The organism is Pseudomonas sp. MWU12-2319, from assembly GCF_023242525.1.
GTDB classification, from domain to species: Bacteria; Pseudomonadota; Gammaproteobacteria; order Pseudomonadales; family Pseudomonadaceae; genus Aquipseudomonas; species Aquipseudomonas gingeri_D.
On record NZ_JALJES010000015.1, the window covers coordinates 113605 to 170384 of the forward strand.

Consider the following 56780-nt stretch of genomic DNA (forward strand, 5'->3'; position numbering starts at 1 on the left):
CTCGACACCTCGCCGGAGTTCTACGGCAGCATCATCACCACCCGTACCTACGGCGAGCGCCTGCAGACCCTGGCCTATGTTCGTGATGCCGGGATGAAGATCTGCTCCGGCGGTATCCTCGGCATGGGTGAGTCCCTCGACGACCGCGCCGGGCTGCTGATCCAGCTGGCGAACCTGCCGGAACACCCGGAGTCGGTGCCGATCAACATGCTGGTGAAGGTTGCCGGTACGCCGCTGGAAAACGCCGATGATGTCGATCCGTTCGATTTCATCCGCATGCTCGCGGTGGCGCGGATTCTCATGCCGCAATCCCACGTTCGCCTGTCGGCGGGCCGTGAGGCGATGAACGATCAGATGCAGGCCCTGGCGTTCTTTGCCGGCGCGAACTCGATCTTCTACGGCGATAAATTGCTGACCACCGCCAACCCGCAGGCCGACAAGGACATGCAGTTGTTCTCGCGCCTGGGCATCCTCCCCGAAGCCCGTGAAGAGCACGCTGACGAAGTGCACCAGGCGGCCATCGAGCAGGCGCTGGTGGAGCAAAAGAGCAGCGAGCAGTTCTATAACGCCGCTGTCTGATCCCGCGAGGCCTTGCATGCCCTTCGATCTCAGCGCCCGGCTGTCCGCCCGGCGCGCCGAAAACCTCTATCGCCAGCGTCCGCTGCTGGAGAGTCCGCAAGGTCCGCAGGTGGTGGTCGATGGCCAGCCCCTGTTGGCCTTCTGCAACAACGACTACCTGGGCCTGGCCAATCATCCGCAGGTCATCCAAGCCTGGCAGGCCGGCGCGGCGCGCTGGGGTGTCGGCGGCGGTGCCTCGCATCTGGTGATCGGTCATAGCGGACCGCATCACGCCCTGGAAGAGGCTTTGGCCGATCTCACCGGGCGCCCGCGGGCGCTGCTGTTCACCACCGGCTATATGGCCAACCTCGGTGCGGTCACGGCCTTGGTCGGGCAGGGTGATACGGTGCTGGAGGACCGTCTCAACCATGCGTCGCTGCTGGATGCCGGATTGCTCTCGGGCGCGCGCTTCAATCGTTATCTGCACAACGACGCCGCCAGTCTCGCCAAGCGCCTGGAAAAGGCCACCGGTAATACCCTGGTGGTCACCGACGGGGTCTTCAGTATGGACGGCGACCTGGCCGACTTGCCGGCCCTGGCCCGCGAAGCCCGGGCCAAGGGCGCCTGGCTGATGGTCGATGATGCCCACGGCTTCGGCCCGCTGGGGGCCAACGGTGGCGGTATCGTCGAGCACTTCGGTCTGAGCCAGGAGGACGTGCCGGTACTGGTCGGCACACTGGGCAAGGCCTTCGGCACGGCGGGCGCCTTTGTCGCCGGCAGTGAAGAGTTGATCGAAAGCCTGATCCAGTTCGCCCGCCCCTATATCTACACCACCAGCCAACCGCCGGCCTTGGCCTGCGCGACGTTGAAAAGCCTGGAACTGTTGCGCACCGAGCACTGGCGGCGCGAGCACCTGAATGCGTTGATTCGCCAGTTCCGCCAGGGCGCCGAACAGATCGGCCTGACCCTGATGGACAGCTTTACCCCGATTCAGCCGATCCTGATCGGCGACAGCGGTCGGGCGTTGCGCTTCTCGCAGTTGCTGCGTGAGCGCGGGCTGATGGTGACGGCGATTCGTCCGCCGACCGTTCCGGCGGGCAGTGCCCGGTTGCGGGTGACCTTGTCCGCGGCCCACAGCGAGGCGCAGGTGCAGCTATTGTTAGAGGGGCTGGCTGCGTGTTTCAGCCTGTTGGGCCCCTTTGATCCAGTGGAGCCAAACCATGCGTGATCGTCTGATCCTGTTGCCCGGTTGGGGCCTCGGCATCTCGCCGCTGGAACCCCTGGCGGCGGCCTTGCGCGGGCTGGATGAGCACTTGCGGGTGGAAATCGAACCCTTGCCGGAACTGGCCAGCGGCGATCCCGAAGAGTGGCTCGACGAACTGGACGCCACCCTGCCGGACAATGCCTGGCTGGGCGGCTGGTCCCTGGGCGGTATGCTCGCCTCGGCGCTGGCGGCGCGGCGTGGTGAGCGCTGCTGTGGTCTGCTGACCCTGGCGAGCAACCCGTGTTTTGTGGTGAGTGACGGCTGGTCCGGGGCGATGGCCAACGACACCTTCGACCTGTTCCTGGCCGGCTGCCGCGCCGATCCGCAAACGACCCTCAAGCGTTTCAGCCTGCTCTGTGCCCAGGGTTCGGCGGACCCGCGCGGCCAGGCGCGACTGCTCCTGGCCGGTGCGCCGCAGACTACCCCCGAGACCCTGTTGAACGGGCTGGAGGTGCTGGCACAACTGGATACCCGCCAGGCCCTGCAGGCTTTTCGCGGTCCGCAACTGCACCTGTTCGCCGGCCAGGATGGCCTGGTGCCGGCCGAGGCCGCCAGTGATTTGCTGGCGCTGCTGCCGGATGTCGAAATCGGCCTGATCGAACAGGCCGGCCACGCCTTTCTACTGGATGACCCCCATGGAGTGGCCGGGGCGATCCAGGCCTTTTTGCATGAGTCCGGTGATGACTGATCTTTCCCACCCTGTCTTGTCGGGCGGCTTGCCCGACAAGCGTCAGGTTGCTGCCTCGTTTTCCCGCGCGGCGGCCAGCTATGACAGCGTCGCCCAATTGCAGCGCGATATCGGTCATGAATTGCTCGCACGCTTGCCGGATGAGTTGAGCCCGTCCCGTTGGCTCGATATGGGCTGCGGTACCGGCTACTTCAGCCGGGCCTTGGCCGTTCGTTTCGAGCAGAGCGAAGGCGTGGCACTGGATATTGCCCAGGGCATGCTGGAGCACGCGCGTCCGCTCGGCGGTGCCCGGCACTTTGTCGCCGGGGATGCCGAGCGCCTGCCATTGCAGGCCGGCAGTTGCGATCTGCTGTTCTCCAGTCTGGCCGTGCAGTGGTGTGCCGATTTTGCCGCGGTACTCGGCGAGGCCCACCGGGTACTGCGACCGGGCGGCGTGATGGCCTTTGCCAGCCTGTGCGTTGGTACCCTGCACGAGTTGCGGGAAAGCTGGCGGGCGGTGGATGGCCTGGTGCACGTCAACCGCTTCCGGTTGTTCAGCGACTATCAGCAGTTGTGCCGGGACAGCGGTTTGCGCGTGGTCAGCCTGGAAAGCCGGCCGCAGGTGCTGCACTACCCCGATGTGCGCAGGCTGACCCATGAACTCAAGGCGCTGGGCGCGCATAACCTCAATCCTGGCCGGCCGGGCGGTTTGACCGGGCGGGCGCGGATTCTCGGGTTGGTGCAGGCCTATGAAGCGTTTCGCCAGGCCGAGGGTTTGCCGGCGACCTATCAGGTGGTCTATGCCATTCTGGAGAAGCCATTATGAATGCTGCCTATTTCATTACCGGCACCGACACCGATGTGGGCAAGACCACGATTGCCGCCGGGTTGTTGCACGCGGCCCGTCAGGCCGGCCTGAGCACCGCGGCGGGTAAGCCGGTGGCGTCGGGCTGTGAGGTGACGCCCGAAGGGCTGCGCAACGCCGATGCCCTGGCGTTGCTGGCCGAATGTTCGCTGCCGCTGGCCTATGCCGAGGTTAATCCAGTGGCCTTCGAGCCGGCGATTGCCCCGCATCTGGCGGCGCGCGAGGCGGGGGTGAAGTTGACCGTGCAGTCCTTGCTGGGACCGATGCAGCGGATATTGGCCAAGCAGGCCGACTTCACCCTGATCGAAGGCGCCGGGGGCTGGCGGGTGCCCTTGGCGGATCAGGCCAGCCTGTCGGATCTGGCCCAGGCGCTGGCCTTACCGGTGATCCTGGTGGTGGGAGTGCGCCTGGGGTGCATCAGCCATGCCCTGCTGACCGCCGAAGCCATCGAGCGAGATGGTCTGCAACTGGCCGGCTGGGTCGCCAATATCATCGAGCCGAAGACTTCGCGCCTGGAAGAGAACCTCGCGACCCTGGCCGAACGCCTGCCGGCGCCTTGCCTGGGGCGGGTGCCGAGGCTCAAGGCGGCGAGCGCCGAAGCGGTCGCGCAGTACCTGCAGTTGGATCTGCTGGACTAGACGCCGGGCTGCGGTGTTTGCGGGTTGGTTGAGGCTTTCCTAAGATTCTGCCTATCAACAGGCAATCTGCCATTATTGTTTTTGACGGGTGTTTCTTTGACAGGTCTGCTTAAATGCAGGCTGTCGATCCCGTTTTCAGTCGAGTCTGCCCATGGAAATCTCAGGAAATACCGCTGTTTATGCCGGTCTGAGTACTATTCGGTCCGGGCAGAACCGCGTTGACCAGTCGGCCAGTCAAGTCGCCGATACCATAGACGGACGCTCGCTGAAGAGCCAATCGTCCGATACCCAGGTCAACCGGCTGCTGTCGGTGGACCGCAGCCAGCAAGATCTGTCGAGCACCATGGTGGACATGACCCAGGGCAAGCTTCAGGTCGAAGCGGGTGCCAAGGTGGAGAAGGCCGCGGATCAGGCCCTCGGTACGTTGATCGATACCTACGCCTGATAGCTTCACCTCTCCATCAGAATTGAAACGCGATCCTGTGTAGGAGCTGGCTTGCCAGCGATGGCGGCCGATAAGTTGATGCAAGACTTACTGGCCTCATCGCCGGCAAGCCGGCTCCTACAGGGTTTTGCTGCGTTTTTAAATGTTCGGTTTTAGTCGCTCCCTCGCATAACCCATTCTCCCCCTCGACTATTCTCTAATGACGTGTCCCCTGGCTGCCGCTCAAGGCTGCCGGCCTTTTCCTGCGCCTCCTTCATCCATGTATGACGAATGGACTATGAACGACACTTGACAAGAATTGAGCGCAAACGTATGTTTCAAACAACCGTTTGACCGGCGTGGCAAATCGACGCGGTCGCTCATTCCAGGATTCATCAGCAGAGGTTTATCGCTATGCCTGACTACAAGGCCCCCTTGCGTGATATTCGCTTCGTCCGTGACGAGCTGCTCGGTTACGAAGCGCACTATCAGAGCCTGCCGGCATGCCAGGACGCTACCCCGGACATGGTTGACGCCATCCTCGAGGAAGGCGCCAAGTTTTGTGAGCAGGTACTGGCCCCGTTGAACCGGGTCGGCGACACCGAAGGTTGCACCTGGAGCGAGTCCGGCGTTAAGACGCCCACCGGTTTCAAGGAAGCCTACAAGCAGTTCGTCGAAGGCGGCTGGCCAAGCCTGGCCCACGACGTCGAACACGGCGGCCAGGGCCTGCCGGAGTCCCTGGGCCTGGCGGTCAGCGAAATGGTCGGCGAAGCCAACTGGTCGTGGGGCATGTACCCGGGCCTGTCCCATGGCGCGATGAACACCATTTCCGAACACGGTACCCCCGAGCAGCAAGAGGCCTACCTGACCAAGCTGGTCTCCGGCGAGTGGACCGGCACCATGTGCCTGACCGAACCGCACTGCGGGACCGACCTGGGCATGCTGCGGACCAAGGCCGAGCCTCAGGCCGACGGTTCCTACAAGGTCAGCGGCACCAAGATCTTCATCTCGGCCGGTGAGCACGACATGGCCGACAACATCGTCCATATCGTCCTGGCCCGCCTGCCGGATGCCCCGGCCGGCACCAAGGGTATTTCGCTGTTCATCGTGCCCAAGTTCCTGCCGAACACCGACGGTAGCGTCGGTGAGCGCAATGCCGTTTCCTGCGGTTCCCTCGAACACAAGATGGGCATCCACGGCAACGCCACCTGCGTGATGAACTTCGACGCGGCCACCGGTTTCCTGATCGGCCCGCCGAACAAGGGCCTGAACTGCATGTTCACCTTCATGAACACCGCTCGCCTGGGGACCGCGCTGCAAGGCCTGGCCCACGCCGAGATCGGTTTCCAGGGTGGCCTGAAATATGCGCGCGAGCGTCTGCAGATGCGTTCCCTGACGGGCCCGAAAGCGCCGGACAAGGCCGCCGACCCGATCATCGTGCACCCTGACGTGCGTCGCATGCTGCTGACCATGAAGGCCTTCGCCGAAGGCAACCGGGCAATGGTCTACTTCACTGCCAAGCAGGTCGACATCGTCAAGTACGGCCAGGATGAAGAAGAGAAGAAGAAAGCCGACGCACTGCTGGCCTTCATGACTCCGATTGCCAAGGCGTTCATGACCGAAGTCGGCTTCGAAGCCGCCAACCATGGCGTGCAGATCTACGGCGGCCACGGCTTTATCGCCGAGTGGGGCATGGAGCAGAACGTTCGCGACAGCCGCATCTCCATGCTGTACGAAGGCACCACCGGTATCCAGGCCCTCGACCTGCTGGGTCGCAAGGTGCTGATGACCCAGGGCGAAGCGCTGAAGGGCTTCACCAAGATCGTCCACAAGTTCTGCCAGGCCAACGAAGGCAACGAAGCGGTCAGCGAGTTTGTCGCGCCGTTGGCGGCCATCAACAAGGAATGGGGCGAGCTGACGATGAAAGTCGGCATGGCCGCGATGAAAGACCGTGAAGAAGTCGGTGCCGCTTCGGTGGACTACCTGATGTACTCCGGTTATGCCTGCCTGGCTTACTTCTGGGCCGACATGGCGCGCCTGGCTGCCGAGAAACTGGCTGCCGGTACCAGCGAGGAAGGCTTCTACACCGCCAAGCTGCAGACCGCGCGTTTCTACTTCCAGCGCATCCTGCCGCGTACCCGCACTCACGTGGCAACCATGCTGTCGGGCGCGAACAACCTGATGGACATGAAAGAAGAGAACTTCAGCCTGGGCTACTAAGCCTCACTGAGCCTTCTGCAAAAGCCGCTTCGCCTTCGGGGGAAGCGGCTTTTTTGCGTGTGGCCCTTGGCGACGGGCGGAGAAAAAATTCCTGACTAAATCGCTAAGAAGAATCGCCGCGCTGCCGTTAAAGAGATGGCATTTGTGACTGATGTCACATTGCCGTACCTTAGGTTTTACAATACAGGCACAATGCCATTTATTGCGTTGCCGGTCGGAGCTTTACCCTTGCCGCGTTCTTCCACTGTCCATGCTGGTCATTTTTTACCCTCCCTCCTGTTGTTGCTTGCGGGGCTCGCGGCTGCCTACGTCAAGGAACTCAACGTCTTCTTCACCTCGCTGTTCAATGTGCTGCCGACTCTGGTGCTGTTGCTGGGCGGGTCCTACTGCGCGGTGTACCGGCGTCAGCGTGAACTGTTCCTGATGGTGACGGTGTATATCGCCTATTTCCTGCTCTCCACCCAGACCGATTATTACCGCGATCACGGCAAGGTCCGCGAGGACGCCGCGGTGGTCTTCCACCTCTGTTGCCTGCTGCTGCCCCTGCTGTTTGGCGTGTACGCCGCCTGGGAGGAGCGCACGCACCTGTTCCAGGACATGGTCGCGCGGTTCGCCGTGCTGCTGGCGGTGGGCAGTGTGGCATTGGGCCTGGAGCAGAGTTATCCACAGACCTTGCTCGACTGGCTGGCGGAAATCCGCTGGCCGGCGCTGCACGGGGACTGGATGAGCCTGATCCAGCTGTCCTATCCGGTGTTCTTCGCGTCCTTCCTGTTGCTCACGGTCCAGTACTGGCGCCACCCGCGACCGCTGCACGCGGCGCAACTGACCGGGCTGCTGGGGTTGTTCTGGATGTTGCCCAAGACCTTCATCCTGCCGTTCACTCTGAATATCATGTGCAGCCAGGTGATGTTGATGATTGCCGCGGCGGTGGCCCATGAGGCTTATCAGATGGCCTTCCGCGACGAGCTCACCGGCCTGCCGGGACGCCGCGCGCTGAACGAACGCATGCAGCGCCTGGGGCGCAACTATGTGCTGGCGATGACCGACGTCGACCACTTCAAGAAATTCAACGACACCCACGGTCACGACGTCGGCGACCAGGTGTTGCGCCTGGTGGCGAGCAAGCTGGCGAAGGTCAGCGGTGGCGGTCGTGCCTATCGCTATGGCGGTGAAGAGTTCGCGGTGGTGTTTGCCGGCAAGACGCTGGAAGAGTGCATGCCGCACCTGGAGGTCATTCGCGAAGTGATCGCCAACTACCATATCCAGTTGCGCAACCAGGACAATCGTCCCCAGGACGACCAGCAAGGTCGTCAACGCCGGGCCGGCAGTGGGGCGACCAGTGTCTCGGTGACTGTGAGTATCGGGGTCGCCGAGCGTCAGCCGGAGCAGCGCACCCCGGAAGAAGTGCTCAAGTCCGCCGACCAGGCGCTCTATGCCGCCAAGGGGGCGGGGCGTAACTGTGTGGTCGCGGCGGGGCAAAGTCGGCGCGGTGCGGTTCGCACGGGAGAAGCTGTCGGCTGAGTGATGGTGGAGCATTCAGCGGTTGGACGGTGATTGTCCGGGGGCGGGCAGGGCAGTAGGTTGGGGTATCTGCTGCCGGAGAAATGACCATGCCTGAGTACAAAGCCCCGCTACGGGATATGCGCTTTCTGATCGACCACGTTTTCGATTTCCACGCCCACTACCTCGCCCTCGGCGCCAACGATGCCAGCCCCGATATGGTCGGCGCGATCCTCGAAGAGGGCGCGAAGTTCTGCGAGCAGGTACTGTCGCCATTGAACCGCTCCGGCGATGAAGAAGGCTGCCATTTCGACAACGGCGTGGTGACCACGCCCAAGGGCTTCAAGCAGGCCTTTGCCCAGTATGTCGAAGGCGGCTGGCATGGCCTGGCGGCGGACCCGGCCTATGGCGGGCAAGGCCTGCCGCTGTCCCTGGGGCTGGTGATCAGCGAGATGATCGGCTCCAGCAATACTTCCTGGGGCATGTACCCGGGCCTGACCCACGGCGCCATGTCGGCGATCCATGCCCACGGCACCGAGGAACAGAAAAACACCTACCTGAGCAAACTGACCGAGGGTCGCTGGACCGGCACCATGTGCCTGACCGAGGCCCATTGCGGCACTGACCTGGGGCTTATCAAGACCCGTGCCGTGCCCCAGGCCGACGGCAGTTATGCCATCAGCGGCAGCAAGATCTTCATCTCCGCCGGCGAGCACGATATGAGCGAGAACATCGTGCATCTGGTGCTGGCCAAATTGCCGGACGCGCCGGCGGGGACCAAGGGCATTTCCCTGTTTATCGTGCCCAAGTTCCTGGTCAATGCCGCCGGTGATGCGGGCGAGCGCAATGGTGTGCAATGCGGCTCCATCGAGCACAAGATGGGGATCAAGGCTTCCGCGACTTGCGTGCTGAACTTCGATGATGCCAAGGGCTATCTGATCGGCGAGGCCAACAAGGGCCTGAACTGCATGTTCACCATGATGAACCATGCCCGGCTCGGCACCGGGATGCAGGGCCTGTGCCTGGGCGAGAGCAGTTTCCAGGGCGCGGTCCGGTACGCCAACGACCGTCTGCAGATGCGTTCGCTCACCGGTCCCAAGGCGCCGGACAAGGTGGCCGATCCGATCATCGTCCATCCCGATGTGCGGCGCATGCTGCTGACCATGAAGGCTTTCAACGAAGGCAACCGGGCGCTGACCTACTTCACCGCACAGTGGCTGGATGTTGCCCATCTGGGTAGCGATGCGACTCAGCGCCAGGAGGCCGAGGACCTGCTGGCCTTCCTGACCCCGATCTGCAAGGCCTTTATGACCGAGACCGGTCTTGAGGTGACCAACCATGGGATGCAGGTGTTTGGTGGCCACGGCTTTATTCGTGAGTGGGGCATGGAGCAGTTGGTTCGTGATTGTCGGATTGCGCCGATCTATGAGGGTACCAACGGGATTCAGGCGCTGGATCTGCTGGGGCGCAAGGTGCTTGGCAGCCAGGGTAAGTTGCTGCGCGGCTTTACCAGGATCGTGCACCGGTTCTGTCTGGCGAATGCCGGGCATCCGCAGCTCAAGGGGTACGTGGCGCAGCTGGGGGGGTTGAACCAGCAGTGGGGTGAGCTGACGACTCAGGTCGGGATGGCGGCGATGAAGAACCCGGATGAAGTGGGTGCGGCGGCGTTGGATTATCTGATGTACAGCGGCTACATCATTCTTGCTTACCTCTGGCTGCGCATGGCGCTGGTGGCCCAGGCCCAGTTGGATGAGGGGAGCGGCGATGCCGAGTATTGCCAGGGCAAGCTGGCGACTTGCGAGTTCTACTTCAAGCGCCTGTTGCCGCGCACGACCGCACATCGGGCGGCGGTGGAGGCGGGGAGTGAGTGCCTGATGCGTTTGCCGGCGGAGTTGTTTGCGTTGTAGCTGCTTTCGAGTGGGCCCGAAGGAGTGTGGGTGCTCTTGAGGGCCTCTTCGCGGGCAAGCCCTGCTCCTACAGGTTTTGTGTTGCGCGCAGATATGGTGCCCACCGAAATACAGGTTTTGTGCCGGGCGCAGATATTGTGGTCGCCGAAATACAGGTTTTGTGCCGGACGTAGATATCGTGCCCACCGAAAAACTGTAGGAGCAGGGCTTGCCCGCGAAGGCGTCAGAACAGACACCTCATGCCTCGGATATGTACGTGACTAAAAATAACAAAAAAGTCACACATAGACCCTATGTGTCGTAAAAGTTGTTAGGGTAAACTCGAGCCATAGAAAATCGGCCCCATCCGGGGCCCGTCGTTTAGATCCTGCGAGGTTTGCCATGGCTGACTACAAAGCGCCCCTGCGCGATATGCGCTTCGTCCTCAATGAAGTGTTCGAGGTCGCGAAACTCTGGGCTCAACTACCTGCCCTGGCCGAGACCGTCGACGCCGAAACCGTCGAAGCGATTCTCGAAGAGGCCGGCAAGGTCACCACCAAGAGCATCGCGCCCCTGAGCCGTGGCGGCGATGAGGAAGGCTGCCGCTGGGACAACGGCGCGGTGTTCACGCCCGCCGGTTTCCCCCAGGCCTATCAGACCTACGCCGAAGGCGGTTGGGTCGGCGTCGGCGGTGATCCGGCCTTCGGTGGCATGGGCATGCCCAAGGCGGTGTCGGCCCAGGTCGAAGAAATGATCAACTCCTCCAGCCTCGCCTTTGGCCTGTACCCGATGCTGACGGCCGGTGCCTGTGTCTCGATCAACACCCACGCCAGCGAAGAGCTGAAAGCCACTTACCTGCCGAACATGTATTCGGGTGTCTGGGCCGGCTCCATGTGCCTGACCGAACCCCATGCCGGCACTGACCTGGGGATTATTCGCACCAAGGCCGAGCCCCAGGCGGACGGCTCCTACAAGGTCAGCGGCACCAAGATCTTTATCACCGGCGGCGAACACGACCTGACCGAGAACATCATTCACCTGGTGCTGGCCAAGCTGCCGGACGCCCCGGCCGGTCCCAAGGGCATCTCGCTGTTCCTGGTACCGAAGTTCATGGTCAATGCCGACGGCAGCCTCGGCGCCCGCAACCCGGTGAGCTGTGGTTCCATCGAACACAAGATGGGCATCCAGGCGTCCGCGACCTGCGTGATGAACTTCGACGAAGCCGTGGGTTACCTGATCGGCGAGCCGAACAAGGGCCTCGCGGCGATGTTCACCATGATGAACTACGAGCGCCTGGGGGTGGGCATCCAGGGCCTGGCATCGGGCGAGCGCTCGTACCAGAACGCGGTCGAGTACGCCCGTGATCGCCTGCAAAGCCGTTCGCCGACCGGGCCAAAGGCCAAGGACAAGGTGGCCGATCCTATCATCGTGCACCCCGATGTACGGCGCATGCTGTTGACCATGAAAGCCTCGAACGAAGGTGGCCGGGCATTTTCCACCTATGTGGCGATGCAGTTGGACACCGCCAAGTTCAGCGAAGACGCTACCACCCGCGAGCGCGCGGATGGCCTGGTGGCCTTGCTGACCCCAGTGGCCAAGGCCTTCCTCACCGACCTCGGCCTGGAAACCACCGTGCACGGCCAGCAGGTGTTCGGCGGCCACGGCTATATCCGCGAGTGGGGACAGGAGCAGTTGGTGCGCGATGTGCGCATTACCCAGATCTACGAAGGCACCAACGGCATCCAGGCCCTGGACCTGGTGGGGCGCAAGATCGTCGGCAACGGCGGCGCCTATTACAAGTTGTTCGCCGAAGAGATTCGCCATTTCATCCAGACCGCCGACGCCGGGCTGGCCGAGTTCACCCAGCCGCTGGGCGCCGCGCTGGATAACCTCGATGACCTGACGGCCTGGGTCCTGGAGCGCGCCAAGACCAATCCGGACGAGATCGGTGCGGCATCTGTCGAATACCTGCAAGCCTTCGGTTACACCACCTATGCCTACATGTGGGCACTGATGGCCAAGGCGGTGTTGGGCAAGGAGAGTCAGGAGACGTTCTACGCGAGCAAAATGGGCACCGCGCGGTTCTATTTCGCACGTCTGTTGCCGCGTATTCACTCGCTGACAGCCTCGGTGAAAGCCGGGAGCGAGTCGTTGTTCCTACTGGATGCCGAGCAATTTTGATTCTTCGGATGCTATGTAAGCATTTACTTACATAACGCGCTGCTTTTTGCCCCTATCGCCAAATTGGATCCAGCGATAATCTTTGCAACAAGGACGTCGAGCAGGAAGCTCAAAAGCAACAACAGGGACACGTAGGATTCTGCCAGGACGGCGGAGTGAAAGGGATGTCAGGGAAACAGTCTGCAAAACCCCGCTTAGGCGGGGTTTTCTTTTGCCCGCGAAAAAGTAGCGGTCAGTTCAGCCCTTCTCGTACTGGCGGCGGATGCCCGCCCGGGCGGTTCGTCACCATCACGTCTTCGAGCAAGTTGCGCAACAACTCCAGTGTTGCCTGCTGGCGCTGCACATCGCGACATACCAGCCCGACTTTCAAGGCAACCCGCGGTTCGGTCAGCGGCTTCCACAGCAGCAGGTCGTCGTCATGCTCATGCCGTGAGCGGCCCGGCAGCACCGTTGCCAATCGTGTGTGTGGCAGGCTGTCGAGGATGCCGGCCATATTGTTCAGCTCGGCCTGGACCTGAGGGCGTCGCCCCAGATTGGCCAGTTGCCCCTGCCAGATCTGGCGGATCTGGAATTCCTCACCGAGCAGCAACATCGGCAGTTCGGCGGCCTGGCTCAAGGAGACCTTCTTGAATTCGCGCAGTGGATGATCGCTCGGGATCACCAGTTGCAGCTCATCTTCGTACAACAGCACCCCATGCAAGCCAGGTTGGCGCGGCGGCAGATAGCTGATGCCGATATCCAGCGAACCATTGAGCAGGCGTCGCTCGATCTCCATGCCGGTCAATTCGTAGATCTGCACCACCAGGTGCGGTTGGGCCTTGCGCACCCGTTCCAGCATCTGCGGCACCAGGCTGGTGTGCACGGTCTGCAGCACGCCGATGGCCAGGGTGCGCAGGGCCTGGCCCTGGAAGTTGCGCAGGTCGTCCCGAGCCCGTTGCAGACCATCGAGCAGCGGTAGTGCGTGGTTGTAGAGCGTATGGGCGGCGAGGGTCGGCAGCAGGCGCTTGCTGCTGCGTTCGAACAGGCCCACATCGAGGTTGTGTTCGAGCTGGCGGATCTGCTGCGACAGGGCCGGTTGCGAGATCGACAGGCGTTCGGCGGCCCGGCCGACATGGCCTTCTTCATACACCGCGACGAAATAACGCAGTTGCTTGAAATCCATAAGCTGTACTTATCGAAAATGCTCGAAAAACGAAATGGCCGCGAGTGCCGGGGAAGCCTAGTCTAACCCCAATCACAAGGCTTACAGGGCCATAGAACGCGATGAATACTGTTTGCGTGGACGGTGTTTACATAGGCAAGGCAAAAAATCTCGGACAGGGTTTGCTCGGCGATACGGATAAACACCGGGTTGCCAACCGGCTCTGGTTGTGGCCACAGGGCCTGGGCAGCGACGAGCACGGCGATCCGCGCTTCCATACCGGGCCCGAGCGGGCGCTGCATCACTATCCCGCCGAGCATTACGCCTACTGGCGGCAACGTTATCCACAGCTCGATTGGGCGGCACCGGCCTTTGGCGAGAACGTGTCGACGCGGGGCCTGACCGAGGAGCAGGTCTGCCTGGGCGATCTGTTTCGCTGGGGCGGTGCGTTGTTGCAGGTCAGCCAGCCGCGCTCGGCCTGTTATCGCCTGAGTCGTCTCGGAACCTTGCCGGACCTGCCGCAAGAGGCCCAGGACACAGGGCGCTGCGGTTGGTTCTACCGGGTGCTCAAGTCGGGCTTTGTCAGCGCCGACCAACCGTTCGAACTGATTCAGCGCAGCTATCCCGACCTGACCGTGGCCTGGGCGCTGCAGGCCTTCTTCCAGGAGCCCTTGGAGCAGGCGGGCTTGAAGATGCTGGTGGATTGTCCTGCGCTGTCTTCGCGCTGGCGCGACACGGCCATCAAGCGCCTGCGCAGCGGGCGAGTGGAAGACTGGTCGGCGCGGTTGCTCGGCCTGCCGCTGGAAGGTCTGCGCGCATGAACCTGTTCAGCTTACGTCGTACGCCGCCGAGTCTCGATGACCTGACGGCCGAGTACCGGCAAGTTTCCCGGCAAGACAGTGTCAGCCATGAATGCCTGATGCCGACTGTCGCGCGTCTCGCCCCGGTGTTCGTTCGTGGCCAGGGATCCTCGGTATGGGATACGCAGGGCCAGGCTTATCTGGATTTCAGCCAGGGTGGTGGGAGCAACAGTCTCGGTCACAGCCCCGGTGTTCTGGCCCGGGCTTTGTCCGACCAGGCCTACGGGTTGATCAATGTCGGGGCGGGGTTTCATAACCAAGGGCAACTGAATCTGGCCCAGCGACTGTGCGAGAGCACCAGCTGCGACCAGGTGCATTTTTTCAATAGCGGCTCCGAAGCCTGCGACGGCGCGATCAAGCTGGCACGCAAGTGGGGGCAACTAAATCGCGGTGGTGCGTCTCGGATCATCTCGGTGAGCAACGCCTGTCACGGTAGTGGTTTCGGCGCCATGGCCGCGTCGGAGGCTTTTGACAATCGATTCGAGCCGCAACTGCCGGGCTTCAGCCAGGTGCCATTCAATGACTTGCCGGCCTTGCATGCCGCCGTGGATGCCAAGACCGTCGCGATCATGCTGGAACCGATCCAGAGTGCCGCCGGGGTGATTCCGGCGACCGGGCACTACCTCAAGGGGGTCGAACGGCTATGCCGTGAGTTGGGCATCCTGCTGATCCTGGATGAAGTGCAGACCGGCATGGGGCGCTGTGGCACCTTGCTGGTCGAACAGCAGTATGGCGTGACGGCGGACGTCGTCACCCTGGGCAAGGGCCTGGGCGGTGGCGTGCCGCTGGCCGCCCTGTTGGCGCGGGGCAAGGCGTGCTGCTTCGCACCCGGCGAAATCGGTGGCAGTCACCATGGCAATGCGATGATGTGCAGTGCCGGGCTGGCGGTGCTGGAGACGCTGCTCTCGGGTGATTTTCTCACACGGGTCCGCGAAACCGGGCAGTACCTGCGTGATGGGCTGACGCGCCTGGCCCAACGTTATGCACAGGGAGAGTTGCGCGGTACGGGCCTGCTCTGGGGCCTGACCCTGGGGGATGATTCGGCGGATGCGCTGCTCAAGGCGGCACTGCAGGAAGGGCTGCTGCTGGATGCGCCGAAAGCCGATTGCCTGCGTTTTTCACCGGCACTTAACGTCAGCAAGGGCGACATCGACGAGATGCTGTTGCGCCTGGCCCGCGCCTTTTCCCGAGTGCGGACCGCCCAGGTCCAGTGCCGCAAGGGCATTGCCGTCTGATATTGACTGGCGCCTTTTCCCCAACGAATTCAAGAACCGTCTCGCGGTATAACGCGTCGCCCTGTGCCTGACTCTTTTGGCACGGGGTGTTTTTTTGTGGGCGGCGTTCAGGGCGCACTGTTTACACAAGGACGCTCCTTCAGGAGTCCGACCAACGAGGTGTGTGACGGACTTGAATTTATATACCACTGAGTGGTATGTTTTTTGGAGAAGGATTTCCATGCCATATAGGTTTTTCAAAACTCGGCGCTTCAGCGTCGATGCGAGAAAGGCACTGATCACCGATGCAGCGCTAGTCGCGGCTATGAGGGAAGCCATTAGTGGTCAGGCGGACAATCTGGGCGGCGGTGTCTGGAAGAAGCGGCTCAACGAGAACCGTCATCGCTCCATTGTATTGGCGAGGGGGCGTTGTTACTGGGTCTTCCAGTTTCTGTTCGCCAAAAGCGATCAGAGCAATATCACGGCACAGGAGCTCAGTGCCTTCAAGGCGCTGGCCAAAGCCTATGAGGGACTCAGCGAACAGCAGGTCCAACAGCTAGTGGAAATGAAAGAGTTTGTGGAGATAGGTCATGACCAAGACATTTAAAAGCGAGGCACTGGAATCGATTCATGAATCGGCCAGCGCGTTGCAGGCCATTGGGGCGATCAGCAAGGCGACCATGCGTGAGTTCGATGAGTCCTGCCTGGCGCAGGTCCCGGATGAAATCGCGCCGGAACAGATCAAGCAGCTGCGTGAGCATAACCACGTCAGTCAGCCGGTTTTTGCCCGTTACCTGAACACCAGTGCCTCGACCGTGAAGCAGTGGGAGGCGGGCGACAAGCAACCCAGCGGCATGGCGCTCAAATTATTGAGCATCGTGCAGAAATACGGCTTGCAGATATTGGCCTAACGTTCGCGCCGATTGCGTGAGCGGTCCTGGGCAAAGGTGCGCAGCCCACGGTGGGCGCTGGTTTGTCCGCGAATCAAACCGGCGCGATCGGCAGGTTCTGAGGGCGCTACGGGCGGCGGTGTTTGTGCTGGCTCCCCGGATTCGTTCGAGGACACCGGACCTTCGGAGTCGGGAGCGGTTGGCAGGGACATGGGCGTTTCCTTGGAAGAGGAACGCCCATTTTAGCGGATAACGCTCGCTCAGTCCTGGCTCAGGTCCGTATAGAGCTCCGGACGGCGGTCCAGCAGATAGCGGTTGCTGGCCCGTGAGGCTTGCATCAGCGAACGGTCCAGGGTGGCGACGATAAGGGTTTCATCCAGGCCGGCGCGGGCCAGGCGGCTGCCGTCCGGTGCGGCGATGCTGCTCTGGCCGCAGTACTGGATATCGCCCTCGTTCCCGCAGTAGTTGGCGTACGCCACAAAACACTGGTTCTCGAAGGCCCGGGCGCGGATGGTGACATCGGCGACGAAGTCGAACGGCACCATATTGGCGGTGGGCACCAGAATCACCTCGGCGCCGCTCAAGGCCAGGCGCCGGGCGTTTTCCGGGAACTCGACGTCGTAGCAGATCAACAGTCCGAGTTTCCAGCCGCCGAGTTCCACCACCGGGAAGTGGTCGGGCCCGGCGCTGAACATCGAATGATCCAGGTCGCCGTAGAGGTGGGTCTTGCGGTAGTTGCACAGGCTCTGGCCCTGGGCGTCGATCAACTGCACCGCGTTGTAGATCTGGCCGTCCTCGGCACGCTCCGGGTAGCCGTAGACAATGGCCATGTTCGCCGCCCGGGCGAGGGCGGCAATATGCTGTGCGCTGGTGCCATCGCTAGCTTCGGCCAGGGCACCCACCGCTTCGGCACCGATGTTGTAGCCGGTCAGGAACATTTCCGGGAGCACCAGCATATCCACGCCACGGGCCTCGACGGTCAGGCGCTGCAAGCGTTGCAGGTTGCCCGCGACATCCAGCGGTTGCGGCGGGCATTGATAGAGAGCGATCTGCACAGGCGCGTTCCTTTCAGTCGGCCAGGGCAATCGGGCCGATGTCCTTGAAGACATCGCCCGGTCCCGGGTTCTCGGCGTGGGTGCGTCCACCGAAGTGGTTCATGATGCCCCACACGGCGTTGAGCGAAGTCTGTACCGCTCCTTCGACCCAGGCCGGCGTCCAGGACACATCGTCACCGGCAATGAAGATGCCGCGGTGTTCGGCGGGCATATCGGCCTGCATGAAGTGCGCGTACATCCGCTGGTTGTAGCGGTAGTGGCCGGGCAGGGCGCCTTTGAAGGCACCGAGGAAATGCGGGTCGGCTTCCCAGGACACGGTAATCGGATCGCCGATGATGCGCGCGGCGATATCCACTTTCGGGTAGATCTTCTTCAGCGCGTCCAGGGCCAGCTTCACCCGTTTTTCGATGGGTTGCGGGAGCATTTTCAGGGCGTCGCTCATCCACGAGTACGACAGGCAGATCACGCCGGGCTTGTCGTCACCGTTGTCGAACAGGTAAGTGCCACGGGTCAGGCGATCGGTGAGGGTCATACTCATCAGGTCACGACCGGTTTGCGGATCCTTGTCCTTCCAGAACGGCCGGTCGACCATGACAAAGGTCTTCGAGGACTGCATGTAGCGTGTGCGATCGAGGGCCATCCACATCTTCTGGGAGAACAGCGACTCCTCGCATTCGATCTGGGTGGTCAGCAGCCAGCTCTGGCAGGTGACGAGGACGGCGGCGTACTGACGGGTATCGCCCCAGTTGTCGGTGACCGCGAACTGACCGTCGGCATCGCGGGTAATACGTTTGACGCCGGTACGTGGCGCTCCGTGGTGCAGGCTGCTCAGGCTGGTGCCGGCCGGCCAATGGGCGCAGCGTTGCGGCACATGGCGCCAGATGCCCAGGGGGACTTGCTCCACACCGCCGACTACCAGGTGCTGGTGATCGTCGCAGTTGGTCATCACCACGCGGAAGATTTCCAGCATCGAGTTGGGGAAGTCCGAGTCCCAGCCGCCGGTGCCGAAACCGACCTGGCCGAACACTTCGCGGTGCTGGAACGACAGCTTGGCGAAGGCCTTGGAGGTGGCGACGAAGTCGTAGAAGGTGCGGTCGTCCCACAGTGGGACCAGGGTGTTCCACAGTTCTTTCAGGCGCGGCACATCGCGGTCGCGAATGGCCTGCTGGATATCGCCGAAGCGCGAACCGTCTTCCAGGGCGTCGGCCCAGGCGTCGGCGACTTCCTGGAACATGGCGGGCAGGTCGGCGAGTTTCTCGGCGTAGTAGGTTTCGCCTTCGAGGTCGATCACCGTGCTGCCGGAGGCCGGGGTCAGCGGGTTGGGGAAGGGTTTGGTCTCGAGGCCGAGCTTGTCCACGTAGTGGTAGAACGCCGTGGACGAGACCGGGAAACGCATGCCGCCGAGTTCGGCGATGATGCCTTCGGCGCCTTCAAAGGCCTGGGAGCGCAGGCGTCCGCCCATTTTCGAGGCTTCGTAGACGACCGGCTTGAGGCCCAGTTTCATCAGTTCGTAAGCGGCCACCAGCCCGGCGATCCCGGCACCGACAATCGCCACTTCCGCCCCGTGGTTTTCCGACGGGATGCTGCCCAGTCCGGCTGGGTGCTCGATCCAGTCATCGAAGGCGAACGGGAAGTCCGGGCCGAAGATGGTGATGGGTTTTTTACCGTCGGCAGGATGGCGATTGTTCTTGTTCATGGCTGACCTTGCTGGCGACTCGGGCCGGGCGGTGTGTCCGGCTGGAGTATAGATAGGAAAAGACTGAGGCCATTGTAGGGAGCGGGGAGTGCGTTAATAAGACGCAAAGTGTCGTCGTTTTGATCTTGTATGATGCTTTATGACGAACTATTTGTTCGAAGCGATGCGTACCTGTAGGAGCAGGGCTTGCCCGCGAAGAGGACCTTGAGGGCGCTAAAAGCTTCGCGGGCAATCGAGCGTCGACTGGCCGCTCCTACAGATACTGCATTCAGCCAGCAAATTTGCGGGGTTAAACCGGCTGCCCCCGATCCACCTTGCTACTGAGAATGATCGAGGTAGTGGTTTTCTCCACCCCTTCAACGCTGCCGATCTGGTCGAGCAACTGGTCCAGCTGTTCCGGCGAATCGCTGCGCAGCCAGGCCACATAGTCAAACTCGCCGCTTACAGCACAGAGCTGCTGGATCTGCGCCATGGCACTGAGCCGCCGCACCACATCCTTGCCCGAGCGCGGCTGGACCGTGATCCCGACATAGGCCTGCAAACCACCATCGACCACCCGCTGACCCAGTCGCACGCCATAACCGGTAATGACCTTGGCCTTTTCCAGACGTGCCAGCCGCGAGGTGACCGTGGTGCGCGCGATCCCCAACTGCCGAGCCAGCATCGCCACGCTTTCACGGGCATTGATCTGTAGCGCGGAAATCAACTGACGGTCGATTTCATCGAGGGCGGGAGGGCGGGTGTCGGACAAGGTCGGGCTCCGGTGAAGGGGGTTGAAGACCTCACATGTTACAGATTCGGATGCATGGGCGGGATTCGAAGCGCTCGTGCGAGTGGTGCTCAGGTTGGAGCGCCCTATGAATAGGGCGGACTGATCGCTCGCACGACGAGGAGCTGGGAGAGGACGTCAAGATGGGGCCCGGCTCTGGCCTTATTGTTTCTCATTGTTTGCCTCTATTGCCTCGGGTCAAAAACCATGAAAAATTCCTTGGGGGTTATATTCCTTGGATGGCATACTTTGAGCGCGAACTGGGAAATTGAATACACCAATGAATTTGAGTGTTGGTGGGATCGCTTGACTGAATCCGAGCAAGATTCTGTCGAGGTGACGGTCATGTTGCTGGGCGACCTCGGTCCACACCTGGGTTTCCCTCACAGCAGCCACATCAAAGGCTCACGTTATGGGCATTTGCGCGAGTTGCGAATACAGCATGGGGGAAGGCCTTATCGCGTGTTGTACGTATTCGACCCGCGTCGTTGTGCCATTTTGCTATTGGGGGGCGACAAGACGGGTCAGGACCGCTGGTACGAAGAAAACATCCCCAAGGCCGAACGCCTGTACGACGAGCATCTGGATACCTTGAGAAAAGAGGGTTTTGACAATGGCTAAGAAATTCGCCGATTTGGTGGCACGGCGCTCGCCTGAATCGCGCGTGCGTGTCGATGCCATGTACCAACAACTGCGTGCTGAAATGCCGTTACATGAGCTTCGTCAGGCGCAACAGCTAAGTCAGGATGCCTTGGCCAAGGCATTGCACATCAATCAAGCCGCCGTTTCCAAGATGGAGCGGCGCACGGACATGTACATCAGCACGTTGCGCAATTACATCCGTGCCATGGGTGGTGAATTGGAGATCATCGCAACCTTTCCCGAGGGACAGGTCAAGATCGATAACTTCGCCGGTTGAATCAGGTGGGAGCGCCGCGCAAGCTGGGAATCTGATAGCGGGTACTGCGTCCGCCCCCGGGAAGTCGGTAGAGGCAACCTTTCTCCAGAAGATCCGCCAGATGGCGGGTCGCGGTCGCCTTACTGACTTTGGTGACTGCCTGGTATTGCGCGGCATTGATACCACCCTCGAAACCTCTCTCACCGCCATCGAGCAGCCTGTTGATAACTTTGAGTTGCTCTGGCGAGAGTTGAAGATGGCGATGTTGTTGCCAATACCGTGCCTTGACCAGTACCCGATTGATGTTGGCCTGGGCCTGCTCCAGGCTGCGCAGCAGGGTTTTCAGGAACCATTGCAGCCAAGGGGTGATATCCAGCGAGTCCTTTTGGCTGGACTCGAGTATTTCGTAATAGCCCTTCCGGTCTTCGAGAATGCTCGCGGACATCGCATAGAACCGAATCGCCTGTTGTTCGCCCTGGGCCAGTGCCAGATCAGTGAGGGTACGGGTCAGGCGACCATTGCCATCATCGAATGGATGCAAGGTCACGAACCAGAAATGCGCGACTCCGGCACGCAATAGTGGGTCGAGTGCCGTATCTGCCTGACTGGCGTTGAACCAGTGGATAAACGCCATCAGCTCTTCGTCGAGCCCGGCCCGCGGTGGTGCCTCGAAATGCACGACAGGTCGATCCAGACGTCCGGAGACCACCTGTATCGGCTCGTTGCCGCGCAGCATACCGATACGGATTTTCGGCGCCAGAGGGCTTTCATCGGCCTGGAACAGCAGCGAGTGCCAATACAGCAGGCGCTCAAGGCTCAACGGCGATTGGTGGTGTTGCGTTGCGTCCAGCAGCAGTTCCGCCAGGCCCTCGCTACGTGGGCTGGCGGATTGGTCGGCGCTCAGTCCGAGGCGTCTTGCCAGTGAGGACCTGACAGAGCCGACATTCAACGGCTCTCCTTCGATGGCCGATGATGTGATGATGTTTTGCAGCAAGGCATCCAGTTCGTTCTGCGCATTGCTGTCCTCGCCGATGGCAGCGGCCATGCCGAGCAAGCGTCCCTGGGCGTGTCCGCATTCCAGCAGCAGCGGCGTCAGGGCCTTTTCCTGCCAGGTGAAATGAGGCCAGTCGGGCTGTTGCCAGATCCAGTGAGGCAGATCGTTCATAGAGGACTCCGCATGAGCGTGAGCCGAATAAAAGGCTTATTCGGCTCATTTTGTGAGCCGATTGTGCGATTTATTCGGCTCATCGTCTAGCTGGGAGACGCTTGCAGGCTGCACTTGGGTTGAGCTGCATAACTGCTTTGATTTTTCAGAGGTTCGGTATACGTTACATTTAATATAGTTTGTCGCGTATACAGAACATGGATTATGCCCTTATCACAACGCGTCTTGGCGAGCAGGTCCGGCAGCGTCGTCTGAGTCGCGGGTTGACTCAAGCCCGACTCGCTACCTTGGCTGGCATCACCCGACAGAAGGTCATCGCCATCGAGAAGGGTGATCTGTCAGTGGGTATGGTCGCCTATGCGCGAGCCCTGGGTGCTTTGGACTGTGAGTTCGCCGTGGTGCCGGCGGTAATGCCCACGCTGGATGAAATCGAGGGAGTGTTCGACTGATCCTTGAAGAGCATACATTTGCACACGTTTTTCAAGTTGCTCCAACCAAGTACTGAAACTACATTTTGACCATCGCTGCAAAATCAGCGATGCGGACTGGACACCCGTGGTTTATTTAGGATTAATCGCACAATGCCGTGAGAGCGGTATCGTTGTGCCTGCGTTATGGCGGGCTGTGCGTGGGACACTTTGTGTGTGCCGGGTCCTAATCCCCCGGTTTGTCCACCCGCGTACAGTTCGCCACCTTTTCACTGGACAAGAGAAAATTGGCGAACTCCTCCAAGTAATTCGGAAGGAGTTTTACTCGTGGTCAAGAAAATTACCCCCGATCCGCCCGCGGAGTCCAAAGATTCCAAACCAGATGACGGAAGTGCTCTCCATGGCATTGTCGATGGCTCCAACGGTTCAGTAAAATCGGCTTCGCTTCATACAGCCCGTTTGCTTGATACCCTCGCTTTGACCGTATCCAAAACCATCGATCATACGGACCCTCTCAAACCCTCGATTTTTGCCATCCAACCAGGCGTCAATGCTCAGGAGGCGCTGATCTACGTCTCGAAATTGCTCGAAGCCGCCGAACTGAACGGTGACGAAATCAGTTTGCACACGAATCCAGTAGAGCGGTCTCTGTTCTGGGGCATGCTCCACTCGGTAGAAATGGCGCGTGCTGTGGTGGATGCTCTGCTTGAGGGATCGTCTTCAGCTCATCGCGCATCACCCACATTAGATGACCAACCATTTGATTGAAGTGACGCATGCTGCGATTGGGTTTCTGATCCGCAGGCTGAACGGACATCTTACGGGTTTGTAAAAAAGGGCCCTTTTACCTCACTGCAATGGCAAGTGTCATTACAGTGAGGAGCATCCCATGGCATTCATCAACGTCCGCATTGACGACGACCTCAAAGCACGTGCTTACCATGAGCTGGAAAAACTTGGTGTCACGCCTTCCGAGCTGATGCGTCAAGCCTTGCAGTACGTGGCCGAGCGCGGCCAACTGCCGTTCAAGCCGATTCTGATGACTGAGGAAGATGAAGCTTTGCTCGCCACGGTGCGCGAGCGATTGGCAGCTCCCCAGCAAGTGAAGGTTTCACTGGAGGAGCTATAGCCCTGAATTCGATGCGCGGGCGTTAAAGGAGTGGCACAACCAGCGGGAATACCGTGCGCCAGCAACTCAAGAAGACGCTGGCTACGGTCGTGCTCAATCCGCACATTGACGCCAATCGTCTGAATGTGTTTTTCACGTGTTCTCAAATGCGGAATTGGCTGACCATTTCCTGCAACTCGTGGCCCAATCTTGCCAGTTCGACGCTGGACGCAGCTGTTTCCTCGCTGGCACTCGCGGTTTGCTCGGAGATGTCGCGCACGTTGAGCAAGCTGCGATGGATCTCTTCGGCCACGGCGCTCTGCTCCTCGGCAGAGGAGGAAATCTGCTGGTTCATCGATTGGATCGTCGACACCGTGCGGGTGATGCTTTCCAGCGATGTCACGGCGCGACGGGTCAATTCGACGCTGTTGTCCGTCAGGACACGACTGCTTTCCATGACCGCCGAGACTTTCTGGGTACCGCTTTGCAGGCCGGCGATCAGCCCTTCGATTTCTTCGGTGGATTTTTGCGTGCGCTGGGCCAGGCTTCGGACTTCGTCGGCTACGACCGCAAAGCCGCGTCCGGCCTCACCGGCTCGCGCGGCTTCAATGGCCGCATTGAGTGCCAGCAGGTTGGTTTGTTCAGCCACTGCTTTGATCACGTCGAGCACGCCGCCGATTTTTTCGCTTTCCAACTCCAGAAGGTTCATCGCTTCGGTGGAGTTGCCGACTTCGATGGCCAGTAATTCGATTTGATCGATCGCTTCACCGACCACTTTTTCACCGGCGCGCGCTTCTGTATCCGCGGCGGCGGCGGCGTTTGAAGCTTCTTCGGTATTGCGTGCCACTTCTTGTACGGTGGCGGCCATTTCGTTCATGGCGGTCGCGACCTGATCCGTCTCGACTCTTTGGCTGTTCACATTCGCGCTGGTCTGCTCGGTAACAGCGGACAACTCTTCCGCCGCGCTGGCAATCTGGGTGACGCCCAGGCTGATGCCTTCGATCAGCTTGCGCAGGCTCACCGTCATGTATTGCATGCTGCGCTGCAATTGGCCCAGCTCGTCACGTCGCGCGGTCTTGATGTCGTGGCTGAGATCCCCGCCCGCGATACGCTCCGCGACTTTCAGGGTTTCCAGCAGCGGATGGACGATCTGCCCGGTGATAAACCAGGCCGCGAGGATGCCCAGCGCCAATGCCAGCAGTGTGCTGATCGTCAGCAATTGACGGGCACTTCCTGCCTCGCTATCCCGTGTCTGGCTCTGGTTGTCTATGAGCTTCTGGCTAAGGTCTTCAAGGCTGACACCTAACGCCGCCATCTGATCGAGCGTTTCCAGGCTGGTGTGTACTTGCGCGGCATAGTTCTGCACATCCTGGCGGTACTGTTGCAGCACGTGTTCCGCCTGCGTCAGGATGCCTTGTTGTTGAGGGGCGGCGGCGCGAACCTTGAGCAGTTCGCTCGTGATCTGGTCGATACTGGCCAGGGCGCCTTGCTCTTTGCTCGGATCATTGCTGTAGATGAAACCGTACACCACGATGCGCGCCTGCTGGATATGGACGGCGAGCAAGCTAGTGGCTTGAAACTGGCTTAGACGCAGATGTTCGTCTTGCCCTTCAACCGCTGGGGCGTTAACGAGATCCTGGGTGGCTTCATTGAGCGCGTCGGTGATTTGCGTTGCGCTCTGTACCAACTTCGCGAGCGAGGCTTCACGCTCTTTGAAGGTTTGCTCAAGCGTGTTGAAGTGGGTCCGATAGTCCTCGACGATGCGGCCTTGCTCCTCGATAAGTTGCAGGTCTGCCGGAATACTCAGTGCGCCACTCAGGGACCGCTGATGCTCCTGGATACGGTCCAGTACGAGTGACACGGCTGCGCTGTTCTGTTCGTTGCGATCAGCCAGGTAGCGTAGGCGTTTGGCGCGCAAATCGTTGGTCAGGGAACTCAAGGTGCCGATGGCACTGATCTTGTTGCTGCGTTCGATCATGTTGGCGGTGCTGTGCCAGCCGGTCAGTGCGATCAGCAAGGTCATCAATAGCAGCAGGCCAAAGCCCAAGGCAAGCTTGGCATTGACACTGATATTACTCAGCGCCTGACTCAAACGTCTGAACATGGTCTTTCCTTAAAGTGCTGCGAACATGCTGCCACAGGCCGTGTTTGGTTGAAGCGGGGCAATATAAGCCATACCCGGGGGAACTGCAGGGTGTATGGGGAGCGACTTTAGTCGGCTAGGCAGATCGCGGTTTTGCTCGCACCGCCGGTTCCGTTTGCATTTTGCATCTGGGGTCCTGCGTGTCACCGCCAATGTAAAACTGACCCCCTAGGGGGCTGTTTTGGGCCGGCGTGCCGTATTCTTTCAGGGGGGGGGCAGTTTCCGAGCTGGAAAATTCGCTTTGCCAAAAATGCAAAAGCCCCGCATTGCGGGGCTTTCAAAGGTGGTGGGCCCACACGGACTTGAACCGTGGACCAAAGGATTATGAGTCCTCTGCTCTAACCAACTGAGCTATAGGCCCTCAGTAGGCCGCGAATTATAGCGATGGTTTCTCGCGGGGGCTATCCGAAAACTCCGAAAGCCTCATATGAAGGAAGGTCGCGGCGAATTCTTCGGCCTGTAGCGGCAGGCTGACGATATAACCCTGGATCTGTTCGCACCCTTCGACGGCCAGGAAATCCTGCTGTGCCTGGTTCTCCACACCCTCGGCAATCACCGTGAACTGCATGCTGCGGCCCAAGGCGATGATGGCGCGCACAATAGCGGCATCATGGGGATCGTCCGGTAAACCACGTACAAACGACTGGTCAATTTTCAACACATCCAGCGGCAGGCGCTTGAGGTAGCTCAGTGACGAATAGCCGGTGCCGAAGTCATCAATGGCCAATTGCACCCCCAGGTGCTTGAGTTGATGCAGGACCTCCAGGGCCTCCTCGGCCTGGCTCATGATGAAGTTCTCGGTGATCTCCAACTGCAGGCAGCCGGGCTCTAGCCGGTAATCCCTGAGCAACTGTTCGATCCGCGCCAGCAGGTTCGGTTGGCGCAACTGCGCGCCGGCGAGGTTGACCGAGAGCGGGCCGAAGTCTCCGTGGGTCCTGTTCCAACGCTGCATCTGCCGGCAGGCGCGCTCCAGCACCCAGTCGCCAATCTGCAGGATCATGCCGTTTTCTTCGGCCAGCGGAATGAAATGCTCCGGTGGTACCTCGCCCAGGGTCGGATGCTGCCAGCGAATCAAGGCCTCGGCCCCCACCAGTTGACCGCCGTGGAGACTGATCTTGGGTTGGTAGAGCAGTTGCAGTTCCTGGCGCTCGATGGCCCGGCGCAGTTCGTGCTCCAGGGCCACGCGTTCACTGGCCTGGGCCGTGAGGTCGCGGGTATAGCTTTCGACCCGGTTACGGCCCTTGGCCTTGGAGCGGTACATCGCCGCATCGGCGTTCTTGATCAGGCTGGCGACGTCATTGCCGTCCTTGGGATAGAGGCTGGTACCGATGCTGGCACTGATAAAAAACTCGTGTTCACCCGCCTGGAACGGCGCGCCGAAGCAACCCAGCAGCTTGTTGGCTAGGTGCGTGGCGTCGCTGGCCTGGTGCAGGCCCGGCAGCAGGATGATGAACTCGTCGCCGCCCAGTCGGGCCACGGTGTCGACGTCGCGCAGTTGCTCCTTGAGCCTGACGGCGATGCCCTTGAGCAACAGGTCGCCAACCGGATGGCCGAGGCTGTCGTTGATATGTTTGAAACGGTCGAGGTCGAGAAACAGCACCGCCCCCTGGCCGCCGTTTTCGGCCTGGCTGTTCAGGGCGGCCAACAGGCGGCTTTCGAACAGGGTGCGGTTGGGCAGGCCGGTCAGCGGGTCGTGGTGGGCCTGGTAGTCCAGGCGCGCTTGGGCATGTTTCAGGCTGGAGATGTCGGCGAACACGGCGACGAAGTGGGTGATGACGTTCTCGCGGTTACGCACGGCACTGATGGTCAGCCAGCTAGGATAGAGCTCGCCGTTCTTGCGCCGGTTGCAGATCTCGCCCTGCCAATGACCTTCGGCGGTCAACTGGTGCCACATGGCCGCATAGAAGGCGCTGTCATGTTGGCCGGAGGCAAGCAGGCGCGGGGTGTGGCCCAGGGCCTCGGTTTCGCTGTAGCCGGTGATTTCACTGAAGGCCCGATTGACCGCACTGATGTGTTGCTGGATATCGGTGATCAGTACGCCTTCGGCAGTGCTTTCGAAGACGGTGGCGGCCTGTTGCAGCTTTTCCTGCATGACGTGGCGTTCGGTGATGTCCCGGGCGATGGTCAGCATGCAATCCTCTCCGCCGATCGGCAGCGGCCGGCTGGAGACTTCGCACAGGCGGATCTGCCCATCGTTGCGGCGGATATGGCAGCTGAAATCACGGACGAAACCATCGCGCCGCATCAGTTCGAGCATGTGTTTGCGTTCGTTCAGGTTGACCCAGATGCCCAGTTCCAGGGTCGATCGATCCAGCGAGGTGGCACTGTTGTAGCCGGTGAGGTGGCTGAAACCTTCATTGACTTCCAGCAGCAGGCCGTCGCTTTGCCGGCTCAACAGCAAACCGTCGGGGGAGGCGTGGAAGGCCTTGGCGAACTTTTCTTCGGAGGTTTGCAGTTGTTGTTGGGTTTGCTTGAGCTGGCTGATGTCCCTGACCACCACCACCAGGGCCGGCGTGGTGTCGAGTTCGAAGGGCTCGGCGGAGATCAGTCCGGTGAACATTTGGCCATTGCTGCGCCTGAAGGGCATCTCCAGGTTACGGATACTGCCGCCCCTTAACCGCTCCAGCAGTCCCGAGCCGACACCGTCGATGCCCCAGATGTTGAGCTCGGTAGCGGTATGCCCGATCACCTCCCGGGCGCTCATGCCGATCTGTTCCTCGAAGGCGGTGTTGACTTCCAGCAGGTGACCGTCGGACAGGCGGGCGATCACCAGGATGTCCGGGCATTGCTGGAAGACCGAGGCGAATTTCTGTTCGGACAGGCGCAACGCCTCTTCGGTCCGTTTGGTTTCGCTGATGTCGATCATCAGGCCACGGATAAGCGGCTCACTGTCGTGTTCGATCAGGCTGACCAGGTCGCGGACCCAGAGCGTGCGACCGTCGGCGCTGATCACCCGGTAGTCGAGCGTGTGGTCGCGGCCCTCGATGATCTCCTTGTCGCAGAAGGCCTGGGCACGGGTCAGGTCGGCAGGGTGGGTGATGCTGCGCCAGAAGCCGGGAATCAGCCAATGGGCCAGCGGATAACCGAGCAAGGCTTCGGCGTGGGGCGAGACGTAGGTGTAGGTGAAGTCCATGCGCGCTTCCCAGGCGATGGCCGACAGGCTCTCCACCAGGCCGCGGTAATGGTATTCGCTGCTGCGTAGTTCCTGCTCGAGGGCCACGCGCTGGGATATTTCCGAGCTCAGGCGGCGGTTGATGCGAATGACCGCGGCCAGTATGGCGATCAGCAGCAGGACGCAGGGCAAGCCGTAAAGCAGTAGATCGGCCCAGATGGAGCGACTGGTCAGGACGTTGCCCACCCAGCGGTTCTGGATCGTCTCCTTTTCGGCGACGGTCATGTCGGCCATAACCTTGTCGAGAATCCCCACGAGGACTTTCTGTTCCTTGGGCACGGCCATCGCCAACTGGTAGCGATAGGGCGTTTCACCGCTGACGTAGAGCCCTTCGAGCTTGAGCTGGTTCAGGCTCCAGACACTGGAGGCGAGATCGCCGATGACCGCATCGACCTCATCGGTGGCCAGGGCCAGCAGGGCCGAGCTGATATTGGGCATGGGGACGAGGTTGAGGTCCGGATGATGGCTGCGCAATAGCTCGTGGGGTGCGTAGTTCTCCACCACGGCGATTTTCAGGCCATAGAGTTCTTTCATGTCATGGGGGTTGGCGCCGCCTTCATGGGCCAGGATGACAATCGGAAAATCCAGGTAAGGGCGGGTAAAGGACAGATAGGCTTGTCGTTCCGGGGTCGACATGATGCCGGGCAGCAGGTCGATCTGGCCGGCCTTCGCCTGTTCCAGCACCTCGGTCCAATTCACCGGCTCGATGGGGTTGAGCGTGATGTTCAGGCGGTTTTCGATCAGGTGAGCGTAATCGCTCGTCAGTCCCTGGTAAGCGCCATTTTCGCCCCTGAACTCAAAGGGCGGCCATGAGGCATCCACACCCAGGCGCAATTGCGGGTGGGCTTTCAGCCAGTCACGTTCATCATCGGTAAGATTCAACGCGCCAGCCGTAGCGGTCCAGGTAAGCAGCAAAAACAGAAGCAGGGCCGACAGTCTGGGCATAACGGTCTCGTTATGGCTCGGAGGAATGATTCGAGTGTAGACGGGCAGCGCACGGACGGCGGGCAGAGAGAAGGGAAACTGCAGAAAGCAAAACCCCCGGCGAGCCGGGGGTTTTGGTCTTACTCGTCGAGGAAGGAGCGCAAATGCTCGCTTCGCGTCGGGTGGCGCAGCTTGCGCAACGCCTTGGCTTCGATCTGGCGAATCCGCTCACGGGTAACGTCGAACTGCTTACCGACTTCCTCAAGGGTGTGGTCGGTATTCATGTCGATGCCGAAACGCATGCGCAGAACCTTGGCTTCACGGGCAGTGAGGCCGGAGAGTACTTCGCGTGTCGCTTCTTTAAGGCTCTCAACGGTAGCGACATCGATTGGCGACTGCATGGTCGAGTCTTCGATGAAGTCACCCAGATGGGAGTCTTCGTCATCACCGATCGGGGTTTCCATGGAGATCGGCTCTTTAGCGATCTTCAATACCTTGCGGATCTTGTCCTCAGGCATTTCCATGCGTTCGCCCAGCTCTTCCGGGGTCGGTTCGCGACCCATTTCCTGCAACATCTGCCGGGAAATGCGGTTGAGCTTGTTGATCGTCTCGATCATGTGCACCGGAATACGGATGGTGCGGGCCTGGTCGGCGATCGAGCGAGTGATCGCCTGACGGATCCACCAGGTGGCATAAGTCGAGAATTTGTAGCCGCGACGGTATTCGAATTTGTCCACGGCCTTCATCAGGCCGATGTTGCCTTCCTGGATCAGGTCGAGGAACTGCAAACCGCGGTTGGTGTACTTCTTGGCGATGGAGATCACCAGACGCAAGTTCGCTTCAACCATCTCTTTCTTCGCGCGGCGGGCCTTGGCCTCGCCGATCGACATGCGACGGTTGATGTCCTTGATCTCGGCAATCGTCAGGCCGGTTTCGGTCTCGAGCGCGGTCAGCTTCTGCTGGCAGCGAACGATATCGGCCTGTACGCGACCAATGGCTTCGGCGTATTTGCTCTTGCCCTTGGCCAGTGCATCGGTCCAGCTTTCGTCGACTTCGTTGCCCGGGAACTGGCGCAGGAAGTCGGCACGCGGCATGCGGGCATCACGCACGCACAGCTGCATGATGGCGCGTTCCTGCTGACGCAGGCGATCCAGGGCACCACGAACACGCTCGACCAGGCCTTCGAATTGCTTCGGTACCAGTTTGATCGGCATGAACAGCTCGGCCAGGGCGAACAGTTCGGCAATCGCCGCCTTGTTGTTGCGACCGTGCTTTTTCAGGGCCTTGCGGGTGATCTCCATTTGCTCGGCCACGGCGCCGAAGCGCTGTGCGGCAATGATCGGATCGGGACCGCTTTCGGCTTCTTCTTCGTCGTCGCTGGCTTCGGCTTCTTCGTCGTCCGTGTCGTCGTCGGCTTTAACGGCCTTGGCGTCGACAGGCGGCGGTACTTCGGCGGCCGGCGGCGCAATGCCGTCGTCCGGGTCGATGTAGCCGCTCAGGACGTCGGACAGCCGACCGCCTTCGCTGGTAACACGATCGTATTCGCTGAGGATGTGATCAACCGTGCCAGGGAAGTGCGCGATTGCGCCCATCACTTCACGGATGCCTTCCTCGATACGTTTGGCGATTTCGATTTCGCCTTCACGTGTGAGCAGCTCTACCGTACCCATTTCGCGCATGTACATGCGCACCGGGTCAGTAGTGCGACCGATGTCGGTTTCCACGGCCGCCAACGCAGCCGCTGCTTCTTCGGCAGCGGCTTCGTCGGTATCGGCTTCGGCCAACAAAAGGGCATCCGCATCCGGAGCACTCTCGAATACGTTGATCCCCATGTCGTTGATCATGCGGATGATGTCTTCCACCTGTTCCGGATCTGAAATATCCTCCGGCAGGTGGTCGTTGACCTCGGCGTAAGTCAGGTAACCCTGCTCACGACCACGGCTGATCAACTCTTTGAGGCGAGACTGCTGTTGCGCTTTTCCGGACATAACACCCTATCCACTGAAGGTCTTGGCGGGCAAAAAACAAGCCGAGGATTATACCCGAGCTATGACCTCACGCGCCAGTTGAGGTCGGGTTTGATGCAGGAAGATTGCGTTTTAGCAGCTCAAGCAGCTGAATTTTGTCTTCAGCGCTCAAATCGCCTTGTCGCGACTTCCTGATGAGTTGTTCCAGCTTTCGCTCGGTTTGACGGGCTGACAAGCTGGTTATGGTGTCGAAAAACTGTTGTTCAAGGTTCTCTCCTTCAATCAGCCACTCCTTTTCCGCCAGACGGGTGAGTAATCGACCCTGGTCAGTGCCGTGCCAACGCGATATCAGTTGAAATGAGCTTAGCCCAGGATTCTTTTGCACGGCTTCGAGCAAGGCCACGAGCAGCTGTGCATGGGTGTTTTCTTCGTCCGCGAGGTGACCGGCGGTCTCGACCTTGCCGGCCAGTTGCGGGTGATGGACCAGGGTGCGCAGGGCGGTGAGCGTCGGCGGCTCGACGGCGGCCGGGATGCGCGGGCCGCGGGGCTCGTCGCGGTCGCCGCCGCGCTTGCCGTTCTTGTCCCAGGGCTTCTTGTCCCACTTCTTGCCGCCCGCACCGGGCTTTTTCGGCGTCCACTCCTGCTGGGGCGCGTAAGCCTCCTGCTGGGGAACATGATAGTCCGAATAGTCGGGCATGGCGTCATAGTCGATACCGGGGTCATAAGCCGGCGGCGCGTCGGCCGGTGCGCTGTGCACCAGTTGGCTGACGGTTTCGTGGGTCAGGCCGGTGATCTGGGTGAGGCGCTGGCGCATCAGGGTGCGCAGGTTGGCGCCCGGCACCTTGTCGATCAACGGCGCGGCGAGGGTGGCCATGTGCGCCTTGCCCTCCAGCGAGCGTGGATCGGCTTCTTCGGTCAGTTGCTGGAAGAAGTAATCCGCCAGGGGCTGCGCGTGCTGGTTGATCCGGGCGCGGAAGGCGTCGGTGCCTTCGGCGCGAATCAGGGTGTCCGGGTCTTCGCCTTCGGGCAGGAACAGGAAGCGCGCGCGGCGGCCATCCTGCAGGCTGCTCAGGGTCGCTTCCAGTGCGCGCCAGGCGGCGTTGCGGCCGGCCTGGTCGCCGTCGAAGCAGAACAATACGTTGGGCACCACGCGGAACAGGCGCTTGAGGTGTTCTTCGCTGGTGGCGGTGCCCAGGGTCGCGACGGCATTGCGCAGGCCTTGCTGGGCCAGGGCGATGACGTCCATGTAGCCTTCGACGACGATGATTTCGTCGAGGTTGCGGTTGTTCTTGCGCGCCTCGAACAGGCCGTAGAGTTCCTGGCCCTTGTGAAACACCGGGGTTTCCGGGGAGTTCAGGTATTTCGGCTTGTCGTCGCCCAGCACCCGGCCGCCGAAGGCGATGATCCGGCCGCGGCTGTCGCGGATGGGGAACATCACGCGGTCGCGGAAACGGTCATAACGCTTGCCGGTTTCGGCGTTCTCGATCAGCAGGCCGGCGTCGATCATGGCTTTCTGCTGCAGGGTGTCGCTGGACAGGTGCTTGAACAGGTTGTCCCAGCCCGGCGGGGCAAAGCCCAGGCCGAAATCCCGGGCGATTTCACCGGTCAGGCCGCGGCCCTTGAGGTAGTCCACCGCCGCCTTGCGCGCCGGATGGCTTTTCAGGGCCTGGCGATAGAAGTCGGCGGCCGCGGTCAGGAGCGGGTAGAGCGGCGAATCGGTCGGCTGGCGCGGTTTGCGCGCATGTCCGCTTTCCTCGCGGGGTACTTCCATGCCGGCGGCTTTGGCCAGGTCCTCGATCGCCTGGGGGAAATCCAGGTTGTCGTGGTCCATGAGGAAGCCGAGGGCGTTGCCGCCAGCGCCGCAGCCAAAGCAGTAGTAGAACTGCTTGTCCGGGCTGACGCTGAAGGATGGTGTCTTTTCCTTGTGGAACGGGCAGCAGGCGGTGTAGTTCTTGCCGGCTTTTTTCAGTTGCACACGGGAACTCACCACGTCGACGATGTCGGTGCGGTTGAGAAGGTCGTCAATAAAGCTTTGGGGAATTAGCCCGGCCATGGCGTTCTCATCATCGCAGAGTGCTCGATAGCTGGAACGGAAAGGGTGTGCTCGTCGGTAGCCTTGGAAGGCTCGTCAGAAAGACGCGCACCGCTGGCAAGTGCCAGGTCTGACGGGGTCAAGCAGGTTCGTCTGGGTCGCATCGGCGGCTTCGACGGTGAAGCATCAAGCGATATCCGCAAATGCCATTAGCCCGGCTGAGGGCCGGGCTTGGCAGAAGCTTGCAACGAACGTCTGTGTATTAGTACAGACGAACGGCGCGGCGCTGTTCGCGCTGAACTTTCTTGGCGTGACGCTTAACAGCAGCTGCTGCCTTGCGCTTACGCTCCGAAGTCGGCTTCTCGTAAAATTCGCGGCTACGAACTTCAGCCAGAACACCGGCTTTTTCGCAGGAGCGCTTGAAACGACGCAGAGCTACGTCGAAGGGTTCGTTCTCTTTAACTTTGACGGCTGGCATCCAGAGCTACCTTCATTCATTACCGGGGTCGACGTCCTCAGGCAAAAGCGCACTGGAGATCGTCGGTTTTTAAGGGTTGCGGATGTTAACCCCTCATGACGCGGAATGCAAAGCCTCTGATCGAAAACCGCTGGTAGGGGCCTGGAGTGACGACTATTATGCGCGCCTTCGAATCTAGCCTCTACAAGGCGCAAACCCATGCTAGTACTGGGATTAGAAACCTCCTGCGACGAAACCGGCGTCGCGCTGTATGACAGTGAACGCGGGCTTCTCGCCGATGCGTTGTTCAGTCAGATCGACTTGCATCGCGCCTATGGTGGCGTGGTGCCGGAGCTGGCCTCGCGCGATCACGTCAAGCGCATGCTGCCGTTGATCCGCCAGGTTCTGGCCGAGGCCGACTGCGCGCCGACCGAGATCGACGCAATTGCCTACACGGCCGGTCCGGGCCTGGTCGGGGCCTTGCTGGTCGGGGCTTCGTGCGCCCAGGCCCTGGCTTTTGCCTGGGATATACCGGCCCTGGGTGTGCATCACATGGAAGGCCATTTACTGGCGCCGATGCTGGAGGAGCGACCGCCGGAGTTTCCGTTCGTCGCTTTGTTGGTCTCCGGCGGGCACACGCAGCTGGTTCGGGTCGATGGCATCGGCCAATACGCGTTGCTGGGGGAAAGCCTGGATGACGCGGCCGGGGAAGCTTTCGACAAGACCGCGAAGATGATGGGGCTCAATTATCCGGGCGGTCCGGAAATCGCCCGCCTGGCCGAGCAGGGTGTGGCGGGGCGCTTCGTCTTCCCGCGGCCGATGTGCGATCGCCCGGGGCTGGATTTCAGTTTCAGTGGTTTGAAAACCTTCGCCCTGAATACCTGGCAGCAGTGCGCGAGCACTGGAGACGACGGCGAGCAAACCCGTTGCGACATCTCGCTGGCCTTCCAGCAGGCGGTGGTGGAGACTTTGACCATCAAATGCAAGCGTGCGTTGAAGCAGGCGGGCATGAAGCGCCTGGTGATCGCCGGGGGCGTCAGCGCCAACAAGGCCCTGCGTGTTTCGTTGGAAAAGATGCTCGGTGAGATGAAGGGCGACGTGTTCTATGCCCGTCCCGAGTTCTGCACCGATAATGGCGCGATGATTGCGTTTGCCGGGTGCCAGCGCTTGCAGGCCGGACAGAAGGAAAGCCTGGCGATCAGCGTGCAGGCACGCTGGCCGATGGAGCAGTTGTCGGCGATTTGAGTGGGATCGGTGCAAGGTGGCGCGTGAGTCACCTTCACGATCAGGATCAGAAATGTCGTTCGCGCCCTGCGAAAAGGTCGCGTAAATTGCCGCGATGGCGCCAGACGATCAGCCCGGTCACCACGCTCATCGGCAGCAATGCGGCCGGTTCCTGCCAGGCCAGCAGCGGCAGGGTCAGTGGCGTGGCGATCAGGGCGGCCAGCGAGCTGGTGCGGGTGAGGTAGACGGTCAGCAGCCAGGTCAGCAGGGCCAGCAGGGCAGCGGGGGGATACAGCCCCAGCAGCATGCCGGCGGCCGTGGCGACGCCTTTGCCGCCGCGAAAGCGGAAGTACAACGGAAACAGGTGGCCGAGGACGGCGCAGAGCCCGACCCAGGCTTGCTGTTGGAGCGACAGCCCGGCGTAGCCGGCGATCAGCACCGGCAGCAGGCCTTTGCAGAGGTCGCCGAGCAAGGTCAGGATGGCCAGCTTCTTGCCGGCCAGGCGCAGCATGTTGGTCGCGCCGGCATTGCCCGAGCCACTCATTCGCGGATCGGGATTTCCCGTGAGGCGGCTGAGCAAAATGGCGAAGGACAGAGAGCCGAGCAGGTAGGCGAGGATCGCCAGTAACCAAAACATGCTAACTATTCCGGGCGGGGACGCCCTGATTCTAACGGCGCATTGCGCCCTTGTCGTGCTGCGGAGAGAAGTGCTTGGACAGAGTGTTTATCGAGGGCCTGGAAGTCGACACCGTGATCGGTGCCTATGACTGGGAGCGCGGCATCCGTCAGTGCCTGCGCCTTGATCTCAGTTTTGCCTGGGACAACCGCCCGGCGGCGGCCGGCGACGATCTGAGCCTGGCTCTCGATTATGCGAGTGTTTCTGCGCGCATCCAGCTGTTTGCCGAGCAGTCGCAGTTCCAACTGGTGGAAACCTTCGCCGAACGTCTGGCCCAGGTGCTGATGAGCGAGTTCCAGATTCCCTGGTTGCACCTCAAACTGACCAAGCCGGGGGCCGTTGCGGCGGCCAGGGGCGTGGGCGTGGAGATTGAGCGCGGATGTCGCTAACTCAGGTTTATCTCGGGCTCGGCAGTAATATCGAGCGCGAAACCCACTTGTGTGCCGGGTTGGACGCACTGGCCGCGTTTCTGGTGGATATCCGCTGTTCGGCGGTGTTCGAAAGCCAGCCGGTGGGCATCAAGAGCGGGCCGTTCTTCAATCTGGTGGTGTCGGCGTTTACCGACCTGCCGTTGCTGGAGCTGGACCGCCGGTTGAAGTTCATCGAGGCCGACAATGGCCGTTATGCGCCGGACCGCAAGGGCCTGCCGCTGGATATCGATGTGCTGTTGTATGGTGAGCAGGTCGGGAATTTCGACGGGCTGATCCTGCCGCGGGCGGAAATTCTCAAGAATGCCTTTGTGTTGTGGCCGTTGGCGCTGATTGCGCCGGACCGTTTGCATCCAGAGGCGGGGAAGTCTTTCGCAATGTTGTGGGAAGAGACGCAGATCGATCAGGTGCTGGCCCCGGTGGCGTTTGAATGGCGTGGGGGGCAACTGACGCCCCCTGATCTTTTGCGCATCTAGCCTGCGGCCTGCTCCTTGTAGGCCTTGAGGGCTTTCAGGCGCTCGCGCTTGAGGGCTTCACCCAACTCCGGCCCCTTGAAGCCTTGCTCCAGCAGCGGTTGAACCGCGACTGCCTTGGCGACCGTCGCAGCCCCGCGTAAATAGTCCGCCTGTGGATAAGTCCGCTCCTCCAGCCCCAGGCGCCCCCGCGCATCCATCTCGCACGCGGCGATAAATTCCTCGAAACGCTGCGGGCGTCGATAGATATCGAAACTCTGCAACAACTCCAGCAAGGTCGAGGCCTTGAGCTCCAGGGCACGATGGCCATGGGTGTGGTATTCGCCCACCAGCAAGGCCAGTTCCTGGCAGTCGCGTGGCGCCTTGTAGCGCTCGTTCACCGCCTTGATCAGCTTCAGGCCCTTGAACTCGTGGGCAATATGCTTGGGCCACTCGCTTTCGGGTGTCAGCCCCTTGCCGAGGTCGTGCAGCAGGCAGGCCCAGCGCACGGTCAGTGGTTGCTGATGGCGTGCGGCTTGCTCCAGGACGCTCAGGGTGTGTACGCCGCTGTCGATTTCCGGGTGATGGGCCTCGGGTTGCGGCACCCCGAACAGCGCGTCGACTTCCGGAAACAGCACGGTGAGCGCGCCGCAGTCGCGCAACACCTGGATAAACACCTGGGGCTGGTCTTCCATCAGGGCCCGGGAGATTTCTTTCCAGCTGCGCTCTGGTGTCAGGGCCTGCAGTTCGCCCGATTCGGCCAGTTGGCGCATCAGGGCCAGGGTCTCGGGGGCCACCTTGAAACCCATGGCGGCATAGCGCGCGGCAAAGCGGGCAACGCGCAGAACCCGGAGGGGATCTTCGGCAAATGCGGGGGAAACATGACGTAGAAGGCGGGCGGCGAGATCCGCCTGGCCGTGATAGGGGTCGGTCAGCTTGCCGTGCTCGTCTTCAGCCATGGCGTTGATGGTCAGGTCCCGGCGGATCAGGTCCTCTTCCAGGGTGACATCGGGGCTGGCGTGGAACGTGAACCCGCCATAACCGCGTCCGCTTTTGCGTTCGGTTCGGGCCAGGGCGTATTCCTCGCCACTGGATGGATGAAGAAAAACTGGAAAGTCCGCACCGACCGGGCGAAACCCCTTGGCAAGCATCTCTTCGGCGCTGGCACCTACCACCACCCAGTCGATATCGGTAACCGGCTGACCCAGCAGGCGATCGCGAACCGCGCCGCCGACTTTATAAATCTGCATGAAAAACCTCCGTTGGCACGACAGGATAACCCGTGAATCGCGTCAACGGAGGTGAGGAGCTGCTCAGAGATGAATCACGGCCAGGTCCAGTCGACCGTACTCCCCTTCGCCGTGATCGCCCTTGGGTGGGACGTGATGGGTTTTCATGACCTGGTCGCCTTGCAGGGTCTCCAGGTGGATATCGAAGCCCCAGAGGCGGTGCAGGTGCTTGAGCACTTCCTCGGTGGAGTCGCCCAGGGGTTTGCGGTCGTGTTGCTGGTGACGCAGGGTCAGTGAGCGGTCGCCGCGGCGGTCGATGCTCCAGATCTGCACGTTGGGTTCGCGGTTGCCCAGGTTGTACTGGGCGGCCAGGGTTTCACGGATGATCCGGTAGCCGCCTTCGTCATGGATGGCCGGCACCAGCAGGTCGTCGCGCTGGTCGTCATCGAGGATGCTGAACAGCTTGAGGTCGCGAATCACTTTGGGTGACAGGTACTGCAGGATAAAGCTCTCGTCCTTGAAACTGCTCATGGCGAACTTGATGCTCGAGAGCCAGTCGCTGCCGGCCAGGTCCGGGAACCAGCGACGGTCTTCTTCCGTGGGGGATTCACACATCCGCCGAATGTCGCGGTACATGGCAAAGCCCAGGGCATAGGGGTTGATGCCGCTGTAGTAGGGGCTGTCGAAGCCCGGTTGGAAGACCACGCTGGTGTGGGAGGTGAGGAACTCCATCATGAAGCCGTCGGTGACCAGGCCTTCGTCGTAGAGGTCGTTCATCAGGGTGTAGTGCCAGAACGTCGCCCAGCCTTCGTTCATCACCTGGGTCTGGCGTTGCGGGTAGAAATATTGGGCGATCTTGCGCACTATTCGGACGATTTCCCGCTGCCAGGGTTCCAGCAGCGGTGCGTGTTTTTCGATGAAATAGAGGATGTTTTCCTGGGGTTCGGCGGGGAAGCGTGCATTGTCCTTGTCGCTGAACTTGTCCGCGCCCTTGGGAATGGTGCGCCACAGGTCGTTGATCTGCTTTTGCAGGTGCTCTTCGCGGTCCTTCTGCCGGCGCCGCTCCTCTTCGGCGGAAATCGGGTAGGGGCGTTTGTAGCGGTCGACGCCGTAGTTCATCAGGGCGTGGCAGGAGTCGAGCAGGTCTTCGACCGCGTCGATGCCATGGCGCTCCTCACATTGCATGATGTACTGCTTGGCGAAGACCAGGTAATCGATGATCGAGCTGGCGTCGGTCCAGGTGCGGAACAGGTAGTTGCCCTTGAAGAAGCTGTTGTGGCCATAGCAGGCATGGGCCACCACCAGTGCCTGCATGCAGATGGTGTTTTCTTCCATCAGGTAGGCAATGCACGGGTCCGAGTTGATCACGATCTCGTAGGCCAGGCCCATCTGGCCGCGGCTGTAGGACTTTTCCGTACTTAGAAAGTGTTTGCCGTAGGACCAATGGTGATAACCCAGGGGCATGCCGACGGAGGCATAGGCGTCCATCATCTGTTCGGCGGTAATGACTTCGATCTGGTTGGGGTAGGTATCCAGGGCATAACGATTGGCGATACGACTGATTTCGCGGTCGTAGGCCTGGATCAGCTCAAAGGTCCACTCCGAACCGGTGGAGAGGGGTTGGCGTTTCTGTTGTTTCGGCTCTCTGGCGGTCATGTCACTAACCTGCGCTGGAAGAGTTCACGGAAGACCGGGTAGATATCGCCGGCCGACACCAGCTGCTGCTGGGCAAACGTATCGCCGAACGCCTCGCTGATGCGTTCGTATTCGTACCACAGGGCCTGATGTTCGCGGGGGGTGATCTCTACGTAAGTGTAGTACTGCACGAACGGCATGATCTGGTTGATCAGGATGTCGCGGCAGATGGGCGAGTCATCGTTCCAGTTGTCGCCGTCGGAAGCCTGGGCGGCGTAGATGTTCCATTCATTGGTCGGGTAGCGTTCGGCCATGATTTCCTGCATCAGCTTCAGTGCACTGGAAACAATGGTGCCGCCGGTTTCCCGCGAGTAGAAGAACTCCTCCTCGTCGACTTCCCGGGCGCTGGTGTGATGGCGGATGAACACCACTTCGATCTTGTCGTAGTTCCGCTTGAGAAACAGGTACAGCAGGATGAAGAAGCGTTTGGCGATGTCCTTGGTCGCCTGGGTCATGGAGCCGGACACGTCCATCAGGCAGAACATCACGGCCTTGGAACTGGGGTTGGGTTGCTTGACCAGCAGGTTGTACTTGAGGTCGAAGGTGTCGAGGAACGGAATGCGATGGATACGCGCACTGAGTTTCTCGATTTCCGCCTCGATCTCCTGGATATCGCCGAAGTTGTCCGGCTCTTCGCGTCTCAGACGCTCCAGCTCGGCCTTGGCTTCCTTGAGTTTGGCCCGGCTGCTGCCGGACAGGGCGATCCGCCGCGCGTGGGCCGAGCGCAGGGTGCGGATGATGTTGATGCGCGAGGGGTTGCCCTCGTTGCTGATCCCGGCGCGAACGGTCTTGAAGGTGTCGGTGCCGGTGAGGTTGCGTTTGACCAGGTTCGGCAGCTCCAAGTCCTCGAACATGAACTCGAGAAACTCTTCCTGGGTGATCTGGAAGGAGAATTCGTCCATCCCTTCGCCCGAGTTGCCGGCCTTGCCCGGACCACGGCCGCCACCGCCGCCGGGTGGCCGGGGGATATGCTCGCCGCTGGTGAATTCCTTGTTGCCGGGATGCACCACGGTCTGCTTGCCGCCACGGCCATGGTGCAGCACGGGTTCATCGATATCGCGGCCGGGGATGCTGATTTGCTCGCCATGCTCCATATCGGTAATGGAGCGCCGGCTCACGGCTTCCTCGACAGCCTTTTTGATATGGTCACGGTAACGCCGCAGGAAGCGCTGACGGTTCACCGTGCTCTTGTTCTTGCCATTGAGACGTCGGTCGATCACATAGCTCATGAGGAGCCCTCCGGACAGCTTCAAGTTACAAGCTTCAAGCGCCAAGCTGGAAGCTTAAAGACAAGCGGTCAGCTCCTGCACCGCAGGCACGTCGATAAACGTGCCTGCGGCTTGTCGCGAGCCGCTTGCAGCTGCCGTTACTACTGCGATTTTCTGACCCGCAGGTACCACTCGGAGAGCAGTCGTACCTGTTTGTCGGTGTAGCCACGTTCGACCATGCGGGTGACGAAGTCGTTGTGCTTCTGTTGATCCTCTTTGCTGGCTTTGGCGTTGAAACTGATGACCGGCAGCAGATCCTCGGTGTTGGAGAACATTTTCTTCTCGATCACCACCCGCAGCTTCTCGTAGCTGAGCCAGGTCGGATTCTTGCCATTGTTGTTGGCCCGGGCACGCAGGACGAAGTTGACGATCTCGTTGCGGAAATCCTTCGGATTGCTGATACCGGCCGGTTTTTCGATTTTCTCCAGCTCTTCGTTCAGGGCCACGCGGTTGAGGATTTCGCCGGTTTCCGGGTCGCGGTATTCCTGATCCTGAATCCAGAAGTCCGCGTACAGCACGTAGCGGTCGAAGATGTTCTGGCCGTACTCGCTGTAGGACTCCAGGTACGCGGTCTGGATTTCCTTGCCGATGAACTCGATATAGCGTGGTGCCAGGTATTCCTTGAGGAAGCGCAGGTAGCGCTCACGGGTTTCGGCCTGGAACTGTTCCTGTTCGATCTGCTGCTCCAGCACATACAGCAAATGCACCGGGTTGGCGGCGATCTCGTGGGGATCGAAGTTGAAGACTTTCGAGAGGATCTTGAAGGCGAAACGGGTCGACAGGCCATTCATGCCTTCGTCGACACCGGCGCTGTCGCGGTACTCCTGGATCGACTTGGCTTTCGGGTCGGTGTCCTTGAGGTTTTCGCCGTCGTAGACGCGCATTTTCGAGTAGATATTCGAGTTTTCCGGCTCCTTGAGGCGCGAGAGCACGGTGAACTGGGCGAGCATCTTCAGGGTGTCGGGTGCGCAGTGGGCCTTGGCCAGGGAGCTGTTGAACAGAAGTTTGTCGTAGATCTTCACTTCGTCGCTGACCCGTAGGCAGTACGGGACCTTGACGATGTAGATCCGGTCGATGAAGGCTTCGTTGTTCTTGTTGTTACGGAAGGTGTGCCACTCCGATTCGTTGGAGTGGGCCAGCAGGATCCCGGTGAACGGAATGGCCCCCAGGCCTTCGGTGCTGTTGTAGTTGCCTTCCTGGGTCGCGGTGAGCAATGGATGGAGCACCTTGATCGGTGCCTTGAACATTTCCACGAACTCCATCAGGCCCTGGTTGGCCCGGCACAGGGCACCCGAGTAGCTGTAGGCGTCGGCGTCGTTCTGTGGAAACTCTTCCAGTTTGCGGATATCGACCTTGCCCACGAGGGCTGAGATGTCCTGGTTGTTTTCGTCGCCCGGTTCGGTCTTGGCCACGCCGATCTGGTTGAGGATCGAGGGGTAGAGCTTGACCACCCGGAACTGGCTGATGTCGCCGCCGAATTCGGCCAGGCGCTTGGTCGCCCAGGGCGACATGATGGTGTTCAGGTAGCGCCGTGGAATCCCGAAGTCTTCCTCGAGGATCGCGCCGTCTTCAGTGGCGTTGAACAACCCCAGGGGCGATTCGAAAACCGGCGAGCCCTTGATGGCGTAGAAGGGGACCTTCTCGATCAGCTGTTTCAGCTTTTCGGCCAGGGACGATTTACCGCCGCCGACGGGGCCGAGCAGGTAAAGGATCTGTTTCTTCTCTTCCAGGCCTTGGGCGGCGTGGCGGAAATACGAAACGATCTGGTCGATGCATTCTTCCATCCCGTGGAAGTCTTCAAAGGCCGGATAGCGCCGGATCACCTTGTTGGAGAAGATGCGCGACAACCGTGAGTTGGTGGACGTATCCAGCAGTTCGGGTTCGCCGATTGCCAGTAGCAGCCGTTCAGCTGCCGACGCGTAAGCACTGCGATCCTTTTTGCACAGCTCAAGGTACTCCTGCAGCGTGAGTTCTTCTTGCCGTGTGGATTCGAAGCGTTGTTGGAAATGGCTGAAAATGCTCATGACGTCACCTCGCTCGATACGTGGAGCCGGTGCCGGATCAGTCAGTCCAGTGCTGGCATGCAACCGCGAAAGCCGTTGCCGTTTACCCCCCAGAACACCTTCAAAGCGATGATCACTTTGAAAATTACTACCGATGACCCGTACGCCGGTGTACCGGCTCTCCCCTGATTTGGATGGCCTGCGCTTAAGGATAGTTCGGAATCGGCGGGGGCAAGTCAAGATGAGCAATTAGTTACGCCTGACCGTTCGTCAGGAAAGGCTCTAGCCCGCGAATCCCGCGGGCTCCAGCGGCAGAAAAAAATTATTCGGAAATATCTTGAGCAATTTCTGACGGATAGGTCGTGCGCCACAGCTCAAAGCCACCGTCCAGGCTGTAGACATCGCTGAAGCCCTGGCTGACCAGGTAGGCGGCCGCGCTCTGGCTCGAATTGCCGTGGTAGCAGCACACCACCGTGGGCGCGTCGAGGTCGGCGGCGCGAATGAAATCGGCGATGTTGTGGTTGTCCAGGTGCCGGGCGCCACTGATGTGGTTCAGGGCAAAGGTCTGTGGGTCGCGGACGTCGACGACCACGGCGCCCTGCTCGCGCAGGGCCTGGGCTTGTTCGGGCGGGATACGTTTGAATTCGGTCATGATGGGCTCCATCTGGGGCAGGTAGGTCGTACAGTCTAGCGATATAACCAGGCCCGGAAGCGCTCGGCCAGGGTCGGTGGCGGAGCAACGCCACCCTGGGCATCGCACTTGCAGGTCAGAAGCTCGCCGGTATCGACGTTCATCAGGGTCATGGCCCCGCCCCAGACACAACCGGTGTCGAGGGCGAAGATCCCGGGCTCGTCGCATCGGCCTTCAAGGGCGGCCCAGTGGCCGAAGATGATCTTCAGGCCCTGGGTCTTGCGCTCCCTGTAGCTGAACCAGGGGGCGTAGCCGCGGGGGGCGGTGTCGGCGCCTTCCTTGCCCTTGAGGTCGAGCTTGCCGTCGGCGGTGCAGAAGCGCATCCGCGTGAAATAGTTGGTGATCACCCGCAGGCGGGCCACGCCCTGCAGATCGCCGTCCCACTTGTTCGGCTCATTGCCGTACATGCCGTCGAGGAAAAGCGTCAGCAGGTTGTCGTCGCGCAAGGCGGTTTCCACTTCGGCGGCGTATTTTAGCGCTTTCTTCAGCGTCCACTGGGGGGGGATGCCGGCGTGGACCAGGGCGACGTTGCGCTCGGCGTCGTGGTGCAGCAGCTTCTGGCGGCGCAGCCAGTCCAGCAGATCGGCCCGATCCGGGGCGTCGAGGATCTCGCGTAGCGTGTCGCTTTTTTTCAGGCGCTCGATATTGTGCCCGGCGGCGAGCAGGTGCAGGTCATGATTGCCCAGCACGCAGACCAGCGATTCGCGCATACCGTAGAGAAAGCGCAGGGTCTCCAGGGATTGCGGGCCCCGGTTGACCAGGTCGCCCACCAGCCACAGCTTATCGCGGGTAGAGTCGAACTTGACGCGTTCGAGCAGGCACTTGAGCGGTTCCAGACAGCCTTGCAGGTCACCGACGGCATACACCGCCATCAGTGCAGGGCCCCGGGTACGGCAAGGCGGAAGGGGGCGATCACGGCGTTGAAGCGCTTACCGTCCTCGGCCACCATCTCGTAGGTGCCCTGCATGTTGCCGACTTTCGTCGTCATCACCGTGCCGCTGCTGTAGGTATGGCTCTGGCCGACCTCGATCAGCGGTTGCTGACCGACGACACCGGCACCGCGAACTTCTTCCACGTGACCGTCGCCATCGGTGATCACCCAGTGCCGCGACATCAACCTGGCGGGCAGTTCGCCGTTGTTCCGCACCGTGATGGTGTAGGCAAAGGCAAAGCGGTTCTGCTCGGGTTGCGATTGTTCTGCAAGGAAGCGGGTGACGACGCTGACGTCGACCTGGTAACGAGGATCGGACATGCAAGAGGCCTTGGAAGCTGAAGCGCAAGAGACGCTGGACGAAGCCCAGTCTAGGTCAAGTCCCGGGTAGTAGGCCAGACATGCGCGCTGGCCTGCTACCGATGGGGTCAGTCGACGTCGGGGGCGGTGACGGCTTGCTCACTGAGTTTGTCGGCCAGGCGCACGAAGGCGGCCAGGTCGAGCTGTTCCGGACGCAGGCTGCCGTCGACGCCGGCGGCTTCGATCTCGGCGTTGCTGAGCAGCGCCTTGAGGGTATTGCGCAAGGTTTTGCGACGCTGGTTGAAGGCTTCGCGCACGACGCGCTCCAGCAGGCGATGATCCTTGGCCGGGTGGGGCAGGACGGCGTGGGGTACCAGGCGCACGATGGCCGAGTCGACCTTGGGCGGCGGGTTGAAGGCGCCCGGGCCGACGTTGAACAGATGCTCCACGCGGCAATGGTACTGGACCATGATCGACAGGCGTCCCCAGTCGCCGCCGCCAGGACCGGCAGCCAGGCGCTCGACCACTTCCTTTTGCAGCATGAAGTGCATGTCGCGAATCAGGCTGGCGTTGTGCAGCAGGTGGAAGATCAGCGGCGTGGAGATGTTGTAGGGCAGGTTGCCGACCACCCGCAGGCTGTTGGGTGCCGGGTTCAGGCTGGTGAAGTCGAACTTCAGCGCATCGCCCTGGTGCAGGTTGAAATTGGCTCGGCTGCCGAATTGCTCATTGAGGATCGGTACCAGATCCTTGTCCAGCTCGACGACATCCAGTTGTGCACCGCTGTTGAGCAGGCCTTCGGTCAGGGCGCCCTGGCCCGGGCCGATTTCCAGCAGGCGGTCATCGGGTTTGGCATGGATGGCGCGCAGGATGCGGTCGATCACGCCAGCGTCGTGCAGGAAGTTTTGCCCGAAACGCTTGCGCGCCCGGTGTTGGTATTGCTCGGTCATAAACGGGTCTCGGCCATCTGGTAGGCGGTTTCCAGGGCGACTTGCAGGCTGCCGGTGTCGATGTTGCCGCTGCCGGCCAGGTCCAGGGCGGTGCCGTGGTCGACCGACGTGCGGATGATCGGCAAGCCCAGGGTCACGTTGACTGCGGCGCCGAAACCTTTGTATTTCAGCACGGGCAGGCCCTGGTCGTGGTACATCGCCAGCACCGCGTCGCAGTGCTCCAGATATTTGGGGTTAAACAGAGTGTCGGCAGGCAGCGGGCCACGCAGGTCCATGCCCTCGCCGCGCAAGCGCTCCAATGTCGGTTCGATGATGTCGATTTCTTCGTGACCCAGGTGCCCGCCTTCGCCGGCATGGGGGTTGAGCCCGCAGACCAGGATACGAGGGTTGGCAATGCCGAACTTTTCCCGCAGGTCGCCATGCAGGATACGGGTGACCCGCTCCAGGCGCTCTGGGGTAATCGCATCGGCGACTTGCCGCAGGGGCAGGTGGGTGGTCACCAGGGCCACGCGCAGCCCCCGGGTTGCCAGCAGCATCACCACCTGGGGGGTGTGGGTCAGGTCGGCGAGGAATTCGGTGTGGCCGGAAAAGGCGATCCCGGAGTCGTTGATCACGCCTTTGTGCACCGGGGCGGTGATCATGCCGGCGAAATCGCCGTCCAGGCAGCCTTGACCGGCACGGGTCAGGGTTTCCAGGACAAAGGCGGCATTGGCCTGGTCCAGTTGCCCTGCGATGACCGGGTTCGCCAGCGGGGTATCCCAGACATACAAGTTACCCGCCGCTGCCGGTTGGTCGGGCCACTGGCCTGGCGCCACAGGTAGCAGATTGACAGCCACGCCCAGTTGCGCGGCCCGCTCGGAAAGCAGGTCGCGGCTGGTAATGGCAATCAGGGGGTAAGGCTGGGGTTGCGAGGCGAGCAGCAGGCAAAGGTCTGGACCAATGCCCGCCGGCTCGCCGGGTGTCAACGCGAAACGCCGGGGTTTCACTTTGGCGCCTGTTCCGCGCCGGGGAGCTTGATTTCAACGTAGGCTTCGTCGCGGATCTGACGCAGCCAGGTTTGCAGCTCTTCATCGTATTTGCGGTTTCGCAGCACGGTCATGGCTTGCTGTTCGCGTGCCTGGGTGGTGCTGTCGGTGGCGCGACGGCCAAGGACTTCCAGTACGTGCCAGCCGTATTGGGTCTTGAACGGCTTGGACAGGACACCTTGCGGGGTCTTGGCCATCACTTCGCGGAATTCCGGTACCAGTGCGTTCGGGTCGACCCAGTTCAGGTCGCCGCCGTTAAGCGCCGAGCCCGGGTCTTCCGAGAAGCTCTTGGCCAGCGTAGCGAAGTCTTCGCCGTTGGAGATCCGCTCGTAGAGCTTCTGCGCCAGGGCTTGGGTGTCGGCTTCGCTGCGAATGGCGTTGGGCTTGATCAGGATGTGACGAACATGCACTTCGTCGCGCATCTGCGTTTCGCCACCGCGCTTCTCCAGGACCTTCAGGATAATGAAGCCCCCTGGGGTGCGTGTCGGTTCGCTGATGTCGCCAACCGCCATGCTGCTGAGCATGTGGTCGAACGGTGGTGGCAATTGAGCCGGCTTGCGCCAGCCCATGTCGCCGCCTTCCAGGGCGTTATCGCTGCCGGAGTGGGCAATGGCCAACTGACTGAAGTCAGCGCCTTGCTTGAGTTGCCGGTAGAGGTCCTGGGCCTGGGTCGCGGCGGCCTGGATGACTTGCGAGTTGGCGCTGTCCGGGGTCGACACGAGGATATTGGCCAGGTGCAGTTCTTCGGAGAGCTGCATCTTGCCCAGGTCCGAGGCGAGGAAGTTCTTCACTTCCTGCTCCGACACCTGGACCCGCTCGGCGACACGACGCTGACGCACACGGCTGATGATCATTTCCCGGCGAACCTGGTCACGGGCGTCCTCATAGGAGAGGCCGTCGTGGGTCAGGGCCGCGCGGAATTGATCGATGCTCATGTTGTTGCGCTGGGCAATGGTGCCAATGGCCTGGTTCAACTCATCATCGCTGATGCGAATACCCGAGCGCTCGCCGATCTGCAATTGCAGGTTTTCGACGATCAAGCGATCCAGGACCTGTTGGTCGAGGACGCTGGTGGGCGGCACGCCGCCCCCGCGCTTGGCGATGGTCTGCTGAACCTCGTGGACACGCTGGTCCAGTTGGCTCTGCATGATCACATCGTTGTCGACGATGGCCACGACGTTGTCGAGGGGCTGCACAGCGGCGTGAACCGCCGCACTCAGGACCAGCGCGCCCAGCATCAGCGGGCGCAGACAATCAGAAAGCTTGATCTTCACGTTCACGATAACCTTGGATGCCTTTGTCGAGGAAGCTCTCGACTTTGTTGCCCATGACGCCACCCAGGCCCTTCAGTACAAACTGAAGGAAGATACCGTGGTCGCCTCGTTCGTTTTGCGGAGCCTGTTGACTGAACTCGTCATACTGGACCCAGTAGCGGTTGATCAGGCGCAGCTTCCAGCAGCAGTTGTCGTACTCGAAGCCACCGAAGGCTTCCAGGGTACGGTTGCGGTTGTAGTCGTACTGCCAGCGGCTGATGACGTTCCACTGTGGAACGACCGGCCAGATGACCGAGAAGTCGTGCTGCTCGATCTTGTAGTAGTCCTTCACGTAGCCGGGTTGGCCAGGTGTGCCGTAGTCGCCGCCGAACTGCCATTGGCCAGTGTTCTGGTTGTAGATCACCTGGTCGTTGCGATAGCGATAGCCGGCGTTGATAACCTTGTTCGGGTTGTCTTCAGGCTGGTAGTGGAACATCGCGCTGCCGGAACGTGGCTGGTGACTTTTCGGATCCCAGTTGTAGTCGGCCGTGGCGCGCCAGTCGCGGTTGAAGTTGTAGGCGTATTCCAGGGCGTACGGCGAGACATTGGTCTTGGCGTCGGCACGGGTATTGAAGTCGACACCTGGCAATTGCACGGTTCGATCTTTGAAGTAGTAAGCCTGGCCGACACTCACGCGCTGACGTTCGAAACCGTTGTCTTCGATCCAGCGGCTGGTGACACCCAGGGACAGCTTGTTCTCGTCACCGACGCGGTCGTTGCCGGAGAAACGGTTTTCACGGAACAGCGAGGCATAGTTGAAGCTGTATTCGCCGGTATCGAACACGGGAATGTCTTTCTGGTCTTTCTCTGGAACATAGAGATAGAACAGGCGCGGTTCCAGGGTCTGGCGATAGTTGGTGCCGAACAGTTCGGTGTTGCGGTCGAAGTACAGGCCGCTGTCGATGCTGGCGATAGGGACGCCACGGCTTTGCGAGCTGCTGTAGGTTCCGCCGATGTAATTTGTGCCCGCCTGAGCCGCAGCGAACTGAGCGTTCACGATATCGGCCTTACCCTGCGAACCCAGATCCAACTCGTATTGGGTGTACTGGTACTTGAGCGACGGAGTGACAAAACCATATGTCCAGTTCAGCGGCAGGCTGACACCTGGTTTCAGGTTCAGGCGGTCGCCGTTGGCACGGGCCAAACCAATCACGTTGGTATCCAGACGAGGCGTGCCCACACTGTTGCCGTTTACATCGAACGGTCCCCCATCCTTGTCGAAGTAGTTGCCTGTCTGCAAACTACGTTCGAAGCGAACGGCTTCAGTTTCGTAAGTGAAATTGAGCCCTTCGGGGTGATAAGGTAAGGTTCCGTTGAAAGTGAGCTGTGGCAGGCGGTTGTACGGCGTGATAACGGACACGCTCGCCAACTCATAGGCTTGCACGTTCAACTGGGCGGTGAAGTCATCGCCGCGATAGCTTGCTGTCGCCTGCTGATTCACATAGTCAGCGTTCCTGACACCGACCTGATAGCTCTGCAAGTCCTGGAAGTAATACGGATCGCTGATCTTGGTGTAGTCGACCGTGGTCAGTACACGTGAATCCAAGCCGCCCTTGTGCTGCCAGTTGACCATGTAGCGATCTTTGGTCGCGTCCGACTGCTTGGAACGGTCGTTACTTTCGTCACTCAGGAATGCACCGCCGAACTGCCCTTCGCTGGACTTGGTCAGGTAGCGGAACTCGCCCTCGGTCAACAGGCCGCGCTTGCTCATGTAGTGCGGATACAACGTGGCGTCGTAGTTCGGTGCCAGGTTGAAGTAGTAAGGCGTGGTCAGGTTGAAGCCTGAGGTGCTGTCGCTGGAGAAACTCGGCGGCAGGAAACCGGACTGGCGACGATCGTCGATCGGGAAGTAGATGTACGGGGTATAGAGAACCGGAATGTCCTTGACCCGCAAGGTCACGTTGGTCGCCGTACCGAAACCGGTCGCCGGGTTCAGGGTGATGTTATTACCCTTGAGCTGCCAGGCGTTGCTGTTCGGTTCGCACGTGGTGTACGTACCGTCCTTGAGGCGAATGATCGAGTTCTCGGCGCGCTTGGCGTACAGCGCGTTACCGCGGACCCGCGACTTGTGCATCACGTATTCGGCGTTGTCGACCCGCGATTCACCCGTGTCCAGCTGCACCTCGGCATGGTCACCGACCAGCAGGGCGCCCTGGTCGCGAACACGAACGTTGCCGTTCAGCTCGCCACGGTTTTCCGCCTGGTACAGGCTGGCTTCATCAGCCTCGACCTGCATGCTGCCCTGGCGCATGACCACGTCGCCGGCCAGTGTCGCGACCTGCTTGTCCTGTTCATAACGCGAGGCCTTGGCCCCGATGAAGGTCGGCGCATCACTTTTATTCGTCGTGTCATTCATGCCAGGACGAATCGGTTCGATATAGGAACCAGAGCAATAAGGACCGGTTTCGGCCAACTGGGCAGGCGTCAGCTTGTCACGCGGGACCCAGTCGAGGTGACTGTAGTCGGCACTGCGCGACTTCAGACCACGACCCTTGGCCTCGGTGACCAGTACCGGGCCCGCAGCCTTCTCGCTGCTGGAACCGCTGTCCGCCGTGGCGGCAGTGCCCAAAGCCTCGGCATTACCGTCATGCACGGGGCGAGGTGGCAACTGGGCCGTAGTGGTTTTGGGCGCACAGTCCCAGGCACCGGAAGCAGAGACAGAACAGTCATACTGTTCCGCGGCGACCGCGAACGGGGTGGCAAGAGGTTGCAGAGCCAGCAAACCGCCGGTAACCAGCAACGGGAATTTTTTACGAAACGCGGGGGATTTCAATGCCATCTTATTAGTCCGGGCTTCCTGCGTGCCATCTGCCCGCGGTGGGGGTCACACGCCTATCGATGGTCAGAAAGTTGGGTAGGAACAGACCATCTCTGGCCTGCTCCCCCCTAAAAACCGTACGTGCGCCTTTCAGCGCATACGGCTCAAGTCTTTATTGAACCCCCAGAATCGGGAGCCGGTTTGCACACTGTCAAACCACGAGCGTGAAGCTGCTGGTGGCAAATGGGATGCAATAGTACCCGGTTGTTTAGCGAGTCACCACCGCCTTGTGAGCGATAAATGATGTGGTGGTCATGCCACCCAGTCTCCCTAGTTATGGGGTTCTTGCAAAGTAGACAGAGCCCTTGTTGTGATTGAAACAGGGTTGATACCTGCTTGCGGTATTTCAGCTTCCCGAACATCCGGGACATCCGAAGCTTCTCGCCCATTTCTTCCATCTCAGGATCAAACGGGTTGTATTCCCCGCTGATTTTTCTGTGCCTCTCGATCGGCGTATCCTCCAGGGTGTACAGCCTGATCGCCCTCTTGTCACCTGCCTCTGTCAGTAACGTGGTGCAGAACACCCAATTTCGGCCATCGACGGTCTGAAAATATTTCTTTCTGATCCAGTCGAGGCTTTTGTTCGAGTGCCTCCGTCTTGCCCAGCGCCATATTGCTTGGAATATTTGGAAATCCATGCGGCTGTACGCTTTCTTGGCTACTACGGGTTGGTGATACAGTGCCCAGCCCCGCAGCATTGGGTTCAGCAGGTGGATCAGATCCTCCTGTGATACCGCTTTGTTGGTACTGATGACCTCCTTTACCTTGCGGTAGAACGCTTTCGCGTTTTTCTTGCTTGGCTTGATCAGAAGCTTCCCATCGTACTTGCGGAAATTCCAACCCAGAAAATCAAAGCCCTTCTCAATGTGAATGACGTGCGTTTTCTCGGGAGAGAGCTGTAGTCCGCGTACCGCCAGAAAATGCTCTATCCAAGGGCGGACCTCATTTTCCAGTACCTCTTTCGAGTCGCTGGTGATGACGAAATCGTCCGCATACCGCACCACGTTGATTTTCAGCTTCTTGGCCTTTGTCACGCCCAGATGTTGCTTGAGCTGTGTTTCCAGGCCATCCAACGTCATGTTTGCCAAGGTCGGCGAGATAATCCCGCCTTGTGGCGTACCGGCATCCGTTGCCTGTAGCTGGCCTTTATGAATCACTCCAGCTTTTAACCATTTCCGAAGGATCACTTTGTCCGTAGGGACGTTGTTGATCAGCCAGTCGTGGTTGATATGGTCGAAGCAACCTTTTATGTCCGCTTCCAAAACCCATTTGGCTGAGAGCTTCTTGGATAGGCAAACGAACAGCTGTCCCATTGCATCCGCCGTGGATCTTTCGATCCTAAAGCCGTAGCTGTTCGGATCACCGGTAGTTTCAGCAATGGGGGCCAGAGCTAGCAGATGCAGCGCTTGCATTGCTCTGTCCGCCATGGTCGGGATGCCCAGAGGGCGTTCCTTTCCATTCGACTTTGGAATAAATACCCGCCTTAAGGGCCGGGGCTTGTATCCGTGCCGCTTCATTCCATCGACCGCTTTCCATTTGGCGTCGGGTGTATCCCAGAGCACGCGGTCGACTCCCGCCGTACGCTTGCCCTGGTTTTCAGTGACTCGCCGTACGGCCAGATATCTGGCCGAGGGTGAGCGGGTCAGCATTCGTTGCAGGGCTTTCACTCTGCGCCAGTCGCCTTCCCTACAAGCCTTCGCAATCCGTAACTGCATCGCCCGGACGTTCCGCTGGACTCGGCACCAATCGATGTCGTGCCATTGTTGCGGAGCGCCGGAAGGCGCAGACACGGCCATTTGGCTGTGTTCTAACATGCTGCCTTCCTCTCAAGTTTCCCCAAGCGAAGACGTATGCATCCCCTGACGGGAATGGACGTCCCCGTCAGGGTGGGTTAATAGAAGGTCCGCTACCGCGGGACCTCCGTGTTCATTGAGACAGTCTCACTCAGCATTCATGCGATAAAAGACCACGCAGAAGTCTGCCCGGTTTCCCGTGGGGTGATGTTCCAACCCCTATCCGAACGATTACAGTCCGGCGTTCGCTTTCTCTGCGATCCCATACCCGCATAGCCAACAGATCCCCTTGCGGTTCACCTGCCCGAAGGCAGCCATACGGGCTTACCACGTTCCCTGCCTGTCACACGATTGGTTTAGGGTCTGCCTTTCCACCGGGGGCCTTTGTAGCGACGTATTCCCACATCCCACAGGAATAACTGGCCCCGCACCTTTTTGGTTCATGCCTGACAGCAGTTTGGGCATGGTTATCCTTACGGCGTTTATCAGCAGTTCACTTACGTTACCCGTGCCAGCCAGCCTAGCGCCTCAACCCGGTACTGCTCCGAGCATCCATGGCTTACCTCGCGGTAAGTTCATGCCCTTGCGGGGGCTACGTTGTTGGAAGAGCTTCATACCTCACCGTTACCAGTGACGCATGTCTTCCTAGGCTATCGTTGGTCGCACAACGAGTCCGCTCCCACTCCATGAAGGCAATGGTTGGACAATGACAGACAGAGCTTTCGCTCGTGTCTCCGGTTGGAAATTGACAGGGACCTTGAGCGGCCTGTCGAGATGATGTTTCCTCCTGTTTTCAGGCAAGAGGAACCCCTGCGGGGATTCTTCCCGCCAGGGTGAGGCCAAACGGCCGATGTGAAGCGCTACTTGTCGAGATGGATGGCCATAACCATGACTGCTGTGAAAACGGCAATCATCAAGCCAAAGTTGCCGGTCAGTCTGGACAGAACTCCTGAAAAACAATTGTGGAGATCTGCCTGGCCTGCCGATACATCTGCTGTATGAATTCGACGCTTATGCATGTCGATTCCTGCGCTGTGACAGAGCACTCCCGGTCCTTGAGGGACCATAGCCGCGCGTCCGAGTGCTGGGCGGCCTTTGGGTTTCGCTATTGCGCCGCAGCGTCAACGAGTCCTTTTAAGCGATGGACCTCTTGGGCGGTTTTGTTTCCCGGATTGGGTGCCGGACTATTGGTTCTCAGTAGAGAAACCCCTGACGATGACTCCTCATCGCCAAGCTGGAGGCACGCTACGCGTGTCGCACAAGATGCTGGATAATAAAGCAACACCCGCTTGACGGCTAGCGTCGTCGGAGACCCATGTAATGCCTGACCAAGATGTACGCTTGCAACACCTGAAAGTTTGGCTGGATCGGCAGTTGGAAACGCTCTTTCTGGGCGAAGGCTGGGGCACCATCCCCCCGGCTACGTTGACCGCGGCCAGTAGTGACGCGAGTTTTCGACGCTACTTCCGTTGGGAGGGCGGGGGCCGTAGTTTGATCGTCATGGACGCTCCGCCACCCCGGGAAAACTGCAAACCTTTTGTGGATATCGCCCATTTGCTGGCGAAATCCGGAATCAACGTGCCGAAAATTCACGCGCAGGATCTGGAAAACGGTTTTCTTTTGCTCAATGACCTGGGCAACCAGACCTATCTGGACGTGATCGACAGCGACAACGCCGATGGGTTGTTCGCCGATGCCATCGACGCCCTGCTGGCTTTCCAGCAACTGCCGATGGACAGCGAACTGCCGAGTTATGACGTGGCCTTGCTGCGCCGTGAGCTGGAGCTGTTTCCCGAGTGGTACGTCGGGCATGAGCTGGGCCGCGCTTTCGATCCCGCGCAGTTGGCGATGTGGCAACGAGTCAGCGACCGGCTGATCGACAGCGCCCTGGCCCAGCCAAAAGTGCTGGTGCACCGTGACTATATGCCGCGCAACCTGATGGCCAGCGAGCCCAACCCTGGTGTGCTGGATTTCCAGGATGCGGTCTATGGGCCGGTGACCTACGACATCACCTGCCTGTTCAAGGACGCCTTCCTCAGTTGGCCCGAGGCCCGGGTACGGGGCTGGCTGCAGGATTATTGGCAGAAGGCGACAGGTGCCGGTATCGCGGTACAGGCCGATTTCGAGGAATTCCTCCGGGCCAGCGACCTGATGGGCGTGCAACGTCATCTGAAAGTGATCGGGATCTTTGCGCGCATCTGCCATCGTGACGGCAAGCCACGTTACCTGGCCGATGTACCGCGCTTCTTCGCTTATATAGAAGCGGTGGTAGCGCGCCGTCCGGAGCTGGCCGAACTGGGCGAGTTGCTGGCCAGCCTGCGTCGGCCGGTGGGGGCCGAGGTATGAAGGCAATGATCCTGGCTGCCGGCAAAGGCGAGCGGATGCGTCCGTTGACCTTGCACACCCCCAAGCCGCTGATCCGTGCCAACGGCACGCCGCTGATCGACTATCACCTGCGGGCGCTGGCGGCCGCCGGGTTCAAGGAGGTGGTGATCAACCACGCCTGGTTGGGACAGCAGATCGAAGACTACCTCGGCGACGGTTCCCGCTATGGCCTGAGCATCGCCTATTCGCCCGAGGGGGAGCCGCTGGAAACCGGTGGTGGTATCTTCCGTGCGTTGCCGCTGTTGGGTGATGAGCCCTTCCTGGTGGTCAATGGCGACATCTGGACTGACTATGACTTTGCTTCGCTACGTCGGCCGATTGCCGGTCTGGCGCATCTGGTCATGGTCGACAATCCGCCACACCACCCGGCCGGGGGCGACTTCAACCTGCTCGACGGCCAACTGCATGACGGTGGGGCGCTGGGCGAGAAGCTGACCTACAGCGGTATTTCAGTCCTGCACCCGCAACTGTTTGCCGCCTGCTCGGACGGCGCCTTCAAGATCGCGCCGTTGTGGCGCGAGGCGATGGCGCGGGGGCTGGTGAGTGGAGAGCACATGCACGGACACTGGGTGGATGTCGGCACCGTGGAGCGCCTGGCGCAAGTCGAGCAATTGTTGAAAGAGAGACACTGATTATGTTGTGGCCAGGGACTCTGATTGGAGCCGGGGCGGGTTTTGCGATCGCCAGTATTCCGGGGGCCATGTTGGGCGCGTTACTCGGGCAGGCGCTGGATCGGCGCCTGCAATTGCACAGCCTTGCCCATTTGCGCGAGCGCCTGGGGGGCAAGCCGGCGTTACGCAACGATGAATTGCTGTTTGTCTTGTTGGGGCGACTGGCCAAGAGCGATGGGCAGGTGGTCGACGGACATATCCAGCAGGCGCGCGAGGAAATGCGTCAACTGGATATGGCTGATGCGGCGCGGCGCCGGGCGATTGCCGCGTTCAACCGGGGCAAGTCGGGGAATGATCGACTGCGCGGCTACCTGAATCACCTGAAGGCCCAGCCCCATGCCGCCGAAGGCGTTTTGCGGGCGTGCTGGCGAATGGTCTGGGCCGACGGTCGGGTCGGGACGACGGAGCGTGAGTTGATCATGCTCTGGGGCAAATGGCTGGGTTGGACCAGCCATCAGGTCCAGGCCCTGGCCCATGACTACGAGCCGGGGCGCAAGGTGCTGTCGAACACGACCGGGACTTATGAGGAGGCGCTGGTGTTATTGGGCGTGGCGGCCAACAGTGAGCCGGCGCAAATCAAGCGGGCTTATCGGCGCCTGCTCAGTCGCCACCACCCGGACAAGATCGCGGGCAGTGGCGCGACGCCTCTACAAGTGCGCGAGGCCACGGAAAAAACCCGCGATTTGCACAATGCCTATGTGCTGATTCGCGAGCGCAGGGATTTCCGTTAGGCGCTACGTTTCAGAGACCGCCCACATCCTGCGGGTTCAACCAGCCACGGATGCGCCGGAATAACTGTTCCTGCCCGG

At 60.6% G+C, this 56780-nt stretch carries 51 protein-coding genes, 1 tRNA gene and 1 pseudogene (2 of these 53 only partly in view); 26 read left to right on the forward strand and 27 right to left on the reverse strand.

Annotation, left to right across the window (positions count from 1 at the left end; translation table 11 throughout):
* The 10 genes from bioB to M5C01_RS23355 all read left to right on the forward strand — a co-directional run.
* A protein-coding gene (bioB, locus tag M5C01_RS23310; protein ID WP_100938536.1) for a biotin synthase BioB crosses the window boundary here: on the forward strand, positions 1-579 show its 3' portion. Its footprint begins 477 nt before the window's first position; 579 of the gene's 1056 nt are visible here — the last part of the coding sequence; the start codon falls outside the window, past its left edge; the stop codon is at positions 577-579.
* A 16-nt stretch (positions 580-595) separates the two neighbouring features.
* A complete protein-coding gene (bioF, locus tag M5C01_RS23315; RefSeq protein WP_152741075.1) occupies positions 596-1786 on the forward strand; it encodes an 8-amino-7-oxononanoate synthase in 1191 nt (396 codons plus the stop codon).
* Complete coding sequence (locus M5C01_RS23320; RefSeq protein WP_152741074.1) at positions 1779-2510, forward strand: alpha/beta fold hydrolase; 732 nt, start codon at positions 1779-1781, stop codon at positions 2508-2510. Before bioF ends, M5C01_RS23320 begins: the two co-directional genes overlap by 8 nt.
* Positions 2503-3315: a malonyl-ACP O-methyltransferase BioC gene (bioC, locus tag M5C01_RS23325; RefSeq protein ID WP_152741073.1), complete on the forward strand. Its 813-nt coding sequence runs from the start codon at positions 2503-2505 to the stop codon at positions 3313-3315. The genes M5C01_RS23320 and bioC overlap by 8 nt, the downstream gene beginning before the upstream one ends.
* Positions 3312-3992, forward strand: coding sequence for a dethiobiotin synthase (gene bioD / locus M5C01_RS23330; protein ID WP_152741072.1), 681 nt, complete (start codon positions 3312-3314; stop codon positions 3990-3992). Before bioC ends, bioD begins: the two co-directional genes overlap by 4 nt.
* Before the next feature lie 151 nt (positions 3993-4143).
* Positions 4144-4437, forward strand: a complete 294-nt coding sequence (locus M5C01_RS23335; RefSeq protein WP_152741071.1) for a pyrroloquinoline quinone biosynthesis protein PqqE — start codon at positions 4144-4146, stop codon at positions 4435-4437.
* A gap of 393 nt (positions 4438-4830) precedes the next feature.
* Entirely contained in the window at positions 4831-6636 is a 1806-nt protein-coding gene (locus tag M5C01_RS23340; RefSeq protein WP_103497073.1) for a phenylacyl-CoA dehydrogenase, read from the forward strand.
* 228 nt (positions 6637-6864) lie between these two features.
* A complete protein-coding gene (locus tag M5C01_RS23345) occupies positions 6865-8157 on the forward strand; it encodes a GGDEF domain-containing protein (protein ID WP_103497072.1) in 1293 nt (430 codons plus the stop codon).
* A gap of 89 nt (positions 8158-8246) precedes the next feature.
* Positions 8247-10043: an acyl-CoA dehydrogenase C-terminal domain-containing protein gene (locus M5C01_RS23350; protein ID WP_152741070.1), complete on the forward strand. Its 1797-nt coding sequence runs from the start codon at positions 8247-8249 to the stop codon at positions 10041-10043.
* Between the two features lie 381 nt (positions 10044-10424).
* Complete coding sequence (locus M5C01_RS23355; RefSeq protein WP_152741069.1) at positions 10425-12203, forward strand: acyl-CoA dehydrogenase C-terminal domain-containing protein; 1779 nt, start codon at positions 10425-10427, stop codon at positions 12201-12203.
* Between the two features lie 232 nt (positions 12204-12435).
* On the opposite strand, the gene M5C01_RS23360 is transcribed toward M5C01_RS23355, so the two are convergent.
* Positions 12436-13365, reverse strand: a complete 930-nt coding sequence (locus M5C01_RS23360) for a LysR substrate-binding domain-containing protein (RefSeq protein WP_103497069.1) — start codon at positions 13363-13365, stop codon at positions 12436-12438.
* Between the two features lie 101 nt (positions 13366-13466).
* Here M5C01_RS23360 and M5C01_RS23365 point away from each other — a divergent pair, with 101 nt between their 5' ends.
* The 4 genes from M5C01_RS23365 to M5C01_RS23380 all read left to right on the forward strand — a co-directional run bounded on the left by M5C01_RS23365 (position 13467) and on the right by M5C01_RS23380 (position 16329).
* On the forward strand, positions 13467-14165 hold the full coding sequence (locus M5C01_RS23365; RefSeq protein WP_152741068.1) for an MOSC domain-containing protein: 699 nt from the start codon (positions 13467-13469) through the stop codon (positions 14163-14165).
* The gene (locus tag M5C01_RS23370; RefSeq protein WP_152741067.1) at positions 14162-15439 is read left to right on the forward strand and encodes an aminotransferase class III-fold pyridoxal phosphate-dependent enzyme; all 1278 of its coding nucleotides are present in this window, start codon (positions 14162-14164) and stop codon (positions 15437-15439) included. Before M5C01_RS23365 ends, M5C01_RS23370 begins: the two co-directional genes overlap by 4 nt.
* A 220-nt stretch (positions 15440-15659) precedes the next feature.
* A complete protein-coding gene (locus tag M5C01_RS23375) occupies positions 15660-16025 on the forward strand; it encodes a type II toxin-antitoxin system RelE/ParE family toxin (RefSeq protein ID WP_152741066.1) in 366 nt (121 codons plus the stop codon).
* A complete protein-coding gene (locus M5C01_RS23380; protein WP_152741065.1) occupies positions 16009-16329 on the forward strand; it encodes a DNA-binding transcriptional regulator in 321 nt (106 codons plus the stop codon). The genes M5C01_RS23375 and M5C01_RS23380 overlap by 17 nt, the downstream gene beginning before the upstream one ends.
* Here M5C01_RS23380 and M5C01_RS23385 read toward each other — a convergent pair.
* From M5C01_RS23385 to M5C01_RS23400, 4 genes are all read right to left on the reverse strand, one after another.
* The gene (locus tag M5C01_RS23385) at positions 16326-16520 is read right to left on the reverse strand and encodes a hypothetical protein (protein ID WP_152741064.1); all 195 of its coding nucleotides are present in this window, start codon (positions 16518-16520) and stop codon (positions 16326-16328) included. The genes M5C01_RS23380 and M5C01_RS23385 overlap by 4 nt on opposite strands.
* A 48-nt stretch (positions 16521-16568) precedes the next feature.
* The gene (locus tag M5C01_RS23390; protein ID WP_178129955.1) at positions 16569-17363 is read right to left on the reverse strand and encodes a carbon-nitrogen hydrolase family protein; all 795 of its coding nucleotides are present in this window, start codon (positions 17361-17363) and stop codon (positions 16569-16571) included.
* Positions 17364-17376: 13 nt separating this feature from the next.
* On the reverse strand, positions 17377-19059 hold the full coding sequence (locus tag M5C01_RS23395) for an NAD(P)/FAD-dependent oxidoreductase (protein ID WP_152741062.1): 1683 nt from the start codon (positions 19057-19059) through the stop codon (positions 17377-17379).
* Between the two features lie 289 nt (positions 19060-19348).
* Positions 19349-19810 carry an Lrp/AsnC family transcriptional regulator gene (locus tag M5C01_RS23400; protein WP_100938519.1) on the reverse strand — a complete coding sequence of 154 codons (462 nt, stop codon included), beginning with the start codon at positions 19808-19810 and terminating at the stop codon, positions 19349-19351.
* Between the two features lie 225 nt (positions 19811-20035).
* Between M5C01_RS23400 and M5C01_RS23405 the strand changes: the two genes are divergently transcribed.
* Together M5C01_RS23405 and M5C01_RS23410 are read left to right on the forward strand one after the other, a co-directional pair.
* Positions 20036-20449, forward strand: a complete 414-nt coding sequence (locus tag M5C01_RS23405) for a type II toxin-antitoxin system RelE/ParE family toxin (protein ID WP_152741061.1) — start codon at positions 20036-20038, stop codon at positions 20447-20449.
* The gene (locus M5C01_RS23410) at positions 20442-20747 is read left to right on the forward strand and encodes an XRE family transcriptional regulator (RefSeq protein WP_152741060.1); all 306 of its coding nucleotides are present in this window, start codon (positions 20442-20444) and stop codon (positions 20745-20747) included. The genes M5C01_RS23405 and M5C01_RS23410 overlap by 8 nt, the downstream gene beginning before the upstream one ends.
* A 1-nt stretch (position 20748) precedes the next feature.
* Here the strand turns inward: M5C01_RS23410 and M5C01_RS23415 are convergent, their stop codons facing one another.
* The gene (locus M5C01_RS23415; protein WP_152741059.1) at positions 20749-21891 is read right to left on the reverse strand and encodes a Fic family protein; all 1143 of its coding nucleotides are present in this window, start codon (positions 21889-21891) and stop codon (positions 20749-20751) included.
* Positions 21892-22088: 197 nt separating this feature from the next.
* Between M5C01_RS23415 and M5C01_RS23420 the strand changes: the two genes are divergently transcribed.
* From M5C01_RS23420 to M5C01_RS23435, 4 genes and pseudogenes are all read left to right on the forward strand, one after another.
* On the forward strand, positions 22089-22340 hold the full coding sequence (locus tag M5C01_RS23420) for a helix-turn-helix domain-containing protein (protein ID WP_152741058.1): 252 nt from the start codon (positions 22089-22091) through the stop codon (positions 22338-22340).
* A 384-nt stretch (positions 22341-22724) separates the two neighbouring features.
* Positions 22725-23087, forward strand: coding sequence for a hypothetical protein (locus tag M5C01_RS23425; protein ID WP_248764402.1), 363 nt, complete (start codon positions 22725-22727; stop codon positions 23085-23087).
* A gap of 121 nt (positions 23088-23208) precedes the next feature.
* Positions 23209-23448 (forward strand): type II toxin-antitoxin system RelB/DinJ family antitoxin, encoded by a 240-nt coding sequence (locus M5C01_RS23430; protein WP_152741057.1) that lies wholly within the window; start codon positions 23209-23211, stop codon positions 23446-23448.
* Positions 23441-23573, forward strand: a pseudogene (locus M5C01_RS23435) (type II toxin-antitoxin system mRNA interferase toxin, RelE/StbE family); the annotation flags it as partial. The gene M5C01_RS23430 and the pseudogene M5C01_RS23435, both read left to right, overlap by 8 nt.
* 17 nt (positions 23574-23590) lie before the next feature.
* On the opposite strand, the gene M5C01_RS23440 reads toward M5C01_RS23435, so the two are convergent.
* From M5C01_RS23440 to rpsU, 6 genes are all read right to left on the reverse strand, one after another.
* Positions 23591-25531: a methyl-accepting chemotaxis protein gene (locus M5C01_RS23440; protein WP_152741056.1), complete on the reverse strand. Its 1941-nt coding sequence runs from the start codon at positions 25529-25531 to the stop codon at positions 23591-23593.
* Between the two features lie 323 nt (positions 25532-25854).
* A tRNA-Ile gene (locus M5C01_RS23445) sits at positions 25855-25931 on the reverse strand.
* A gap of 15 nt (positions 25932-25946) precedes the next feature.
* Entirely contained in the window at positions 25947-29687 is a 3741-nt protein-coding gene (locus M5C01_RS23450; protein WP_152741055.1) for an EAL domain-containing protein, read from the reverse strand.
* A 119-nt stretch (positions 29688-29806) separates the two neighbouring features.
* Positions 29807-31654 (reverse strand): RNA polymerase sigma factor RpoD, encoded by a 1848-nt coding sequence (rpoD, locus tag M5C01_RS23455; RefSeq protein WP_152741054.1) that lies wholly within the window; start codon positions 31652-31654, stop codon positions 29807-29809.
* 67 nt (positions 31655-31721) lie between these two features.
* Positions 31722-33686: a DNA primase gene (gene dnaG / locus M5C01_RS23460; protein ID WP_152741053.1), complete on the reverse strand. Its 1965-nt coding sequence runs from the start codon at positions 33684-33686 to the stop codon at positions 31722-31724.
* 241 nt (positions 33687-33927) lie between these two features.
* Positions 33928-34143: a 30S ribosomal protein S21 gene (gene rpsU / locus M5C01_RS23465; protein ID WP_002551877.1), complete on the reverse strand. Its 216-nt coding sequence runs from the start codon at positions 34141-34143 to the stop codon at positions 33928-33930.
* A gap of 198 nt (positions 34144-34341) precedes the next feature.
* Between rpsU and tsaD the strand changes: the two genes are divergently transcribed.
* A complete protein-coding gene (gene tsaD / locus M5C01_RS23470) occupies positions 34342-35367 on the forward strand; it encodes a tRNA (adenosine(37)-N6)-threonylcarbamoyltransferase complex transferase subunit TsaD (protein WP_103495704.1) in 1026 nt (341 codons plus the stop codon).
* A gap of 46 nt (positions 35368-35413) precedes the next feature.
* Here the strand turns inward: tsaD and plsY are convergent, their stop codons facing one another.
* Positions 35414-35983, reverse strand: a complete 570-nt coding sequence (plsY, locus tag M5C01_RS23475) for a glycerol-3-phosphate 1-O-acyltransferase PlsY (RefSeq protein ID WP_152741052.1) — start codon at positions 35981-35983, stop codon at positions 35414-35416.
* A 74-nt stretch (positions 35984-36057) separates the two neighbouring features.
* Between plsY and folB the strand changes: the two genes are divergently transcribed.
* Positions 36058-36411 (forward strand): dihydroneopterin aldolase, encoded by a 354-nt coding sequence (gene folB / locus M5C01_RS23480; protein WP_100938508.1) that lies wholly within the window; start codon positions 36058-36060, stop codon positions 36409-36411.
* The gene (folK, locus tag M5C01_RS23485; RefSeq protein WP_152741051.1) at positions 36402-36926 is read left to right on the forward strand and encodes a 2-amino-4-hydroxy-6-hydroxymethyldihydropteridine diphosphokinase; all 525 of its coding nucleotides are present in this window, start codon (positions 36402-36404) and stop codon (positions 36924-36926) included. Before folB ends, folK begins: the two co-directional genes overlap by 10 nt.
* On the opposite strand, the gene M5C01_RS23490 is transcribed toward folK, so the two are convergent.
* The 13 genes from M5C01_RS23490 to M5C01_RS23550 form a co-directional block, all read right to left on the reverse strand.
* On the reverse strand, positions 36923-38152 hold the full coding sequence (locus M5C01_RS23490; RefSeq protein ID WP_152741050.1) for a multifunctional CCA addition/repair protein: 1230 nt from the start codon (positions 38150-38152) through the stop codon (positions 36923-36925). The genes folK and M5C01_RS23490 overlap by 4 nt on opposite strands.
* 63 nt (positions 38153-38215) lie before the next feature.
* A complete protein-coding gene (locus tag M5C01_RS23495) occupies positions 38216-39787 on the reverse strand; it encodes a SpoVR family protein (RefSeq protein WP_152741049.1) in 1572 nt (523 codons plus the stop codon).
* Positions 39784-41055 (reverse strand): YeaH/YhbH family protein, encoded by a 1272-nt coding sequence (locus tag M5C01_RS23500; protein WP_103495709.1) that lies wholly within the window; start codon positions 41053-41055, stop codon positions 39784-39786. Before M5C01_RS23500 ends, M5C01_RS23495 begins: the two co-directional genes overlap by 4 nt.
* A gap of 140 nt (positions 41056-41195) precedes the next feature.
* Positions 41196-43118, reverse strand: a complete 1923-nt coding sequence (locus M5C01_RS23505; RefSeq protein ID WP_017128689.1) for a PrkA family serine protein kinase — start codon at positions 43116-43118, stop codon at positions 41196-41198.
* A 301-nt stretch (positions 43119-43419) separates the two neighbouring features.
* On the reverse strand, positions 43420-43749 hold the full coding sequence (glpE, locus tag M5C01_RS23510) for a thiosulfate sulfurtransferase GlpE (RefSeq protein WP_103495710.1): 330 nt from the start codon (positions 43747-43749) through the stop codon (positions 43420-43422).
* 35 nt (positions 43750-43784) lie between these two features.
* Positions 43785-44660 carry a symmetrical bis(5'-nucleosyl)-tetraphosphatase gene (locus M5C01_RS23515; RefSeq protein WP_152741048.1) on the reverse strand — a complete coding sequence of 292 codons (876 nt, stop codon included), beginning with the start codon at positions 44658-44660 and terminating at the stop codon, positions 43785-43787.
* Complete coding sequence (gene apaG / locus M5C01_RS23520; protein WP_103495712.1) at positions 44660-45040, reverse strand: Co2+/Mg2+ efflux protein ApaG; 381 nt, start codon at positions 45038-45040, stop codon at positions 44660-44662. The genes M5C01_RS23515 and apaG overlap by 1 nt, the downstream gene beginning before the upstream one ends.
* A 107-nt stretch (positions 45041-45147) precedes the next feature.
* Positions 45148-45966 (reverse strand): 16S rRNA (adenine(1518)-N(6)/adenine(1519)-N(6))-dimethyltransferase RsmA, encoded by an 819-nt coding sequence (gene rsmA / locus M5C01_RS23525; RefSeq protein WP_152741047.1) that lies wholly within the window; start codon positions 45964-45966, stop codon positions 45148-45150.
* The gene (pdxA, locus tag M5C01_RS23530) at positions 45963-46952 is read right to left on the reverse strand and encodes a 4-hydroxythreonine-4-phosphate dehydrogenase PdxA (protein ID WP_178129954.1); all 990 of its coding nucleotides are present in this window, start codon (positions 46950-46952) and stop codon (positions 45963-45965) included. Before pdxA ends, rsmA begins: the two co-directional genes overlap by 4 nt.
* Complete coding sequence (locus tag M5C01_RS23535) at positions 46949-48265, reverse strand: peptidylprolyl isomerase (RefSeq protein WP_177103796.1); 1317 nt, start codon at positions 48263-48265, stop codon at positions 46949-46951. Before M5C01_RS23535 ends, pdxA begins: the two co-directional genes overlap by 4 nt.
* A complete protein-coding gene (locus tag M5C01_RS23540; RefSeq protein WP_152741046.1) occupies positions 48246-51083 on the reverse strand; it encodes an LPS-assembly protein LptD in 2838 nt (945 codons plus the stop codon). The genes M5C01_RS23535 and M5C01_RS23540 overlap by 20 nt, the downstream gene beginning before the upstream one ends.
* A gap of 143 nt (positions 51084-51226) precedes the next feature.
* On the reverse strand, positions 51227-52936 hold the full coding sequence (ltrA, locus tag M5C01_RS23545; RefSeq protein ID WP_152741045.1) for a group II intron reverse transcriptase/maturase: 1710 nt from the start codon (positions 52934-52936) through the stop codon (positions 51227-51229).
* An 839-nt stretch (positions 52937-53775) separates the two neighbouring features.
* Positions 53776-53934, reverse strand: a complete 159-nt coding sequence (locus M5C01_RS23550; RefSeq protein ID WP_177103792.1) for a hypothetical protein — start codon at positions 53932-53934, stop codon at positions 53776-53778.
* 301 nt (positions 53935-54235) lie between these two features.
* Here M5C01_RS23550 and M5C01_RS23555 point away from each other — a divergent pair, with 301 nt between their 5' ends.
* The 3 genes from M5C01_RS23555 to M5C01_RS23565 are packed head-to-tail and all read left to right on the forward strand — an operon-like array spanning position 54236 to position 56702.
* Complete coding sequence (locus M5C01_RS23555; protein ID WP_152741044.1) at positions 54236-55261, forward strand: phosphotransferase; 1026 nt, start codon at positions 54236-54238, stop codon at positions 55259-55261.
* Positions 55258-55932, forward strand: a complete 675-nt coding sequence (gene murU, locus M5C01_RS23560; RefSeq protein WP_103495717.1) for an N-acetylmuramate alpha-1-phosphate uridylyltransferase MurU — start codon at positions 55258-55260, stop codon at positions 55930-55932. Before M5C01_RS23555 ends, murU begins: the two co-directional genes overlap by 4 nt.
* 2 nt (positions 55933-55934) lie before the next feature.
* On the forward strand, positions 55935-56702 hold the full coding sequence (locus tag M5C01_RS23565; RefSeq protein WP_152741043.1) for a TerB family tellurite resistance protein: 768 nt from the start codon (positions 55935-55937) through the stop codon (positions 56700-56702).
* Between the two features lie 10 nt (positions 56703-56712).
* Here M5C01_RS23565 and M5C01_RS23570 read toward each other — a convergent pair whose 3' ends face one another.
* On the reverse strand, positions 56713-56780 hold the end of the coding sequence (locus M5C01_RS23570) for an alpha/beta hydrolase family protein (protein ID WP_152741042.1). It continues 922 nt past the right edge of the window; 68 of the gene's 990 nt are visible here — the last part of the coding sequence; its start codon lies off the right edge, out of view — the gene reads right to left on this strand; it ends in the stop codon at positions 56713-56715.

Excerpts from the sequence above, each read along its gene's own strand:
- bioC (WP_152741073.1), top strand. The coding sequence starts at position 2,503 with ATGACTGATCTTTCCCACCCTGTCTTGTCGGGCGGCTTGCCCGACAAG.
- M5C01_RS23395 (WP_152741062.1), bottom strand. The coding sequence starts at position 19,059 with ATGAACAAGAACAATCGCCATCCTGCCGACGGTAAAAAACCCATCACC.
- M5C01_RS23505 (WP_017128689.1), bottom strand. The coding sequence starts at position 43,118 with ATGAGCATTTTCAGCCATTTCCAACAACGCTTCGAATCCACACGGCAA.
- M5C01_RS23515 (WP_152741048.1), bottom strand. The coding sequence starts at position 44,660 with ATGGCGGTGTATGCCGTCGGTGACCTGCAAGGCTGTCTGGAACCGCTC.
- M5C01_RS23320 (WP_152741074.1), top strand. The coding sequence starts at position 1,779 with ATGCGTGATCGTCTGATCCTGTTGCCCGGTTGGGGCCTCGGCATCTCG.
- M5C01_RS23555 (WP_152741044.1), top strand. The coding sequence starts at position 54,236 with ATGCCTGACCAAGATGTACGCTTGCAACACCTGAAAGTTTGGCTGGAT.
- M5C01_RS23550 (WP_177103792.1), bottom strand. The coding sequence starts at position 53,934 with ATGCATAAGCGTCGAATTCATACAGCAGATGTATCGGCAGGCCAGGCA.
- M5C01_RS23380 (WP_152741065.1), top strand. The coding sequence starts at position 16,009 with ATGACCAAGACATTTAAAAGCGAGGCACTGGAATCGATTCATGAATCG.
- M5C01_RS23495 (WP_152741049.1), bottom strand. The coding sequence starts at position 39,787 with ATGACCGCCAGAGAGCCGAAACAACAGAAACGCCAACCCCTCTCCACC.
- bioD (WP_152741072.1), top strand. The coding sequence starts at position 3,312 with ATGAATGCTGCCTATTTCATTACCGGCACCGACACCGATGTGGGCAAG.
- M5C01_RS23335 (WP_152741071.1), top strand. The coding sequence starts at position 4,144 with ATGGAAATCTCAGGAAATACCGCTGTTTATGCCGGTCTGAGTACTATT.
- M5C01_RS23410 (WP_152741060.1), top strand. The coding sequence starts at position 20,442 with ATGGCTAAGAAATTCGCCGATTTGGTGGCACGGCGCTCGCCTGAATCG.
- rpoD (WP_152741054.1), bottom strand. The coding sequence starts at position 31,654 with ATGTCCGGAAAAGCGCAACAGCAGTCTCGCCTCAAAGAGTTGATCAGC.
- M5C01_RS23415 (WP_152741059.1), bottom strand. The coding sequence starts at position 21,891 with ATGAACGATCTGCCTCACTGGATCTGGCAACAGCCCGACTGGCCTCAT.
- M5C01_RS23370 (WP_152741067.1), top strand. The coding sequence starts at position 14,162 with ATGAACCTGTTCAGCTTACGTCGTACGCCGCCGAGTCTCGATGACCTG.
- apaG (WP_103495712.1), bottom strand. The coding sequence starts at position 45,040 with ATGTCCGATCCTCGTTACCAGGTCGACGTCAGCGTCGTCACCCGCTTC.
- M5C01_RS23365 (WP_152741068.1), top strand. The coding sequence starts at position 13,467 with ATGAATACTGTTTGCGTGGACGGTGTTTACATAGGCAAGGCAAAAAAT.
- bioF (WP_152741075.1), top strand. The coding sequence starts at position 596 with ATGCCCTTCGATCTCAGCGCCCGGCTGTCCGCCCGGCGCGCCGAAAAC.
- M5C01_RS23450 (WP_152741055.1), bottom strand. The coding sequence starts at position 29,687 with ATGCCCAGACTGTCGGCCCTGCTTCTGTTTTTGCTGCTTACCTGGACC.
- M5C01_RS23500 (WP_103495709.1), bottom strand. The coding sequence starts at position 41,055 with ATGAGCTATGTGATCGACCGACGTCTCAATGGCAAGAACAAGAGCACG.
- M5C01_RS23405 (WP_152741061.1), top strand. The coding sequence starts at position 20,036 with ATGAAAAATTCCTTGGGGGTTATATTCCTTGGATGGCATACTTTGAGC.
- dnaG (WP_152741053.1), bottom strand. The coding sequence starts at position 33,686 with ATGGCCGGGCTAATTCCCCAAAGCTTTATTGACGACCTTCTCAACCGC.
- M5C01_RS23340 (WP_103497073.1), top strand. The coding sequence starts at position 4,831 with ATGCCTGACTACAAGGCCCCCTTGCGTGATATTCGCTTCGTCCGTGAC.
- M5C01_RS23385 (WP_152741064.1), bottom strand. The coding sequence starts at position 16,520 with ATGTCCCTGCCAACCGCTCCCGACTCCGAAGGTCCGGTGTCCTCGAAC.
- M5C01_RS23360 (WP_103497069.1), bottom strand. The coding sequence starts at position 13,365 with ATGGATTTCAAGCAACTGCGTTATTTCGTCGCGGTGTATGAAGAAGGC.
- M5C01_RS23440 (WP_152741056.1), bottom strand. The coding sequence starts at position 25,531 with ATGTTCAGACGTTTGAGTCAGGCGCTGAGTAATATCAGTGTCAATGCC.
- ltrA (WP_152741045.1), bottom strand. The coding sequence starts at position 52,936 with ATGTTAGAACACAGCCAAATGGCCGTGTCTGCGCCTTCCGGCGCTCCG.
- plsY (WP_152741052.1), bottom strand. The coding sequence starts at position 35,983 with ATGTTTTGGTTACTGGCGATCCTCGCCTACCTGCTCGGCTCTCTGTCC.
- M5C01_RS23540 (WP_152741046.1), bottom strand. The coding sequence starts at position 51,083 with ATGGCATTGAAATCCCCCGCGTTTCGTAAAAAATTCCCGTTGCTGGTT.
- M5C01_RS23420 (WP_152741058.1), top strand. The coding sequence starts at position 22,089 with ATGGATTATGCCCTTATCACAACGCGTCTTGGCGAGCAGGTCCGGCAG.
- M5C01_RS23355 (WP_152741069.1), top strand. The coding sequence starts at position 10,425 with ATGGCTGACTACAAAGCGCCCCTGCGCGATATGCGCTTCGTCCTCAAT.
- murU (WP_103495717.1), top strand. The coding sequence starts at position 55,258 with ATGAAGGCAATGATCCTGGCTGCCGGCAAAGGCGAGCGGATGCGTCCG.
- rpsU (WP_002551877.1), bottom strand. The coding sequence starts at position 34,143 with ATGCCAGCCGTCAAAGTTAAAGAGAACGAACCCTTCGACGTAGCTCTG.
- rsmA (WP_152741047.1), bottom strand. The coding sequence starts at position 45,966 with ATGACCGAGCAATACCAACACCGGGCGCGCAAGCGTTTCGGGCAAAAC.
- M5C01_RS23565 (WP_152741043.1), top strand. The coding sequence starts at position 55,935 with ATGTTGTGGCCAGGGACTCTGATTGGAGCCGGGGCGGGTTTTGCGATC.
- M5C01_RS23350 (WP_152741070.1), top strand. The coding sequence starts at position 8,247 with ATGCCTGAGTACAAAGCCCCGCTACGGGATATGCGCTTTCTGATCGAC.
- M5C01_RS23375 (WP_152741066.1), top strand. The coding sequence starts at position 15,660 with ATGCCATATAGGTTTTTCAAAACTCGGCGCTTCAGCGTCGATGCGAGA.
- glpE (WP_103495710.1), bottom strand. The coding sequence starts at position 43,749 with ATGACCGAATTCAAACGTATCCCGCCCGAACAAGCCCAGGCCCTGCGC.
- folK (WP_152741051.1), top strand. The coding sequence starts at position 36,402 with ATGTCGCTAACTCAGGTTTATCTCGGGCTCGGCAGTAATATCGAGCGC.
- tsaD (WP_103495704.1), top strand. The coding sequence starts at position 34,342 with ATGCTAGTACTGGGATTAGAAACCTCCTGCGACGAAACCGGCGTCGCG.
- M5C01_RS23490 (WP_152741050.1), bottom strand. The coding sequence starts at position 38,152 with ATGCAGATTTATAAAGTCGGCGGCGCGGTTCGCGATCGCCTGCTGGGT.
- M5C01_RS23430 (WP_152741057.1), top strand. The coding sequence starts at position 23,209 with ATGGCATTCATCAACGTCCGCATTGACGACGACCTCAAAGCACGTGCT.